The sequence below is a fragment of the Stenotrophomonas sp. 93052_Sma genome (genome assembly GCF_056481145.1).
Genome location: NZ_CM151134.1, coordinates 4,732,908 through 4,789,880, shown reverse-complemented (window position 1 = coordinate 4,789,880; position 56,973 = coordinate 4,732,908). Strand labels below are relative to the sequence as shown.

The 56,973-nt window shown below is 67.4% G+C and carries 43 protein-coding genes, 1 tRNA gene and 11 pseudogenes (2 of these 55 running past the window's edge); 27 read left to right on the top strand and 28 right to left on the bottom strand.

Annotated features, from left to right (window positions below):
- A protein-coding gene (locus tag ACZK2V_RS22350; RefSeq protein ID WP_032129157.1) for an MFS transporter crosses the window boundary here: on the bottom strand, positions 1 to 1,045 show its 5' portion. The gene continues 170 nt to the left of window position 1, outside the view; only the first 1,045 of its 1,215 coding nucleotides appear in the window; the start codon lies at positions 1,043 to 1,045; its stop codon lies beyond the left edge, outside the window.
- A gap of 107 nt (positions 1,046 to 1,152) precedes the next feature.
- Here ACZK2V_RS22350 and ACZK2V_RS22345 point away from each other — a divergent pair, with 107 nt between their 5' ends.
- Positions 1,153 to 2,055 (top strand): LysR family transcriptional regulator, encoded by a 903-nt coding sequence (locus ACZK2V_RS22345; RefSeq protein ID WP_132811009.1) that lies wholly within the window; start codon positions 1,153 to 1,155, stop codon positions 2,053 to 2,055.
- A gap of 73 nt (positions 2,056 to 2,128) precedes the next feature.
- On the opposite strand, the pseudogene ACZK2V_RS22340 reads toward ACZK2V_RS22345, so the two are convergent.
- Positions 2,129 to 4,245: pseudogene (locus ACZK2V_RS22340) on the bottom strand (methyl-accepting chemotaxis protein).
- A 183-nt stretch (positions 4,246 to 4,428) separates the two neighbouring features.
- Between ACZK2V_RS22340 and ACZK2V_RS22335 the strand changes: the two are divergent.
- Both ACZK2V_RS22335 and ACZK2V_RS22330 read left to right on the top strand, forming a co-directional pair.
- Entirely contained in the window at positions 4,429 to 4,884 is a 456-nt protein-coding gene (locus ACZK2V_RS22335) for an Rrf2 family transcriptional regulator (RefSeq protein ID WP_486322828.1), read from the top strand.
- Positions 4,874 to 5,779 (top strand): NAD(P)/FAD-dependent oxidoreductase, encoded by a 906-nt coding sequence (locus tag ACZK2V_RS22330; protein ID WP_049398662.1) that lies wholly within the window; start codon positions 4,874 to 4,876, stop codon positions 5,777 to 5,779. Before ACZK2V_RS22335 ends, ACZK2V_RS22330 begins: the two co-directional genes overlap by 11 nt.
- A gap of 164 nt (positions 5,780 to 5,943) precedes the next feature.
- On the opposite strand, the gene ACZK2V_RS22325 is transcribed toward ACZK2V_RS22330, so the two are convergent.
- From ACZK2V_RS22325 to ACZK2V_RS22305, 5 genes are all read right to left on the bottom strand, one after another.
- A complete protein-coding gene (locus ACZK2V_RS22325; RefSeq protein WP_486322827.1) occupies positions 5,944 to 7,164 on the bottom strand; it encodes an RtcB family protein in 1,221 nt (406 codons plus the stop codon).
- Between the two features lie 56 nt (positions 7,165 to 7,220).
- Positions 7,221 to 8,345 (bottom strand): slipin family protein, encoded by a 1,125-nt coding sequence (locus tag ACZK2V_RS22320; RefSeq protein ID WP_486322826.1) that lies wholly within the window; start codon positions 8,343 to 8,345, stop codon positions 7,221 to 7,223.
- A gap of 357 nt (positions 8,346 to 8,702) precedes the next feature.
- Positions 8,703 to 8,776 (bottom strand) — tRNA-Thr (locus ACZK2V_RS22315).
- 372 nt (positions 8,777 to 9,148) lie between these two features.
- Complete coding sequence (locus ACZK2V_RS22310) at positions 9,149 to 9,292, bottom strand: hypothetical protein (protein WP_486322825.1); 144 nt, start codon at positions 9,290 to 9,292, stop codon at positions 9,149 to 9,151.
- 126 nt (positions 9,293 to 9,418) lie between these two features.
- Positions 9,419 to 10,375: an aldo/keto reductase gene (locus ACZK2V_RS22305; RefSeq protein ID WP_486322824.1), complete on the bottom strand. Its 957-nt coding sequence runs from the start codon at positions 10,373 to 10,375 to the stop codon at positions 9,419 to 9,421.
- 169 nt (positions 10,376 to 10,544) lie between these two features.
- Here ACZK2V_RS22305 and ACZK2V_RS22300 point away from each other — a divergent pair, with 169 nt between their 5' ends.
- The 3 genes from ACZK2V_RS22300 (at position 10,545) to ACZK2V_RS22290 (ending at position 12,477) form a co-directional block, all read left to right on the top strand.
- Entirely contained in the window at positions 10,545 to 11,402 is an 858-nt protein-coding gene (locus ACZK2V_RS22300; RefSeq protein ID WP_486322823.1) for a class I SAM-dependent methyltransferase, read from the top strand.
- Between the two features lie 203 nt (positions 11,403 to 11,605).
- Entirely contained in the window at positions 11,606 to 11,869 is a 264-nt protein-coding gene (locus ACZK2V_RS22295) for a hypothetical protein (RefSeq protein ID WP_414576972.1), read from the top strand.
- A gap of 68 nt (positions 11,870 to 11,937) precedes the next feature.
- Complete coding sequence (locus tag ACZK2V_RS22290) at positions 11,938 to 12,477, top strand: pseudouridine synthase (RefSeq protein WP_049447048.1); 540 nt, start codon at positions 11,938 to 11,940, stop codon at positions 12,475 to 12,477.
- A 94-nt stretch (positions 12,478 to 12,571) separates the two neighbouring features.
- Here the strand turns inward: ACZK2V_RS22290 and ACZK2V_RS22285 are convergent, their stop codons facing one another.
- Positions 12,572 to 12,946 (bottom strand): hypothetical protein, encoded by a 375-nt coding sequence (locus ACZK2V_RS22285; protein ID WP_019336760.1) that lies wholly within the window; start codon positions 12,944 to 12,946, stop codon positions 12,572 to 12,574.
- Between the two features lie 135 nt (positions 12,947 to 13,081).
- Positions 13,082 to 15,584 (bottom strand): annotated as a pseudogene (hrpB, locus tag ACZK2V_RS22280) (ATP-dependent helicase HrpB).
- 67 nt (positions 15,585 to 15,651) lie between these two features.
- Here hrpB and ACZK2V_RS22275 point away from each other — a divergent pair.
- Positions 15,652 to 16,445, top strand: a pseudogene (locus tag ACZK2V_RS22275) (TatD family hydrolase).
- A 76-nt stretch (positions 16,446 to 16,521) separates the two neighbouring features.
- On the opposite strand, the gene ACZK2V_RS22270 reads toward ACZK2V_RS22275, so the two are convergent.
- The 5 genes from ACZK2V_RS22270 to ACZK2V_RS22250 form a co-directional block, all read right to left on the bottom strand.
- On the bottom strand, positions 16,522 to 17,352 hold the full coding sequence (locus ACZK2V_RS22270; RefSeq protein ID WP_486323354.1) for a Rossmann-fold NAD(P)-binding domain-containing protein: 831 nt from the start codon (positions 17,350 to 17,352) through the stop codon (positions 16,522 to 16,524).
- A gap of 50 nt (positions 17,353 to 17,402) precedes the next feature.
- Positions 17,403 to 18,341 (bottom strand): 2-dehydropantoate 2-reductase, encoded by a 939-nt coding sequence (gene panE / locus ACZK2V_RS22265; RefSeq protein ID WP_486322822.1) that lies wholly within the window; start codon positions 18,339 to 18,341, stop codon positions 17,403 to 17,405.
- 300 nt (positions 18,342 to 18,641) lie between these two features.
- A complete protein-coding gene (locus tag ACZK2V_RS22260) occupies positions 18,642 to 19,409 on the bottom strand; it encodes a hypothetical protein (protein WP_486322821.1) in 768 nt (255 codons plus the stop codon).
- Positions 19,410 to 19,817: 408 nt separating this feature from the next.
- A complete protein-coding gene (locus ACZK2V_RS22255) occupies positions 19,818 to 20,609 on the bottom strand; it encodes an ABC transporter permease (protein WP_010482250.1) in 792 nt (263 codons plus the stop codon).
- Positions 20,606 to 21,574 (bottom strand): ABC transporter ATP-binding protein, encoded by a 969-nt coding sequence (locus ACZK2V_RS22250; protein WP_049400895.1) that lies wholly within the window; start codon positions 21,572 to 21,574, stop codon positions 20,606 to 20,608. The genes ACZK2V_RS22255 and ACZK2V_RS22250 overlap by 4 nt, the downstream gene beginning before the upstream one ends.
- An 84-nt stretch (positions 21,575 to 21,658) precedes the next feature.
- Between ACZK2V_RS22250 and ACZK2V_RS22245 the strand changes: the two genes are divergently transcribed.
- Positions 21,659 to 22,222, top strand: coding sequence for an FAD-binding oxidoreductase (locus ACZK2V_RS22245; protein ID WP_486322820.1), 564 nt, complete (start codon positions 21,659 to 21,661; stop codon positions 22,220 to 22,222).
- Positions 22,223 to 22,235: 13 nt separating this feature from the next.
- On the top strand, positions 22,236 to 22,409 hold the full coding sequence (locus ACZK2V_RS22240; protein WP_486322819.1) for a hypothetical protein: 174 nt from the start codon (positions 22,236 to 22,238) through the stop codon (positions 22,407 to 22,409).
- A 113-nt stretch (positions 22,410 to 22,522) separates the two neighbouring features.
- Here ACZK2V_RS22240 and ACZK2V_RS22235 read toward each other — a convergent pair whose 3' ends face one another.
- The 3 genes and pseudogenes from ACZK2V_RS22235 to ACZK2V_RS22225 all read right to left on the bottom strand — a co-directional run bounded on the left by ACZK2V_RS22235 (position 22,523) and on the right by ACZK2V_RS22225 (position 25,763).
- A complete protein-coding gene (locus ACZK2V_RS22235; protein WP_486322818.1) occupies positions 22,523 to 23,698 on the bottom strand; it encodes a lytic polysaccharide monooxygenase in 1,176 nt (391 codons plus the stop codon).
- Positions 23,699 to 23,876: 178 nt separating this feature from the next.
- Positions 23,877 to 25,044, bottom strand: a pseudogene (locus tag ACZK2V_RS22230) (lytic polysaccharide monooxygenase).
- Positions 25,045 to 25,277: 233 nt separating this feature from the next.
- A complete protein-coding gene (locus ACZK2V_RS22225) occupies positions 25,278 to 25,763 on the bottom strand; it encodes a DUF1203 domain-containing protein (RefSeq protein WP_189720217.1) in 486 nt (161 codons plus the stop codon).
- Between the two features lie 152 nt (positions 25,764 to 25,915).
- Here ACZK2V_RS22225 and ACZK2V_RS22220 point away from each other — a divergent pair, with 152 nt between their 5' ends.
- The 4 genes from ACZK2V_RS22220 to ACZK2V_RS22205 all read left to right on the top strand — a co-directional run bounded on the left by ACZK2V_RS22220 (position 25,916) and on the right by ACZK2V_RS22205 (position 30,637).
- Positions 25,916 to 27,118: a GGDEF domain-containing protein gene (locus tag ACZK2V_RS22220; protein ID WP_486323353.1), complete on the top strand. Its 1,203-nt coding sequence runs from the start codon at positions 25,916 to 25,918 to the stop codon at positions 27,116 to 27,118.
- 68 nt (positions 27,119 to 27,186) lie between these two features.
- Positions 27,187 to 28,713: an alpha/beta hydrolase gene (locus tag ACZK2V_RS22215; protein ID WP_197615696.1), complete on the top strand. Its 1,527-nt coding sequence runs from the start codon at positions 27,187 to 27,189 to the stop codon at positions 28,711 to 28,713.
- A complete protein-coding gene (locus ACZK2V_RS22210) occupies positions 28,710 to 29,456 on the top strand; it encodes an ABC transporter ATP-binding protein (protein WP_012512433.1) in 747 nt (248 codons plus the stop codon). Before ACZK2V_RS22215 ends, ACZK2V_RS22210 begins: the two co-directional genes overlap by 4 nt.
- Positions 29,453 to 30,637: an ABC transporter permease gene (locus tag ACZK2V_RS22205; RefSeq protein WP_032129134.1), complete on the top strand. Its 1,185-nt coding sequence runs from the start codon at positions 29,453 to 29,455 to the stop codon at positions 30,635 to 30,637. The genes ACZK2V_RS22210 and ACZK2V_RS22205 overlap by 4 nt, the downstream gene beginning before the upstream one ends.
- Positions 30,638 to 30,671: 34 nt before the next feature.
- On the opposite strand, the pseudogene ACZK2V_RS22200 reads toward ACZK2V_RS22205, so the two are convergent.
- Positions 30,672 to 31,309, bottom strand: a pseudogene (locus ACZK2V_RS22200) (transposase).
- A gap of 161 nt (positions 31,310 to 31,470) precedes the next feature.
- Positions 31,471 to 32,266 (bottom strand): annotated as a pseudogene (locus ACZK2V_RS22195) (AraC family transcriptional regulator).
- A 77-nt stretch (positions 32,267 to 32,343) separates the two neighbouring features.
- Here ACZK2V_RS22195 and ACZK2V_RS22190 point away from each other — a divergent pair.
- Entirely contained in the window at positions 32,344 to 32,598 is a 255-nt protein-coding gene (locus tag ACZK2V_RS22190; protein ID WP_049462828.1) for a hypothetical protein, read from the top strand.
- Between the two features lie 84 nt (positions 32,599 to 32,682).
- On the opposite strand, the gene ACZK2V_RS22185 is transcribed toward ACZK2V_RS22190, so the two are convergent.
- On the bottom strand, positions 32,683 to 33,684 hold the full coding sequence (locus ACZK2V_RS22185) for an energy transducer TonB (protein WP_486322817.1): 1,002 nt from the start codon (positions 33,682 to 33,684) through the stop codon (positions 32,683 to 32,685).
- 201 nt (positions 33,685 to 33,885) lie between these two features.
- The gene (locus ACZK2V_RS22180) at positions 33,886 to 34,515 is read right to left on the bottom strand and encodes a TIGR00645 family protein (protein ID WP_032129129.1); all 630 of its coding nucleotides are present in this window, start codon (positions 34,513 to 34,515) and stop codon (positions 33,886 to 33,888) included.
- Between the two features lie 110 nt (positions 34,516 to 34,625).
- On the opposite strand from ACZK2V_RS22180, the gene ACZK2V_RS22175 reads away from it, so the two are divergent.
- The 4 genes and pseudogenes from ACZK2V_RS22175 to ACZK2V_RS22160 all read left to right on the top strand — a co-directional run bounded on the left by ACZK2V_RS22175 (position 34,626) and on the right by ACZK2V_RS22160 (position 40,229).
- Complete coding sequence (locus tag ACZK2V_RS22175) at positions 34,626 to 35,315, top strand: glutathione binding-like protein (RefSeq protein ID WP_486322816.1); 690 nt, start codon at positions 34,626 to 34,628, stop codon at positions 35,313 to 35,315.
- 144 nt (positions 35,316 to 35,459) lie between these two features.
- Entirely contained in the window at positions 35,460 to 37,685 is a 2,226-nt protein-coding gene (locus ACZK2V_RS22170; protein WP_486322815.1) for a S9 family peptidase, read from the top strand.
- A 25-nt stretch (positions 37,686 to 37,710) separates the two neighbouring features.
- Positions 37,711 to 38,226 (top strand): cytochrome c oxidase assembly factor Coa1 family protein, encoded by a 516-nt coding sequence (locus tag ACZK2V_RS22165; RefSeq protein ID WP_032129126.1) that lies wholly within the window; start codon positions 37,711 to 37,713, stop codon positions 38,224 to 38,226.
- Between the two features lie 205 nt (positions 38,227 to 38,431).
- Positions 38,432 to 40,229: pseudogene (locus tag ACZK2V_RS22160) on the top strand (DUF885 domain-containing protein).
- A gap of 425 nt (positions 40,230 to 40,654) precedes the next feature.
- On the opposite strand, the gene ACZK2V_RS22155 reads toward ACZK2V_RS22160, so the two are convergent.
- Entirely contained in the window at positions 40,655 to 41,119 is a 465-nt protein-coding gene (locus tag ACZK2V_RS22155) for a hypothetical protein (protein ID WP_014038879.1), read from the bottom strand.
- Positions 41,120 to 41,303: 184 nt separating this feature from the next.
- On the opposite strand from ACZK2V_RS22155, the gene ACZK2V_RS22150 reads away from it, so the two are divergent.
- From ACZK2V_RS22150 to ACZK2V_RS22135, 4 genes are all read left to right on the top strand, one after another.
- Complete coding sequence (locus ACZK2V_RS22150) at positions 41,304 to 41,552, top strand: hypothetical protein (RefSeq protein WP_006475755.1); 249 nt, start codon at positions 41,304 to 41,306, stop codon at positions 41,550 to 41,552.
- A gap of 122 nt (positions 41,553 to 41,674) precedes the next feature.
- On the top strand, positions 41,675 to 42,592 hold the full coding sequence (locus tag ACZK2V_RS22145) for a bestrophin family protein (protein WP_087923940.1): 918 nt from the start codon (positions 41,675 to 41,677) through the stop codon (positions 42,590 to 42,592).
- Between the two features lie 19 nt (positions 42,593 to 42,611).
- Complete coding sequence (gene hemB / locus ACZK2V_RS22140) at positions 42,612 to 43,601, top strand: porphobilinogen synthase (protein ID WP_279912897.1); 990 nt, start codon at positions 42,612 to 42,614, stop codon at positions 43,599 to 43,601.
- A gap of 32 nt (positions 43,602 to 43,633) precedes the next feature.
- On the top strand, positions 43,634 to 43,903 hold the full coding sequence (locus ACZK2V_RS22135) for an SHOCT domain-containing protein (protein ID WP_049424121.1): 270 nt from the start codon (positions 43,634 to 43,636) through the stop codon (positions 43,901 to 43,903).
- A gap of 150 nt (positions 43,904 to 44,053) precedes the next feature.
- Here ACZK2V_RS22135 and ACZK2V_RS22130 read toward each other — a convergent pair whose 3' ends face one another.
- A complete protein-coding gene (locus tag ACZK2V_RS22130; RefSeq protein WP_180844670.1) occupies positions 44,054 to 44,926 on the bottom strand; it encodes a TolB family protein in 873 nt (290 codons plus the stop codon).
- Between the two features lie 48 nt (positions 44,927 to 44,974).
- Between ACZK2V_RS22130 and aroE the strand changes: the two genes are divergently transcribed.
- The 3 genes from aroE to dinG all read left to right on the top strand — a co-directional run bounded on the left by aroE (position 44,975) and on the right by dinG (position 48,447).
- On the top strand, positions 44,975 to 45,820 hold the full coding sequence (gene aroE / locus ACZK2V_RS22125; RefSeq protein WP_049400873.1) for a shikimate dehydrogenase: 846 nt from the start codon (positions 44,975 to 44,977) through the stop codon (positions 45,818 to 45,820).
- A gap of 3 nt (positions 45,821 to 45,823) precedes the next feature.
- The gene (locus ACZK2V_RS22120; protein WP_049400872.1) at positions 45,824 to 46,177 is read left to right on the top strand and encodes a hypothetical protein; all 354 of its coding nucleotides are present in this window, start codon (positions 45,824 to 45,826) and stop codon (positions 46,175 to 46,177) included.
- Between the two features lie 167 nt (positions 46,178 to 46,344).
- Positions 46,345 to 48,447 carry an ATP-dependent DNA helicase DinG gene (dinG, locus tag ACZK2V_RS22115; protein ID WP_486322814.1) on the top strand — a complete coding sequence of 701 codons (2,103 nt, stop codon included), beginning with the start codon at positions 46,345 to 46,347 and terminating at the stop codon, positions 48,445 to 48,447.
- 57 nt (positions 48,448 to 48,504) lie between these two features.
- Here the strand turns inward: dinG and ACZK2V_RS22110 are convergent, their stop codons facing one another.
- Both ACZK2V_RS22110 and ilvD read right to left on the bottom strand, forming a co-directional pair.
- On the bottom strand, positions 48,505 to 49,113 hold the full coding sequence (locus ACZK2V_RS22110; RefSeq protein ID WP_486322813.1) for a hypothetical protein: 609 nt from the start codon (positions 49,111 to 49,113) through the stop codon (positions 48,505 to 48,507).
- Between the two features lie 141 nt (positions 49,114 to 49,254).
- Positions 49,255 to 51,091: pseudogene (ilvD, locus tag ACZK2V_RS22105) on the bottom strand (dihydroxy-acid dehydratase).
- 312 nt (positions 51,092 to 51,403) lie between these two features.
- Here ilvD and ACZK2V_RS22100 point away from each other — a divergent pair.
- Complete coding sequence (locus ACZK2V_RS22100; protein WP_032973640.1) at positions 51,404 to 51,976, top strand: DUF1190 domain-containing protein; 573 nt, start codon at positions 51,404 to 51,406, stop codon at positions 51,974 to 51,976.
- Between the two features lie 7 nt (positions 51,977 to 51,983).
- Positions 51,984 to 53,158 (top strand): annotated as a pseudogene (locus ACZK2V_RS22095) (glutathionylspermidine synthase family protein).
- 797 nt (positions 53,159 to 53,955) lie between these two features.
- On the opposite strand, the pseudogene ACZK2V_RS22090 reads toward ACZK2V_RS22095, so the two are convergent.
- The 3 genes and pseudogenes from ACZK2V_RS22090 to ACZK2V_RS22080 form a co-directional block, all read right to left on the bottom strand.
- Positions 53,956 to 55,252 (bottom strand): annotated as a pseudogene (locus tag ACZK2V_RS22090) (DUF58 domain-containing protein).
- The gene (locus ACZK2V_RS22085; protein WP_005411535.1) at positions 55,249 to 56,235 is read right to left on the bottom strand and encodes an AAA family ATPase; all 987 of its coding nucleotides are present in this window, start codon (positions 56,233 to 56,235) and stop codon (positions 55,249 to 55,251) included. Before ACZK2V_RS22085 ends, ACZK2V_RS22090 begins: the two are co-directional and overlap by 4 nt.
- Positions 56,232 to 56,973, bottom strand: a pseudogene (locus ACZK2V_RS22080) (DUF4350 domain-containing protein) (it continues 440 nt past the right edge of the window). Before ACZK2V_RS22080 ends, ACZK2V_RS22085 begins: the two are co-directional and overlap by 4 nt.

The window sequence follows — 56,973 nt, the reverse complement described above, 5'->3', positions numbered from 1 at the left end:
CCAGGGCGATGCCGACGTTGAACGCGGCAATGTTCAGGCCCGATGCCACGTCGGTGGCCTGCGGTGCATAGCGCTGCGCCTGCTTGACCACGTAGACCTGCAGGCCGGGCACGTTGCCGAATGCCACCGCACCCAGCGCCAGCACCGTCAGCAGCATCAACCAGGTGTTGTAGGCAGTGAACGTGAGCACGAACAGCACCAATGCCAGCAGTCCGAAGATGCGCTTCAGCGCGGGCACCGGGCCCATGCGGTCGGCCATGCGCCCGCCCCACAGGTTGCCGATCGCCACCGATACGCCGTACACCAGCAGCACCAGGCTCACGGCGTTGGCCGGAAGGCCGGTGACGTCCTGCAGGATCGGCGCCAGATAGGTGAAGGCCAGGAAGGTGCCACCGTAGCCCAGCGCGGTCATCGCATAGACCAGCAGCAGGCGTGGCTGGCCGAGCACGGCCAGCTGCTGGCGGAGGCTGGCCGGCGCACTCTGCGGCAGGTTGCGCGGTACGAACAGCAGCGCGCCGATCAGGGCGACCACGCCGAGGCCGGCTACCGCCAGGAAGGTCGCGCGCCAGCCCAGATGCTGGCCGATGAAGGTGCCCAGCGGCACGCCGGTCACCAGCGCCACGGTCAGGCCGGTGAACATGATGGCGATCGCGCTGGCCGCCTTCTCCTTCGGCACCACGGCGGTGGCGATGATCGCGCCGATCGAGAAGAACACGCCGTGCGCCAGGCCGGTGAGGATGCGGGCGATGATCAGCGAGGTATACCCGGGTGCCATCCAGGCGACGACATTGCCGAGCGTGAACAACACCATCAGCGCCACCAGCAGTTGCTTGCGCGGTACGCGTCCGGTCAGCGCAGTCAGCACCGGCGCACCGATGGCCACACCCAGCGCGTACAGCGAGACCAGCAGGCCGGCCGAGGGCAGGCTGACCTGCAGGTCGCCGGCGATGGTCGGGATCAGGCCGACGATGACGAATTCGGTGGTGCCGATGGCGAAGGCACCGAGGGTCAACGCCAGCAGGGCGAGGGGAATGCCACGGATCATGACAGGGTCCAGCAGGAGGAAGAGGCTGCGCAGTCTGCGCCGCCGACCTTTGCTGAAAAACCGGTCTTCACGCCAATCACTATTGCCGTGCAGTCAATAATAGGGGCATGAAGACCACTCTCGATGAAATGCAGGCGTTCCTTTCGGTGATCGACAGCGGTTCGATCAGTGCTGCCGCCGAGCAGCTGGGGCAGACGCCCTCGGGTGTGAGCCGCGCGCTGGGGCGGCTGGAGGACAAGCTAGGGATCACCCTGCTGACCCGCACCACCCGCCGCCTGCACCTGACTGCCGAGGGCGAGGCGTTCCTGCGCCATGCGCGCGCGATCATCGATGCGGTGGAATCGGCCGAGGAACAGATGGCGGCGCGCCGCGAACGCCCGGCGGGGCGCCTGCGCGTGGATGCGGCGATGCCGTTCGTGCTGCACGTGATCGCGCCGCTGGTGGCCGGCTATCGCGCGCGTTACCCGGAAGTGCAGCTGGAACTGAACAGCTCCGACCGCTACATCGACCTGCTCGAACGGCGCACCGATCTGGCGATCCGGATCGGCCCGCTGGCCGACTCCACCCTGCATGCGCGGCTGCTGGGCCGCTGCCAGCTGCGGCTGGTGGCCAGCCCGGACTACCTGGCCAGGCACGGCGAACCGGCCAGCGTCGCCGCGCTGGGCCAGCACACGCTGCTCAGCTTCAACGAGCCGGAATCACTCAACCGTTGGCCGCTGCCCGGAGAGTCGGATGGGCTGCTGCTGGTGCGCCCGGATATTGCCGTATCCAGTGGCGAGACGCTGCGCCGGCTGGCGGTGGAGGGCGTGGGCATCACCTGCCTGTCCGACTTCGTCACCGATCGCGACCGCAGCGCCGGCACCCTGGTGCAGGTGCTGGCGGCGCAGACGCTGGATGTGTACCAGCCGATCCATGCGGTGTACTACCGCAACACCGCCGTGTCGTCGCGGATCAGCTCGTTCGTGGATTACCTGGCCGACGCGATGGCGCAGAGCGATTACGTGCGCTGAGGTTGCCGGCCAGCGGCCGGCACTACCGCTCATCGCATGGGTAGTGCCGGCCGCTGGCCGGCAACCGGATCAATCAGGCCGCACGCGCCAACGCGTCCTTCGCTGCCGCCGTGGTCGACAGATCGAACACATCCACCGCGTCGATCAACCGGTTCGCCTGTTGTTCCAGGCTGCGTGCGGCGGCACTGGCTTCCTCCACCAGCGCGGCGTTCTGCTGGGTGGTGCCATCCATCTGGATCACGGTCTGGCTGACCTGCTCGATACCCGCGCTCTGCTCCTGCGAGGCCGCGGAAATCTCGGCCATGATGTCGGTCACGCGTTGCACCGATGCCACGATCTCGGCCATGGTGTCACCGGCCTCGCGCACGCGCTGTGCACCGTGCCCGACCTGCTCAACCGACGCTTCGATCAACGCCTTGATCTCCTTCGCGGCCGCCGCCGAGCGCTGCGCCAGCGTGCGTACTTCACTGGCGACCACCGCGAAGCCGCGGCCCTGCTCGCCGGCACGCGCGGCTTCCACTGCCGCGTTCAGCGCCAGGATGTTGGTCTGGAACGCGATGCCATCGATCACGCTGATGATCTCGGCGATCTGCCGCGACGAGGTTTCGATCGCGCTCATCGTCGTCACCACCTGGCCGACCACGTTGCCGCCCTGCGAGGCGACCGTGTGCGCGCCGATCGCCAGCTGGTTGGCCTGGCGTGCGTGCTCGGCGTTCTGGCGCACGGTGGAGGTCAGTTCTTCCATCGACGCGGCGGTTTCTTCCAGATTGGCCGCCTGCTGCTCGGTACGGCGCGACAGATCATTGTTGCCGGCGGCGATCTCTGCAGCCGCAGTGTGGATGTTGCCGGAGGCGTGCTTGATGTCGGTGACGATGGTCGCCAGCTGCGCGGCGGTGGTGTTGGCATCGCCGGCGATGCGCGCGAACACGCCCTGGAAATCGCCATGCATGCGCGCCGAGGCGGCCATCGGCAATCGCGCGCAGCATGCTGGAGACCTCGCCGAGGTTCAGTTCGGTCGTCTGCATCAATCGGTTCAAGCCATCGACCATCGCGCGGAAGTCATGCTCGAAGCGCGCTGTCGCCACGCTGGCTGAAGTCACCCCTGGCGGCGGCTTCGGCCAGGCGGCGGATCTCGCCATTGATCGTGCCGAGATTGGCCTTGGCGGTATCCAGTGCGTCGGTGATCACGGCCTTCTCGCCCGGCAGCCGCTCCATGTCCTGGCTGAGGTCGCCGATGGCGTAGCGCCCCATGATCGCGATCGCGCGCATCTTTACCTGGATGTGCGCATCGACCAGCGCATTGCTGTCGTCCACCATCGTGCCGAACGCGCCGGGGAAGGCACTGGCATCCATGCGGTGGCTGATGGTGCCGGCTTCATGCGCCTGTGCCATCGTGGCCTGTGCATCGAGCACACCGCGCAGTGTGGACTGCACCGCCTGCATGGCCTGCGCGAGGCGACCGATCTCATCGCGGCTGCGCACCTGCACAACATGCTGCAGATCACCGGCGGCCACTGCACGCGCAGCGGCTTCCACCGCCAGCACCGGCTGCACCACCGCACGCCGCAGCCACCAGCCCAGGCCCATCAGCAGCAGCACGGCGGCCAGCACGGTCAGCGCCGCGCACAGCAGCAGCGTCTGCCGCGCCTGCTGCGAACGGGCCGCTACCGCCGCTTCGGCCACCTGCGTGGCGTGCGTACTCAACGCATCCAGCGCGGTTGCCACCGGGCGGTCCTTGCCGCGCACGAGGTTGTCGCCGGCGGCGGGATCGTAGCTGGCCTCGGCGAACGCCTGCAGCGCAGCGTGATAGTCCTGCTGCAGCTGCGCATGCAGGCCGATGAAGGCCTGCGCCAGTTCGCGCGTGCGTGCATCCGGGCTGCTGACCAGGCCCTTGGCCAGCTGTTCGACCAGACGGCCCTCGCTGTCGAAGGCGTCCAGGTGGCGCTGGCGCAACGCGTCGTCGTGGCCACGCAGCAGCACGTTCTTCCATTCCTGCACCTGACCGCGGAACTCGCGCTGCAGGCGTTCGGCATCGCGGCTGTGCGCGACTTCGGGTGGAACCTCGGTGGACAACTTCAACCAGGCGGAGGCCAGGCCGGCCAGAGCGCACAGCAGGACCACAGCCAGACCAACAGAAACCGCGCCGAGCAGCTTGGACTGCAGGCGCGGAGCACGGACAGACGCATTCATGGGGAAGAACTCTCGGGAAGGGGCACTGCGGTATCGACCCGCTGCGCACGCCCTGTAGTGGGATGTTGATCACATTCGCGTTTCGTTTAGTGATGTGAAGGAGATGTTTCATAGGACAGATGTGTCCATATGGAACGAAAGCAGACCCTCGACAGAGGAATTAAATGTAACTAATGTTGTTACATGAAATCCGCGAACCCCCTCTCCGACGCCCTGCACGTGATGGCGCATCTGGTCGGCCATGCCGCCCCGCGCACGTCCGAACAGCTGGCGTCGTGCCTGCCGACCCATCCGGTGGTGATCCGTCGTCTGCTGGCACAGCTGCACAAGGCCGGCCTGGTGCGCAGCACGCGCGGCCATGGTGGCGGCAGCGTGCTGGCCCGCGACCCCGCGGCGATCACCCTGCATGACATCTACCTGGCGGTGGGAGCACCGCCGCTGGTCCAGGTCGGCGCTCGCGATTCCGGCGGTGGCTGCCCGATCCAGCAGCTGGTCAACAGCGCCCTGCTCGAAGGCGCGCGCGAGGCGCAGCGGCTGCTTGAGCAGCGCCTGCAGGCGACCACGCTGGACCAGCTCGGCGCCGACTTCGCCCGCCATCTTGCCCATCACCGTTCCCTGGAAGGTCACCATGAATCCTGATGTGCTCATCGTCGGCGGCAGCTACGCCGGCATTGCCGCCGGCCTGATCCTGGCCCGTGCCCGTCGCCCGGTCACCGTCATCGACGCCGGTTCACCGCGCAATCGTTTCGCCAGTCATTCGCACGGGGTGCTGGGGCTGGATGGCATCAGCGGCGCCGAGCTGCTGAAAACCGCGCGCCAGCAGCTGCTGGACTACCCCACGGTGCGTTGGGTGCATGCCGAAGTGGAGCACGCCCGCACCACCGCCGAAGGTGTGGAAGTGCGTACCGCCGATGGCCAGGTGCTGGCCGCGCGCAAGCTGCTGCTGGCCAGCGGCATCGCCGACCAGCTGCCGGAACTGCCCGGACTGGCCGAGCGCTGGGGCAGCACCGTGCTGCACTGCCCCTACTGCCACGGCTATGAAGTCGGTGGTGGTGCCATCGGCCTGCTCGGCGGCCATCCGATGTCCGCCAGCAAGGCGCCGCTGTTCGCCGACTGGGGCAATGTCACGTTCTTCAGCATGGGTCTGGAGATCACCGATGAGGAACGCGCCGCCATGCAGCAGCGTGGCGTGCACATCGAGACGTCACCCGTGCTGGGTGTGCAGGGCGACCAGCCGACCTGGCTGGAAGTGGAGCTGGCCGATGGCCGCCGTATCGCACAGCGGGCGTTGTTCGTGCCGGCCACCCAGGCGATGGCCACGCCGCTGGTGCAGCAGCTGGGGTGCACATTGGTCGAGAGCCCGCTGGGGGTGCTGATCGAGGTCGACATGATGAAGCAGACCTCGGTGCCGAACGTGTACGCCGCAGGCGATGCGACCACGGTAGGCAACATCACCCTGGCCACCGCCGAGGGCGTGCGTGCGGGGATCGGCGTGCATCATGCGCTGGTGGCCGAGGACAGCGTGCCGCGCTGACCGCCGACGCGACGTGCTGCTCTGGTAGATGCCGACCTTGGTCGGCGCCGTTTCATCCACGCATGGCGTGGAAGAGCAGTCGAGCAAGCTCGACTCTACGGATCCCGGGCATCCAGTCGCCCGTGCCCGTCGAGCAGGTGCCGGCCGAGGCCGGCACCGTTCCATCATCCCTTCACGCACAGCACCTGCCGCAGCGTGTGCACCACGTCGACCAGGTCGAGCTGCGCCGCCATCACGTCGTCGATCGACTTGTACGCGGCCGGCGACTCATCCAGCACGCCGCTGTCCTTGCGGCATTCCACATGCGCGGTGGCCTCGCGGTGCTGGGCCAGCGTGATCTGCTGCCGCGCAGTGCCACGGCTCATCACCCGGCCGGCACCGTGGCTGCAGCTGTGGAAGCTGTCCGCGTTGCCCTTGCCACGCACGATGTAGCTGCGCGTGCCCATGCTGCCGGGAATGATGCCCAGCTCGCCCTCGCGCGCACTGACCGCACCCTTGCGCGTCACCAGCAGCTCCTGGTCGTGGTGCGTCTCCTTCTGCACGTAGTTGTGATGGCAGTTCACCGCCATCGTTGCCAGCTGGAACTTCGGCAGGCGATGGCGCATCTCGGCCAGCACCCGCGACATCATTGCCTCGCGGTTCTGCCGGGCGTAGTCCTGCGCCCACGACACTGCTTCGACGTAGTCATCGAACAGCGGCTCGCCTTCCATGAAGAACGCCAGGTCCTTGTCCGGCAGGTGGAAGCCGAGCACGCGCCGGGCCAGTTCCTCGCGCGCCTTCTCGATGAAGTACGTGCCGATCAGGTTGCCGGTGCCACGCGATCCGCTGTGCAGCATCACCCACACCGTGTCCGTCTCGTCCAGGCACAGTTCGATGAAGTGGTTGCCGCCGCCCAGCGTACCCAGCTGGCGGTCGAGCTTGTCGGTGCGGATCCTGCGGTGCTTGTCCTTGATGTTCTCCAGACCGGCGGCCAGCCCGGACTGCACCAGCCGCGTATGGATGCTGTCGGGCATGCGGTGGTGCTCGCCGCCGCGTCCGTTGCCGACCGGGATGCTGCGCTCGATGCTGTTGCGCAGCTGCCGCAGGTCATCGGGCAGGTCGTTGGCACGCAGCGTGGTACGCACCGCCGCCATGCCGCAGCCGATGTCGACGCCGACCGCCGCCGGGATGATCGCACCGCGGGTCGGGATCACCGAGCCCACGGTCGCGCCCTTGCCCAGGTGCACGTCCGGCATCACGGCCACCCACGGCCCGACGAACGGGATCGCGGCGATGTTGCGCAGCTGCTCATGCGCCTGCGCTTCCAGCGGCACACCGTTGACCCAGCCCTTGATCGGCGTGGTGCCCTCGGCGTGCAGCCATTGATAGTTGTGTTGAGTGTCCATGTCTTCGTGTTTGTCCTTGATGGGCCGGTGGCGCGTCCCTGCGCCACCGCTACCCCCTACCTGATCGTCACCAGCTGCTTCAGCACGCCATCCAGGCCGCCGAACACGGTGAGCGTGTCGATCTTCTCGGTGACCTTCTCCAGTGCTTCCAGCTCCTTCAAGCGCATCAGCACCGGGTTGTCCTCGATCAGCTTTGCGGTGTTGAGCTGCGAACGCGTGGCGTTGGCCTCCTCGCGACGGCGGATCACGCTGGCCTGGGCCTGCTTCTCGGCCAGCACCACACCGTTGAGGATCTCCTTCATCTCACCCGGCAGGATCACGTCCTTGATGCCCACGCCGAGCAGCCGCACGCCGTGGCCCTCGATCGCTGCCTGCACATGGGCGGCGATCTCGCCGTCCAGTGCCGCCTTGTCACCCAGCAGCTCGTCCAGGCTGCGCGCGGCAATCGCCTGGCGCAGGCCGAACTGCAGCTGCCGGTAGACGAACTCGTCGGCATTGCTGAGCGTGCGGTGTGCACGCACCGGGTCGACCACCTGCACGGTCGCGGCCAGGTTCACCCGCAGGGTCACCTTGTCGCGGCTGAGCAGTTCCTGGCCGGACACGTCCAGCGAACGCGCACGCAGCTCCACACGCTCCACCGACACGTTGCCGTTGAAGTTCCAGAACGCGTGCAGGCCGGCGTCCAGCGTCTGTCGCAGCGTGCCATCGATGAACAGCAGGCCGACCGACTCGCTTGGCACGGTGCTGATCACCGCCACACGCGGCAGCACGCCCAACTGGCCCAGGCGCTGCTGCACGTCCGCCGGAATGCGCGGCTCGTCACCCAGCGCCATCACGCGCACCAGGGTGTCGACCGAACCCCGCCAGTACAGACGGCGGCTGCCCGGCGGCAGGACTTCATCGATGCGGCCATTGCGCAGCAACAGGCCGACCTCGGAGGCACCGACGTTGGCCAGCACGAAGTGCGTGTCCAGCTCGGTGCCCAGCGCTTCGATCAGGCTGTCCTGGTCGCTGCCGGTATAGGCCGCGCCCTTCGATGCAGTGTGGATGTCCACGTGCGGGCGGCCGCCGAACGGCGACAGGCGGTGCACGCCCGGCAGCAGGATCTGCTGGAAACGACGGTTGCGATACACCAGGCCGCGCTCGCCGTCGCCGATCACGACCTTGATGGTCCAGAACATGGGAGTCTCTCCTTGTATGGCTCTGGTGGTTCGACCCGTTGCGGATGAATCGCCATGACCCGGGTCGATCAGGTCGTGGAGAGGCCGCCTGCACACCACGTGCAGGCAGCGGAAGAGGGCGGCCATCGGCGGACGGTCCGCGCGCGGAGCCTTCGGTGCACCGGCACTGCTGCCATCGTCGTTCCCGGCAGGCAGCACCGGTGCGGAACGTGGCTGGCAGTGGCGGCGGGCCGGGGCCCGGCGTGCGGTCCGTTGCCTTCCACGTTCCTGCCCGAAGGCGTTGTCCGTGGACGGCGGCGATGGCCGCTGGGGCTTGCGCCCCGGGTGTTGCTTCAAGTCATGACGTGACAGGTCATGTGGTTTGGAGTGGGAATCGAACCCACGACAGACGGATTACGGATCCGTTGCTCTGACCAAGCTGAGCTATCCAGTTGGGGACCGCGCGGAATCGAACCGCGTACCGGCGAACCGATGCCTGCTTCCAGCAGGCGATCCAGGCGATGGCATGTCCGCGACCTCCGGCATACGCCACGGCAACGCCGCGCGCACCAGCCCGTGGTGGAAACGGGACCGTTGGAGAATCGAGGGTGCAGGCCATCGACATTATCGCGAGCGATAATGTTTTGATGCGATGCAGATAATGTCCAGGCGTCGCCACTCGCGCGAAGTAAATCCTTCGGCGGAGCGGAAAAAACCTGTGTCAGTGAGCGGCGGGTTGCCGCGCGGGGTGCAGTTCTGGCATCGCGGGTCCTTGTGCCGACGCAAACGAAAACGCCCCCGGGACTTGCGTTCCGAGGGCGTCGTCAAGCCTCGGAGATCGGGGTGGCCGATCTCCGCAGGGCGGGTATCAGGCCGTTGTCAGCTGGACTTCCTTGCCGAACGCGCGCCAGCACGTCCATGCGCAGGCATGGCAGCAGTTTGGCGATGGCGACGGAATGCGCGTTCAAGGGAAGTTTCCAGTGGTTGTTGAAACGAGGTGCGCACGATAAACCACGATTTACTCGCGCGCAACCATTTTGTTCAATTATTTTCTTCGGCATTGTGCGATGCCGGCCAGCGGCCGGCACTACCCCTCAGCCTTCTTTGCTGGCGGCATCCAGCTGCGCGACATCCTGCACGCTCAGCGACACGTTGGCTGCGGCCAGCAGATCGTGCAGCTGCTCGACGCTGGTGGCGCTGACGATCGGCGCGGTGATTGACGGCCGTGCGATCTGCCATGCCAGTGCGATCTGCGCGGCACTGGCGTTGTGCTTGCTGGCCACGTCATCCAGTGCCTGCAGGATGCGCAGGCCACGCGGATTCAGATAGCGCTTCACCACGTTCTCGCCACGCGCCGGGCTCTTGGCCGCATCGGCCGGCGTGCGGTACTTGCCGCTGAGGAAGCCACTGGCCAGCGCGTAGTAGCCGATCACGCCGATCTGTTCGCGCTGCACCAGCGGTTCCAGTTCCTTTTCGTAGCCGGCGCGGTCATACAGGTTGTACTCCGGCTGCAGGGTTTCGTAGCGTGGCAGTTTGTAGTCGGTGGATACCTTCAGCGCATCGGCCAGGCGCGTGGCGCTGTAGTTGGAGGCACCGATCGCGCGCACCTTGCCGGCTTCGATCAGCCGGCCGAATGCGGCCAGGGTCGCTTCCAGCGGCGTTGACTCGTCATCCTCGTGGGCCTGGTACAGATCGATCACGTCGGTCTGCAGGCGGCGCAGCGAATCTTCCACCGCGGCGTTGATGTTGTCCGGGGTCAGGCCGGGGCGCTCGGCCCACTTGGCCACCTTGGTCGCCAGCACCACCTTGTCGCGCTTGCCGCTGCGGGAAAACCACTTGCCGATCAGCGTTTCCGATTCGCCGCCGGCATTGCCCGGCACCCACGCCGAATACACATCGGCGGTGTCGACCAGGTTGAAGCCGGCATCGACGAAGGCATCGAGCAGGGCGAAGCTGGCCTTCTCATCGGCGCTCCAGCCGAACACGTTGCCACCGAAGGCGAGCGGACGTACATGCAGGCCGGAACGGCCCAGTTCGCGGGTTGCCGTCATGGGCACGGACTCCTTGGGGGAAGTGCTCCAGAATAAAACGCGTTGTGTGACCGTGCTGCGGCGGTGACCACAAAACAGTGTTCCGCGATGCGCACGCAGCTAACGTTTTGTGAACACCTGGGACGCCGCGGCTGCTAGTCTCGCCGCATCTTCCGCTGGAGTCGCTCCGATGATGCCTGCTTCGTCCCTGCGTGGTTGCCGCCTGCTGCTTGCTTCAGCCCTGCTTGCCGCTGTTCCCGCGTTCGCCGCACCGGCCACGGTGGCACCGGCGAAGATCCAGGTGTCACCGGCCATCGATGCGGCGGTGAAGGCGTCGACCCGTAATGCCAACAACGTCAAGCGCGATGGCTTCCGTCATCCGGCGCAGACGCTGTCGTTCTTCAAGGTGACGCCGGAAAAGACCGTCATCGAGATCACCCCCGGCAACGGCTGGTACTCGGAAATCCTGGCGCCGCTGCTGCAGGACAAGGGCCACTACGTTGCTGCGGTGGTCGATCCGATGGCCGTTGCCGAAGGGCGCGGCCGTGACTACCAGCAGCGCAGCCGCGACAGCCTGGAAAAGAAGTACGCCGGTGCACCGGCACAGTTCGGCAAGACCGCCGTGGTGGCCTACGATCCGGCCAAGCCGGTGTTCGGCCCGGCCGGTTCAGCCGACGTGGTGCTGACCTTCCGCAACGTGCACAACTGGCGCAAGGCCGGCCAGGCACAGGGCATGTTCCAGGGCTTCTTCAACGTGCTCAAGCCGGGCGGCGTACTGGGCGTGGTCGAGCATCGCGCCAAGGCCGACGTGGCCGACGACGATGACACCGGCTACGTCGGCCAGCAGCAGGTGATCGCGATGGCCGAAGCCGCCGGCTTCAAGCTGGACGCGCGCAGCGAGGTCAATGCCAACCCGCGTGACACCAAGGACCACCCGAACGGCGTGTGGACGCTGCCACCGACCAACCAGCACGACAAGGCCGATGATGCGAAGTACCAGGCGATCGGCGAAAGTGACCGCATGACCCTGCGCTTCATCAAGCCGTAAGGGGTGGTGCCGGGCTGGCGCATGTTGACTCTGTAGAGCCGAAGGCAGCGGCAGGAGCCGCTGCCAACGTCGCGTGAGACGGCCCGAAGGGTGCCGGTCAGGACGGCCGGCATCGTCCCTGCTCGGCTCATCGCGCGTAGCGCGGCGCACGGCTGGTCCCAACCGGCCATGCGCCGGAATTCGATCGTATGCAAGGACATGAATTGTTGAAGAAGGTCTTTTACATCGCTGTCGCGGTGCTGGTGCTGGGGCGGTTGATCGATTTTGTGTTCTACGGTGGTCATGCCCACGATCTGATGGCGACGGTAGGGTTTGCCGTGCTGTTCGCGGGTGCCCTTCTGGAGGAACGTTCGCGCAAGGCCGACCCGCCGGCCGCAGGCCTGCGGCGGCGGGCCAATGTCATCGCCGCGTGCGGCATCGCACTGGTGCTGGGCTCGTTCCTGCTGGAATGGAAGGTTTTCGGCTGAGCCGGCCGTGATCGCGGCGGCGACGCGGGAATGGGACAATGCCCCACCCGCCGCCTGCCGTGCCCGCAATGCTGATTGCCTTCAACAAGCCCTTCAACGTGCTCTGCCAGTTCACCGACCGCAGCGTGCCGCCGCGGCCGACCCTGGCTGGGTTCGGCTTGCCGCCGCGCGTGTATGCCGCCGGTCGCCTGGACCATGACAGCGAAGGCCTGCTGCTGCTGACCGACAACGGCACGCTGGCGCACAAGCTGACCGACCCGAAGCACAAGGCTGACAAGACCTATTGGGTGCAGGTGGAAGGCATGCCCAGCGACGAACAGCTGCAACAGCTGCGCGACGGCGTGGTGCTCAATGACGGGCCGACCCTGCCGGCGAAGATCGAGCGCCTCGATCCGGCGCCGTCGCTGTGGACACGCGATCCGCCGGTGCGCTTCCGCAAGACCGTGCCTGACAGCTGGTTGGCGATCACGATCCGGGAAGGCCGCAACCGGCAGGTGCGGCGGATGACCGCGGCGGTGAACCTGCCGACGCTGCGGCTGGTCCGCGTGTCGATGGGGCCTTACAGGCTGGACGACCTGCAGCCGGGGCAGTGGCGGCAGATCGGTTGATGCAGAAAGGGCCGGATACCTTCCGGTGTCCGGCCCTCATGTAGTGCCTTGGGGTCAGCGCCCTTCCTGTGGAAGGGATCCGACCCCGGCAGGCTCAGGCGTCGCTGCCGATATCGCTGTGCTCGTCCACCACGGTGTCGTTGCGGCGGTCACGTGCGTTGATGCGCTGCGCCTGGCCATTCACCACGTGGCCATTGGCGGCCTTCTTCTTCTGCTGCTTGCGGTACAGCGCGTAGCCGAGCAGGCCTACACCGACCGCAGCGGCGGCCACGGCCACTGCCGGATTGCGGCGCACGAACTTGGTTGCGGCCTTGCCGCCGGTCTTCACTGCGCCGATGGCGGCGCCGGTCTTGATCCAGTCCGCATTGCGCAGGCTGCCACCGGCGCTCTTCAGGCCATCGCCGGCGGTGTGGGCCAGCTCCAGGGCGCGCTCCAGAGCGCGGTCGGTGATTACGGTCAGCTTGCTCATGCGGGGGTCCTTTGCCTCAGGTCGAAGTCCAGTGTCGCGTGTTGCCCGTAAACGGTATGTCAGTCGAGGTCACACGTGGTGTGACTTTACCGCAGCCATTCAGGATCAGGCAGGGTCCGCAGCCGGCCCCACCGGTCAGGTCCCGCGCGGCTTGGCCCGATGGGTGGCCGTCGCCGTCCACGGGTCATCCGGCCACGGATGGCGCGGGTAGCGGCCCTTCATTTCCTTTTTCACTTCCGCGTAGGTGTTTTCCCAGAAATTGCGCAGGTCCTGGGTGACCTGCAGCGGGCGGCCACCGGGCGAGAGCAGGTGCAGGGTCAGCGGGACGCGGCCATCGGCGATGCGCGGCGTGTCGGCCAGGCCGAACAGTTCCTGCAGTTTCACCGCCAGCACCGGCGGCAGCGGTTCGCCGTTCTCGCTGTCCAACGCGTAGGTGATCGGCCGCTCCAGCCCGGACGGCACGGTGATGCGGGTGGGTGCATGCCGTTCAACCAGTTGCCGCTGCGACCACTCCAAGGGCGACTTCAGCGCTTCGCCGAAACTGGCCTCGTCCAGCGCATCCAGGCGGCTCTTGCCGGCGAACGCGGGCTGCAGCCAATGCGCGCGCGTGGCCAGCAGGGCGTCGTCGCTGCAGTCGGGCAGGTCCAGCTCCGGCATCCAGCGCCGCAGCGATTCCACCCGTGCCTGCCACTGGCGCAGGCCTTCGGTCCACGGCAGCGCCTGCAGGCCGAGTTCGGCCACGGCGTCGGTCAGCGCCTGTGCGGCGTGCTGCGGATCGACCCGGCCGGCCGAGCGGCTGTCCAGCACGATGCGGTCGAAACGGGTCTCGCGCAGTGCCACCAGGGCGCGACGCTCGCTGTCCCAGCGCACTACGTCCTCGGTCATGAAGCGCTCCGGCCACGCCTTGCGCAGCTGGCCCTCGTCCACCGGTGCGGCACGCAGCAGCAGCGCGTCGCGTGCCTCGAAGCGCAGTTCACTGGCTACCAGCCACGGCTCGCCACGCAGGTCGCTCAGCTCGTGCAGGCGTGCGCTGCGACCGTTGGCCAGCAGGTAGCGCAGCGGATCGCTGGGATGCTGGACACCGATGCGGTCGGGGAAGGCATGTGCGAGCAGGTCACCCAGCTCGTGCGCTTCGATGCTGGCCGGTGGTGCGGCCTCGCAGCGCAGGCGGCGACGCCACTGCTTGGCGGCGGCATCGATCGCGGCCAGGCCGCTGCGGTTGGCGTTGCCCGGTGCGCGGCCATTGCGGAATGCCGCCAGCGCACGCCAACGCGTGGCCAGCGCATCACCGCCCTGGCGCAACGGATCGCGCGCCTCCAGCAGGGCGGCCAGATCGGCGGCCAGCGCCTGTGCGCGCGCATCGGGCGCGGCCAGCAGCATCGCCGCCATCCGCGGATGCGTGCCCAGCGCCAGCACACGGCGGCCAAGTGCGGTGATCGCGCCGCTGCTGGACAGCGCGCCGAGCCGCTGCAGCAGTTCGCGGGCGGCACCCATCGGGCCGGCCGGTGGCGGATCGAGGAAGCGCAGGTCGCTGCTGCCCCAGGCGGCCAGTTCCAGCGCCAGTCCGGCCAGCTCGACCTGATCGATCTCGGCGCGGCGCTGCGGTTCCAGCCGCTGCGACTGCGGCCACAGCCGCCAGGCCACGCCTTCGGCAACGCGGCCGGCACGGCCTGCGCGCTGGTCGGCCGACGCTTGGGCGATGGCCACCACGTCCAGCCGGGTGAAGCCACTGTTGGGGTCGTAGCGCGGCTCGCGCGCCTGGCCGCTGTCGATCACCACGCGCACGCCCGGCAGCGTCACCGAGGACTCGGCCACGTTGGTGGCCAGCACCACACGCCGACGACCATCACTGGCCGCCTGCAGGACCCGCGCCTGCTGCTCCACCGGAAGTTCACCGTGCAGGGCCAGCACTTCGACGCCGGCATCCAGCGATTCCTGCAGCCCGGCCTGCACCCGCGCGATCTCGCGTTGGCCGGGCAGGAACACCAGCAGGTCACCGGGATGTTCAGCCAGGGCCTGCTGCACCGCGCGGCGAACCTGCAGTTCCAGCGCCTCATCGCGGCGCCGGGAAATGGCTGACCGTCACCGGGTAGCTGCGGCCTTCGCTGCTCAGCCGCGGCGCATCGAGGAAGCGTGCCAGCCGTTCGCCATCCAGCGTTGCCGACATCACCACCAGGCGCAGGTCATCGCGCAGCTGTGCCTGCACGTCCAGCGCCAGTGCCAGGCCGAGATCAGCGCTGAGGTGGCGTTCGTGGAATTCGTCGAACAGGATCGCACCGACCTCTTCCAGCATCGGGTCGTCCTGCAGCATGCGGGTGAGGATGCCTTCGGTGACGACTTCAATGCGGGTGCGTGCCGAAACCTTGTTCTCGAAGCGGATGCGGTAGCCGACCGTGCCGCCCACCTCTTCGCCCAGCTGCCGCGCCATGAACAGCGCGGCGCTGCGTGCGGCGACCCGGCGCGGTTCCAGCAGGATGATCTTCCGCCCCTGCAGCCACGGTGCATCGAGCAGCGCCAGTGGCACCTGGGTGGTCTTGCCGGCGCCGGGTGGGGCTTCCAGCACCAGCCTCGGCTGCGTGGCCAGGTGCTGCTGTATCTGCGGCAACAGCGGGGAAATCGGGAAGAGCGGGGCGTTCATGTGCAAAGGATAAAGGGCCATGGCAGCCGCAGGTACAATGCGCGGGCACTTTTCCCCCGCGATGACCATGCACCTGATCGATATCGGCGCCAACCTGACCCACGACTCCTTCGACCGCGACCGCGATGCCGTGCTGGACCGCGCGCCAGGCCGGCGTGGTGCAGATGGTCATCACCGGTGCCAGCCGCGAGCACTCGCCACTGGCCCTGCAGCTGGCGCAGCAGCACCCGGGCTTCCTGTATGCCACCGCCGGCGTGCACCCGCATCATGCGGTGGAGTACACCGAGGAATGCGACGCCGAGATGCGCGCTGCATGCCCACCCGGAAGTGGTGGCGGTTGGCGAGTGCGGGCTGGACTACTTCCGTGACTTCTCGCCGCGCCCGGCCCAGCACCGCGCGTTCGAGCGCCAGCTGCAGCTGGCCGCAGACAACGGCAAGCCGCTGTTCCTGCACCAGCGCGACGCGCATGCCGATTTCATGGCACAGATGAAGAACTTCGAGGGCCGCATCGGCCCGGCGGTGGTGCACTGCTTCACTGGTGAGCGTGACGAGCTGTTCGATTACCTGGACCAGGACTGGCACATCGGCATCACCGGCTGGCTGTGCGACGAACGCCGTGGCGCGCACCTGCGCGAGCTGGTGAAGAACATCCCGGCCAACCGCCTGATGATCGAGACCGACGCACCGTACCTGCTGCCGCGCACGCTGAAGCCGATGCCGAAGGACCGCCGCAACGAACCGATGTTCCTCTCGCACATCGTGGAAGAACTGGCGCGTGACCGTGGCGAAGACGTGGCGGTGACCGCCGCGAATGCAACTGCCGCGACGCGTGCGTTCTTCCGCCTGCCGGACGCGGGTTGATCAGGTAGTGCCGGCCGCTGGCCGGCAGCAGCATGAACGCCGCAAACATCGCGCGGTTGCCGGCCAGCGGCCGGCACTACCGGAGCAGGTCGCGCAGGCCCTCACGGTAGCTGGGGAAGCGCGGCTCCCAGCCCAGCGCCTCACGCGTACCGGTGCTGTCGATGCGCTTGTTGCTCTCGTAGAAGCGCCGCAGTGTCGGGCTCAGCGCCGGATCGTCCCAGGGCATGGCAGGTGGCATCGCAAACCCGCCCAGCTGCGCGGCGAAGGCCAGTACCTGCTGCGGCGGTGCCGGCTCGTCGTCGGCTGGCAGATACAGCCCATCCACGCACGGCCGCTGCATCGATGCGATAACGACCGTTGCCAGGTCATCCACGTGCAGGCGGTTGAACACCAGCCCAGGACGCACTACGTGGCGTGCGCGGCCCTGTGACAACTGCAGCAGCGCATTGCGTCCCGGCCCGTACAGGCCGGGCAGGCGGAACACCGCCGAGGCGATACCGCGCTGCTCCGCCAGCGCACGCCACTGGTCCTCGGCGCGTCTGCGTTGCATGCCGGTCGTTTCAGTAGCATCGGCCACGCTGGTTTCGTTGATCCAGCCGCCGGCCCGATCGGCATAGACCGACGTGGATGACAGATAGCCCACCCAGTGAAGTGCTGGACTTTCCTGCAGTGCCGGCAGCAGCAGACGCAGTGCCGGGTCACCCTCGGCATCGGGCGGCACGCTGCACAGCACGGCCTCGGCCTGCGCGATCTCATCGAGCAGGGCGGGCGACGGTGGTATGTCAGCTCGCAGCTGATGGCGCGGTAGGCCATCGTGCGGTGCCGACGCCGGGTCGCGCACCGTGCCGGCCACGTGTATGCCCAACGCCCGCAGATGCGTAGCCAGCACGCACCCGCTCCAGCCCATGCCGAGGATCAGCACCCGCGCCGGCAGCGCGTTGGTCTGCAACGCGGCGCTCACGCGCTGCGCAGCGCCTGGTAGGCCTGCAGGCTGCTGTAGGCGACCTGCAGCAGCAGGGCTTCCTGGTCGGCCTTGCGCGCGCGCGCCAGCATGTCGCCGACGATCTGTTCTGCCTCCACCTGCTGGCCGGCTTCCAGATCGCGCAGCATCGAAGCCTTCAACGCAGAGCCGGTCTGGGTCAGGGTGCCGCGTGCGGTGTCCTGCGCAGCATCGGGAATCGGCTCACCGGCAGCTTCGGCCACGGCCAGGCATTCGTCGTACAGGCCGCGCACGATCGCCTCGCCATCATCGGTGGCGACGATGGTGCCGATATCCGCGCGAAGCAGGCAGGTAGCAGCGGCCAGCGCGGTCAGGAAGGTGTACTTGATCCACTGTTCCTGGCCGATGTGTTCGCTCGCCAGGTGATCAAGATGGGCCTGCGCGCAGGCAGCGGCGAAGGCACGCACGCGTGCGGACGCCGCGCCGCCATCGCGCTCGCCGAAGGTGAGCTTGGCCGGCTTGCCCAGGTGCAGCACCGCACCGTCGGGGGCCTTGGTGGCGCTGATGAAGCACAGGCCGCCGAGCACGGCGTCGCGGCCGAAGCGCAGGTCCAGCGCGTTGTAGTGGTGCAGGCCGTTGAGGATCGGCAGCACGGTGGTGTTCGCGCCCACGGCCGGAGCAATGGCGTCGATCGAGCTGTCGAGGTCGTAGGCCTTGCAGCTGAGGATGACCAGATCGAACGGCTTCTGCGCGGCCAATGCCGGGAGCGCATCGGCGGTGACGTGCTGCACCGGGAAGCTGGCATCGCCGAGCGGACTGCGGATGACCAGGCCGTCGCGGTCCAGCTGGGCGGCGCGTGCGGGGCGCACGAGGAAGGTCACATCCACGCCGGCCTGGGCCAGGCGACCACCGAAGTAACCGCCGGTACCGCCGGCGCCGAGGATCAGGATGCGCATTGCACGTTCACCGTTTTCTGGGGAATCAGGAGTGCGATTGTGCCGGAGATTTCGGCCAACGGCGGAGCCCCTCGTGGTGGTTCGCGGAATGCACTGTTCACTGGGGTTGGCCGGGCGGGTAGGCCGCGCAGGGGACGCTGCAAGTACATCCATGTAAGCTCGGTCGCCGCATCCATGCGGCTCACGCCCCTGCGCAACCTACCCGCCCGGCCACGGACATGTTCCGGGTGCGGCCACCACGGAAGACAGATCAAGAGCGGAAGCGGGTCGCTCGCTGCGCTCGCTCGTGTAGAGCGGTGCTCAGGGTAGTTGTTCGCTGAAGTCTTCGGTGTAGCCCAATAGCAGTGTGGTGCGGTTGGCCAGCGTTGCAGCCAGTTGTGACCACGTGTCGTGCGTTCCGGCCGCGTAGATGTGCTGCAGGTCCGCGACCAACGCGCTCGCCTCTGCAGGCGACGGTGCGCGGTCGCGCTGGAAACCGAGCCACGATGCGCCGAGTCCGAACAGACGGTAGTCGTAGCGCTCCTGCAGATGCCGGATCAGGGCGTGGTTCTGGAAGATGTCCCAGTCCGCGCTGAAGTAGCCGTTGGGCAGGGCGGCGATCAGCAGGTCATCACGGGTCAAGGGTACCTGCTGCACGCAGACCACGTCATCGATGATGAGATCCGGCTTCGCATTGGCAGCGACCAGCGCCTCGATGTCCTCGTCGCTGCACATCAACGTACCCGCCAGCGCTGTCCACTGCAGCCGATGCGTGGAATGCTCAAGCTGCGCGACGACGTGCGCCAGCAACCGCCCGCGTGCCGCCAACGCATCTTCCGGCGTCGCCGGGTCTTCGTCCTCGTACAGCGCGATGCGCTCGTCGTCGGACGCGTGCATGCTGGTGTAGCGGCACTGGCCGACATCGTCGAGCGTGCACAGATAACGATGAAGGGGATCAGCCACATGCAGCGAGGCCAGGCAATCCAGCACCTCATCCAGCATGGGCGAATCGCTCAGCAGGACATGGCTGAACGCATCGATCGGACCATCCGACACGGCCTTGTCCAACGCAATGGAAGTGATCTTCATCGCTACAGCCTAGCCGTAATCCGAAACGAAAAGAGCCAAGCATCGGCCTTACCGTGAACGCTCCATCCACGCATGGCGTGGATCTACCGTGTCGACCAAGGTCGGCACCCACCAACAGCAGCGGAAACTGTCGAAGGCGGGGTGGGTCCGGTTGCGGGGGCGTGAGCCGCATGGGCCCGAGGCATGCCTCGGGCGGGTTGGGCAGGACGCCCAACCCCGGTCTTGCCGTGTGCGCAGGACTGCGCACACGAGCAAGCGGCGACCGAGCTTACATGGACGTACTTGCAGCGTCCCCCGCAACCGGACCCACCCCGCCATCCCACGGATCGTCAGCTTTTGCCGTTGAAGTTGAAGTTGACGTTGACGTTGATTCGGCGGGTGCAGGGCCGCAGGCCCTGCAGGCAACCCTCAGCTACGCATGCCCACGCCACGGCGCAGCAACCACAGCGCCAGCGCCGTCAGCACCACCACGAATCCGATCATCAGTCCGTAGGCCACCGGCAGCGGCACATCACTGCTGCCCAGCAGGCCATAGCGGAATGCATTGACCATGTAGAAGATCGGATTCGCGTGCGTGGCGGCCTCGGCCCAGCCCGGCAGCAGCTTCACCGAATAGAACACGCCACCCAGGTAGGTCAGCGGGGTCAGGATGAAGGTCGGCACGATCGCCACGTCATCGAACTTCTTCGCATACACCGCGTTGATGAAACCGGCCAGCGAGAAGATCGTCGCACCCAGGATCACCGTGGTCAGCATCACCAGCGGGTGCGGGATGCGCACCGGGGTGAAGAACATCGCGATGATCAGCACGATCACGCCCACCATCAGGCCGCGCAGCACGGCGCCGGCCACGTAGCCCCACAGGATCACCCAGTTCGGCATCGGGCTGACCAGCAGCTCTTCCACGTGGCGGCCGAACTTGGCGCCGAAGAACGAGGAGCTGATGTTGCCGTAACTGTTCTGGATCACGCTCATCATCACCAGTCCCGGCACGATGAACTGCATGTAGGTGTAGCCGCCCATGTCACCCACGCGCGACCCGATCAGGTTGCCGAAGATCAGGAAGTACAGGGTCATGGTGATCGCCGGCGGCACCAGGGTCTGGCCCCAGATGCGCATGATGCGGGCGACTTCGCGGCGCACGATGGTCATCAGTGCGACGCGGTTGCGCTGGCCGTCGGTCAGCTCGGTGGTGCTCATGCAGGCTTCTCCAGGTTGCCGGTGAGGCGCACGAACAGCTCCTCCAGGCGGTTGCTCTTGGTACGCATCGAACGCACACGGATACCGGACTCGTTGAGCGTGGCAAACACGCGGTTGAGGTCCATTGCGCGCGGCATGTCGATGTCCAGCGTGTGCGGGTCCGGTGCGGTCAGCGTCGCGCCCTCGATCACCGGCAGCTGCGCCGGCAGGTCACCGTCGATGTCCAGCAGGAAGCCTTCCACGTCCAGCTTGGCCAGCAGGGTGCGCATCGGCCCCTGCTCGACGATCTGGCCATGATTGATGATCGCCAGGTGGCGGCACAGGTACTCGGCTTCTTCCAGGTAGTGCGTGGTGAGGATGATCGTGGTGCCGGCGGCGTTGATCTCCTTCAGCACGCGCCACATGTCGCGGCGGATCTCGATGTCCACGCCGGCGGTCGGCTCGTCCAGGATCAGCAGGCGCGGGCGGGTCATCATCGCGCGGGCGATCATCAGCCGGCGCTTCATGCCACCGGACAGCGTACGGCTCATCACCTGTGCCTTTTCCCACAGGTGCGCCCGCTTCAGTTCCTCTTCGGCACGCTGCTCGGCTTCCTCGCGCGGCACGCCATAGAAACCGGCGTAGTTCACCAGGATGTCGAAGGGCTTTTCGAACAGGTTGAAGTTGATTTCCTGCGGCACCAGTCCGATCAGGCGCATGGTGGCGCTGCGGTTGCGCACCAGGTCGCTGCCGAACACTTCCACCTGGCCCTCGCTGAGGTTGACCAGGGAGCTGATGATGCCGATCAGGGTGGACTTGCCGGCACCGTTGGGGCCGAGCAGGGCGAAGAAGTCGCCCGGGGCCACTTCCAGGGAAACCCCCTTCAGGGCCTGGGTGCCGTTGTCATAGGTCTTGCGCAGGTCGCGCACGCGCAGGGCGGGCGCCGTATCGTTCTGGGATGCCAAGCTCGAAGCCTTCGCGCCCATGGGCTGGCGCTGGAGAGGGGCGGGGAGGGGCTATTATAGAAGACCCCGAGGGCTTGCCCCGGCTACACACTGTCCCGAAAAGTCGTGCCTGTTCAATTCCCCCTCAAGCTGGTCGGCTGCCGCATGCTGGCCCCGACCGTCGGCCACTACCAGTTCGTGCGTGACGATGGACAGCCGCTGGATTTCCAGCCCGGCCAGTTCATCCAGGTCCATTTCAGCTACGCCGACGGCACCGAAACCAAGCGCAGCTACTCGCTGGCGACCATCCACGACCACGCGCTGGGCCCGGGCGAGGCGGTGGATATCGCGGTCAGTTTCGTACCCGGCGGCGCCGCCACGGCCCTGTTCGAGGTGCTGGAGCAGGGCGGCCAGATCAGTGCGTCCGGCCCCTATGGCCGGTTCTGCCTGAATCCCGGTGATCACAACGCCCGCTACCTGCTGATCGCCACCGGTACTGGCGTTACCCCGTATCGCTCGATGCTGCCGCTGCTGGAAATGGCCATGGCCGAGCGCGGCGTGCAGATCGTGCTGCTGCAGGGGCGCGCGCAGCCCGGGCGAGCTGCTGTACAGCGAAGATTTCTACAGCTTCGCCGAAAAACACCCGAACTTCCGCTATGTTCCATGCCTGTCGCGCGAACTGCCGGCTGATCCGCACCCGGACGTGCAGCACGGCTACGTCCAGCAGGCGCTGGCCGGCTTCACCCCGGACCCGGCCACCGACATCGCCTACCTGTGCGGCAACCCGGACATGGTCGATGCCTGTGCCGAACTGCTGAAGGCCGCTGGCCTGGGCAACCCGCAGATCCGCCGCGAGAAGTACGTCAGCAGCAAGTAAGCCAGGGTAGTGCCGGCCGTTGGCCGGCAATCGCATGGACCCTGGTAGTGCCGGCCGCTGGCCGGCAACCCCATGAACCGGAGGCGGCATCACGCCGCCCCCGGTGTCCTGTCTCAGTACGCGATCCAGGCGTCGCGCCAGGCGAAACCGGTGCCCGGACGATAGGCATCGGCATTGATGTTGCACCAGGCGCCTTCCGGGAACGGGCGGCAGGCATACAGCTTGCCGTCAGTGCCCTTCACCACGGTCTCGCCCGGCTTGTAGTTGCCGAGGCCGGCCGGGTACACGAAGTCGAAGTCGCCGCCCGGCGGATCGACCGGATCGATCGGGCCCGGCCCCGGCACCTGGGTTTCCAGCTGGAAGCGGTTGCCCGGCTTCAGGTACACGCGGTTGTCGGTGGCCGAGGCAACCGGCGTGATCACGCCGTTCTTCATCACACCCACGCGCGCGTGCTGTGCGCTGGCGTTGACCTTGCGGGCCAGGGCCAGCGGCCACTGCGTCGGGCTGGTCTGGCCAGCGCCCAGTTTGGTTTCCACGCGCTCCAGGTCGTTGCCGTTGGCATTGAACACACGCAGGGTCACGGTGCTGTCCACGTCCAGTGCGCCATTGGCGGTCACCGCGCCGGCATCCTGCCACTGCGGCGGCGGAACCACGCCACCGCCACCTTCGAAGCGCACGTCCATGCAGGTGTAGAAGGCTTCCTGCGAATCCGAGCGCTGCCAGGTGTTGTAGATGATGTGCTGGCCAGTGCGCTTGGGCAGCGGGCAGTCCAGCTTGTAGACACCGCCTTCGGACAGCGGCACGTTGCCCAGGGTGCAGAATTCCTGCAGGTCGGCCCAGCGCAGCGGGCTGCCCGGCTGCCAACCGTCACGGGTGACGTAGAACTTCCACTCGCGGGTGGCGTGCGGCGCCGGCGCCAGGAATTCGAAGGTGTAGCGGCCACGCGAATCGGCGCGCATCGGCGTGGTCGGCCAGTCGCTGCGATTCAGATCGAGGCCGCGGTACTTCGGGATGCTGGCGCTGCACAGCTCGCCATCGCGCACCAGGTCGCGGTGGTTGCCATTGGCGTTGCCGTGGGCGATCGCGCTCCAGTCATAGAACGGCTGCGCGCCGCCGATGGCCTTGGCCGCGGCACAGGCCGGGTTGGTCGGGTTTTCCGGATTGCCTTCGTGGCACTGCTTCACGCGGCTGAGCGGCTTGGACATGGTGCCGTGGGCGAGGGCGCTGCCGGACAGAGCCAGGCCGGCAACGACGGACAGAGCGAGGACTGCCCGGTGGGACAGATGCATGCAGGAACTCCTTTGCGAAGTGTGGGAAACCTCGCGCAGTCTTCACATGCAGGGCCGTCGGCAACATCGGACAAGTTTGAAATCGATGGCGGCTGTGTTCGATCTGCAACACGGTGCTCTCTGTGCCGCCATCCGGGCGAAAGGCGGTGCACTGTGCACCGCCTCCCGCATCACTGCCTCAGTACGCGATCCACGCATCGCGCCATGCTGCACCCACGCCCGGCCGGTAGGCTTCGGCGTTGACGTTGCACCATGCACCTTCCGGGAACGGGCGGCAGGCATACAGCTTGCCGTCGCCGCCCTTCACCACGGTCTGGCCCGGCACGTAGCTGCCGATACCGGCGGGATACACGTGGTCAAAATCACCGCCCGGTGATGGCGTGCCGGGGTCGGGCACCTGGGTATCGAGCTGGAAGCGGTTGCCATCCTTCAGGTACACGCGGTTGGCGGTGGCCGAGGCCGTCGGTGTGATCACGCCATTGCTGAGCACGCCCACGCGTGCGTGCTGGGCGCTGGTATTGACCTTGCGGGCCAGCGCCAACGGCCACTGCGCGGCCGCAGTCTGGCCACTGGCCAGGGTCGCTTCCACGCGTTCGACATCATTGCCGTTGGCGTTGAACACGCGCAACGCCAGGGTGGTGCCGACCGGCAGCTCGCCGCGCGGTGACCGGGCCGGCATCCTGCCATTGCGGTGCCGGTGTGGTACCTCCGCCGCCCTGGAAGCGCACGTCCATGCAGGTGTAGAACGCCTCGGTCGAATCCGAGCGCTGCCAGGTGTTGTAGATCACATGCTGGCCGGTGCGCTGCGGCAACGTGCACTGCAGCTTGTAGGTGCCATCGGCCGACAGCGGCGTATTGCCCAGCGTGCAGAACTCCTGCAGGTCGGCCCAGCGCAGTGGGCTACCCGGCTGCCAGCCTTCGCGGGTGACGAAGAAGCGCCAGTCACGGGTGGCATGTGGTGCGGTCGCTTTGAACACGAAGGTGAACTTGCCATTGGCATCGGCCTGGATCGGCGTGGTCTGCCAGTCACTGCGGTTCACATCCAGCCCGCGGAAGGTCGGGTTGTTGCCGCTGCACAGCTTGCCATCAGGCACCACGGCCTGATGGTTGCCGTTGGCGTTGGCCTGGTTGATGCCGTTCCAGTCGTAGAACGCCTGCGAGCCGCCAGTCGCTTTTGCAGCGGCACAGGCCGGGTTGGTCGGGTTCTCGGGATTGCCCTGGAAGCAGGCATAGACACGGCTGACCGGCGTGGTCATCGTGCCGTGGGCGAACGCGCTGCCGGCCAGGCACAGGCCCGCAGCGGCGAACGAGGTAGCCAGCAACAGCGGTGTCGATCGGAATGACATGGCGCATCCTTGTGGTCGTCGAAAGGGAGCGGTGACCGCAGGAGCTGCGCTGCGCGGCGGACTTCCGGCGGCACCACGGCGAGTATCGAGTCGCGATGCAGGCTGAGGAACCACGGAAGCGCCGATCCGTGACTGTGGGTGTGAAGCCCTTCCCGCAGGCTTCACGCGGGACTGAACGGATGCGCTGGTGATCACGTGTTCGGCGTGGCATCGATCACGTCGTGGAGATCCTGCTACGTCGACGCCATACCCACTCGATCCGCCTGGCATGAGAAGCAACCGTGGGCCGCGTTGTGCAGCTGCACGAAGGCCACGGCAGGGTCGGCAAACAGCGCGTCCAGCCGGGCGGCAACATCAGTGCCCGCGCTGATCTCTGCGGCCAGCATCAATGCAGCCTGGTCATAGGCGCGCAACGAGATCGTACGGCGCTGTACATAGGCGGGTACCTCGCCCGGCGGCAGCACGCAGCGCGTTACGCCACGCCGCACGAAGATCGGGCCCGAGGCGTGATAGGGCGAGTGCAGCGGCAGGTGCACATGGGACAACAGCAGCAGCTCGCTGCCGCTGGGCGGATCGCTCAGGCCGATCCGGCAGGGGTGTCCTCCTGTTTCGCCGGCCCAGCGACGCTGGATGCCCAGCGCAGCCAGCGCGGTGTCACTCTTCTCGAACAGGTGCTGGAAGGGGCGGTGGTCGAGGCCACCGAGGTACCACGCATGCATGGGCGTCTCCTTGGTTTTCCCCGGATTCTGCGCACGCACCGGCCGTCATGCTCGCCGTTTTCAGACCCGGCATCGCCATCGGGCCAGGCCGTGCCACGGGGATCGCACCGCAAGGCGCTAAGATGCGCGCCGCCCCGGCCGATGAGCGCCGCATGTCCCTGGATTTCCCCACCATCACCGTGCTTGGCTTCCTGCTCTGCATCGGCATCGCCGTGGGGTTCTCATTGCTGCTTGTGGTGCTGCGCGGGCAACCGGTGCTGCGCCTGTGGACCGCCAGCCTGTGGCTGCTGACCCTGGGCGTGACCCTGCTTGCGCTGCGCCCCTACCTGCCGTTGGTGCCGGTCATACTGGCCGGGAATGCGGCGATGGCCGGCTGCGCGGTGCTGATGCTGCGCGGCGTGGCGCTGCATCTGGAACAGCCGCTGCCGCTGTGGCGGCCGTTGTTGATGGCAGCCGCGTTCATGGCCTGCATCTTCGCCTTCCTGGTGCTCTGGCCGGACCTGGGCGTGCGCCTGCAGGTGTTCAGTGTGTTCACGCTGCTGGTCGATGGCTGGATCGCATGGCTGCTGCTGCGGCATGCCCCCGTGCAGCAGCGCACCAGCTGCCGTCTGGCGGCGGCGGTGTTCCTGGCCGAGGCGGCACTGTACGCGGTGCGCCTGTTCCTGCCGGTGGCGCCCGATGCCGGTGAGGACATCATGCGCACCGGCACGCCGATGTTCGTCACCTACATTGCCGGGGTGATGCTGGAGCTGGCGCGATGTTTCGCGATGGTGCTGCTGCTGGTCGAGCGCATGCTGGTCGATCTGTGGCGTGCGGCACGCACCGATGGCCTGACCGGGCTGCTCAACCGCAGCGCGGTGCTGGCCGATGGCCAGGCGCAGTTGCAGCGGCTGCGTCGGCAGGGCCGGCCGCTGGCCCTGTTGCTGGTCGACGTCGATCACTTCAAGCAGATCAACGACCGCTGGGGCCACTTGGCCGGTGACCAGGTACTGCGTCACTTCGCTGCGCTGCTGCAGCATGGTTTGCAGGGCCACGACACGCTGCTGGGCCGCTACGGTGGCGAGGAGTTCGTGCTGGTGCTGGCCGGCAGCACGCAGGGTGAAGCGATGGCGTGGGCCGCCGCGATCCGTACCGCTCTGCAGCAGAAGCCGGCGCGGCTGGGTACCGGGCCGGTGACGGTCACCGCCAGCATCGGCCTGGCCATGGACGACGGCCATGGCGACCTGTCCACGCTGCTGGCAGCGGCGGATGCGGCGCTGTACCGGGCCAAGGCCGCAGGCCGCGACCGCCTGGCCTGCGCCACGCCCGCGGAGATTTCGCGTCTGCCCATCGCCGACGACGCCGTGCCCGTGTAAGTTGAGTCACATCTTCCGCGGCAGCCCGTCGTGGTTGCCAGGAACGTCCTCCAGGGGAAACGAGCACGATGCAAAGACACCACCTCGCGTTGGCCGCAGCGTTGGCCAGCCTGATGCTTGCCGGTTGCAGCCAGTCACCGTCACCCGGCGCCGAAAGCGCCAGCGATGCACCCAGCCGCCGTTTCGGCACGATCGACTTCCAGCCCTGCACGTTGTCCACCGAAGGCGCCAGCGCCAACGTGGAAGCGCAGTGCGCCACCCTGCAGGTGCCGGAAGACCGGGCCCAGCCCGATGGCCGACGCATTGGCCTGCGCATCGCCTGGCTGGAATCGGGCAGCAGCGGCTCCAGCCAGCCCGATCCGGTGTTCTTCCTGGCCGGTGGCCCCGGCCAGGCGGCCAGCGAAGTGGCGGTCATCGTCGATACCGCGCTGCGCCAGGTGCGCAAGCAGCGCGACATCTTCCTTGTCGACCAGCGGGGTACCGGCGGCTCCAACCCGCTCAGCTGCCTCGGCGCGGACGGCAAGGACCTGCAGATGGACGAGGACGCCGCTCCCACCGAGGCGTCGCTGCGCGACTACGCGCAGCGCTGCGCGGCCTCGCTGCAGGGGCGTGCCGATGCCCGCTTCTACACGACCACCGAAGCCATCGCCGACCTGGATGCGGTACGCCAGGCCTTGGGCGTGGACCGGATCAACCTGGTCGGCGGCTCCTACGGTACCCGCGTGGCCCAGCGCTATGCCGGTGCCTATCCGCAGCACACCCGCAGCATCGTCATCGATGGCGTAGTGCCCAATGAACTGGTGGTGGGCGGTGACTTCGCCACGACGTTCGAGGATGCGATCGCCCTGCAGTCGGCGCAGTGCCGCAAGGATGCCGCCTGCAGCAAACGCTTCCCGACCGACACCCGCGCGCAGCTGCGCAGCGTGGTCGAGACCCTGCGCCGTGCGCCGGTCTCGGTGGAGTATCGCGACCCCGGCACCAACCAGACCCGGCAGGATGTGCTGAGTCCGGACAGCGTGATCGGCCTGGCGTTCGCCTTCTCCTATGTGCCGCAGTATTCCTCGCTGCTGCCGCTGGTGCTCGATGAAGCCGCGCACGGCCGCTATGCACCGCTGGCGTCGCTGGCACGCGGTGCGAACCGCAGCATGGATTTCCAGATCAACCGAGGCATGCAGTGGTCGGTGATCTGCAGCGAGGATGCGCCGCGCTACAAGGCGCCGGCCGAGGACCCGGAGCGACTGTTCGGCAACGACGTGGCCAGCGCCTTCTTCGCGGCCTGCCCGGTATGGCCGCACCAGCCGGCGCCAGCGGCCAATGCCGTGCCGCTGCGCAGTGACGTACCGGCGCTGCTGCTGTCCGGTGAACTCGACCCGGTGACACCCCCGCGCTATGCCGAGCAGGTCCTCAAGGGCCTGCCGAATGGCCGTGCGCTGGTCGCCCGCGGCCAGGGCCACGGCACGCTGAGTGCCGGCTGCATGCCGCGCCTGCTCGGCCAGTTCATCGACAAGACCGATGCCAAGGCGCTGGATGCCGGTTGCCTGGACACGCTGAGCTACGTGCCGGCGTTCACCTCGTTCAACGGATGGGAACCATGATCGTCGCCGACAACCTGCACAAGGCTTTCGACACCCGCACCGGCCGCATCCAGGCGGTCTCCAACGTCGGCTTCCGCGCCGAGGACGGCCGCATCACTGGCCTGCTGGGCCCCAATGGTGCCGGCAAGACCACCACCATGCGCATGCTGTACACGCTGATGACCCCGGACCAGGGCAGCATCAGCGTCGATGGTGTCGATGCCGCACGCAATCCGGTGGAAGTACGCCGCCACCTTGGCGTGCTGCCCGATGCGCGTGGCGTCTACAAGCGCCTGACCGCGCGCGAGAACATCGCCTACTTCGGCGAGCTGCATGGCCTGTCGGCCGAGCGCATCCGCGAACGCATCGAAGTGCTGTCGCATGCCCTGGACATGGGTGACATCCTCGACCGCCAGACCGATGGCTTCTCGCAGGGCCAGCGCACCAAGACCGCGATCGCCCGCGCGCTGGTGCACGACCCGCGCAACGTGATTCTCGACGAACCGACCAACGGCCTGGACGTGATGACCACGCGCGCGCTGCGGCGATTCCTGCTGGGCCTGCGCGAAGAGGGCCGCTGCGTGATCCTGTCCAGCCACATCATGCAGGAGGTGGCCGCGCTGTGCGATCACATCGTGATCATCGCCAAGGGCACGGTGATGGCGGCCGGCAGCGCCGATGAACTGCGTGCGCAGGCCGGCGAATCCAACCTGGAAGACGCGTTCGTGAAACTGATCGGCAGCGAAGAGGGCCTGCACGCATGAGCATGATGTCGACCCTGATGACGGTGATGCGCAAGGAACTGCGCGACCTTTCCCGTGATCGCCGCACGCTGCTGCTGACCCTGCTGTTCGGGCCGCTGCTGTACCCGGTGCTGCTGCTGGGCATGGGCAAGCTGGCCGAGAGCCGGGTACGTACCCAGATCGAACAACCGCTGCAGATTCCGACCATCGGTGCGGACAACGCCCCCAATCTGGTGCGTTTCCTCGCCGCGCAGGGGCTGAACACCGCACCTGCACCGAAGGACCTGGCCGAGGCCATCCGCAGCCAGGACATCGACGTGGCGCTGCGCATCAGCGATGACTTCGGCAAGGACTGGGCCGATGGCAAGCCGGCGCTGGTGGAGGTGATCAAGGACAGTACGCGCCGTGCCGCTGAAGTGCCCAGCGCACGTCTGGAGGCGGCACTGGCCACCTACAACGGCCAGGTCGGCGCGCTGCGGCTGATGGCACGTGGCATCGATGCGCAGGTAGCGCGGCCGCTGGACGTGGCACGCCAGGACCTGGCCAGTGCCGAAGCCAAGCGCGGCATGATCCTGTCGATGCTGCTGCCGGTGCTGCTCACGCTGACCTCATTCATCGGCGGCGCCTATCTGGTGATGGATGCCACCGCCGGCGAGCGCGAGCGGCAGTCACTGGAACCGCTGCTGGCCACGCCCGGCTCGCGCAGCGCGATCGTCAGCGGCAAGATCGCGGCTGCCTGCGTGGTCGGGTTCGTATCGCTGCTGTTGACCCTGGTGGCGTTCAAGGTGAGCGCACAGATCGCGCCCGGCAACATCGGCCGCCAGTTCAACATGAACGTCGGTTCGATGCTGCAGATGCTGCTGGTGATGTTGCCGATGCTGATGATCGGCACCTCGCTGCTGACCTTCCTGTCGGCCGCGGCCAAGAGCATGAAGGAAGCGCAGAGCCACATGACCTGGCTGATGCTGCTGCCGATGATGCCCGGCTACGCGCTGGTGGCCTATCCGCTGAAGAGCGAGCTGTGGCAGTACGCCGTGCCGTTCCTGTCGCAGAACCAGATGCTGTTGAAGGTGATCCGCCACGAGACCATCACGCCGTCGGTCTGGGCCATCTATCTCGGTGCCAGCCTCGGCCTGGCCGCACTGCTGTGGTTCGCCGCCGTGCGCCGTTACCACAACGAGCGCCTGGCGATCTCGGGCTGACTGCAAAAAGGGGACGGAGGGGATTAAGTCGTTTTTAACCCTCCGCCCCCTTCTTCTGAGGGCGCCCCCGCTTGCGCAGCACCACGGGGCGGCCCAGTGTCTGTTCCACCATCCGCAGGTAAGCTGCATTTCCCAACGGATGCTGCCCGGCACTGTGGCGCGTATTGCCGGCAGGTCGGCGGACGCGTTCACGTCCCGCAGGAACTGCGCATAGAGCGTCGTCCGCTGTCGCTTGGTCGAGGCCAGTGCCTGAAAGGCGGGGTGTTCTGTCAGCATCGGATCATCGCGGCGTTGCAGGTTTCCATGCACGCTCGACCATGGGTGATCTTCCGGGGCGCCTGTCATGCCTGCACGAACCGGATTGAGTTCGATGTAGCGATAAACGTTGAGCAGATAGGCGTCGCTGTCCACCATCGAAGAATGGAAGCGGCCCTGCCAGAGTGGTCCGCTGCGCTCATGCCGCTGATTGAACGCCTGGACATAGTTGTTACCCTGCATCCGCATCGCGTTGGCCAAGCCGGCCTGAGTGGAGGGTGTGGCCAATAGATGGACGTGATTGCCCATCAATACGTAGGCATGCAGCGCGACCTGATGTTTCAGGAAGGCACTGTGCAAAAGGTGCAGAAACAGCTGGCGGTCGATATCGTCAACGAAGATCGCCCCCTTGTTCACACCGCGCTGGGTTACGTGATACGGCTGTTCGGCCAACATCAGGCGTGCTTGTCGAGGCATGGCAGTTCAGGGGTTTCAAGGAATCATCAGCCTGCCGCCTCCGTGACCGCGAAGGGCATCAGGCGATGCCGCGAGTTGATGTGGGGGAGGGCAGAAGCGACTTAATCCCCTCCGTCCCCTTTTCCATACCGCGCAGGCGTCACCCCCATCTCGCGCTTGAACACGGCGATGAAGGCACTGGGTGTGTCGTAGCCCATCGACAGCGCGACGCTGATCACCGGCTCGCCGGACAGCAGGCGTGGCAGTGCCAGCAGCACCCGCAGGCGTTGCCGCCACTGGCTTGGCGACAGGCCGGTCTCGGCCAACCAATGGCGGGCGAGGCTGCGGCTGGACAGACCACTGCTGGCGGCCCAGTCCTCGATGCTGCGGTTGTCGTGCGGTGCGCGCCAGTGCGGCGGCAAGCTTCTGCAGTCGCCGGTCACGCGGTTGTGGCAGGGCAAGCGGCAGAGGCTTGCTGGCGGCAATCTCATCGGCGATCACACCGGCCAGTCGTGCCTGTGTGGCATCCAGTGGAACATGCGGCCACTGCAGCGCCCGAATCACCGCGGCCTGCAGCAGCGGCCCCGGCTGGAAGATGCGAGGGGCTGCAGGCAGGTCGGTGCAGGCCTGCGCGCTGAAGTACAGGCTCCAGCCGTCGAACGCACTGGTACTGGCCAGTGCGTGGGGCAGCGAAGGCGGTATCCAGGCGACATGACCCGCCGGCAGCAGCCAGTGCAGGTCGCCCACCTCGATCCGCAGCAGGCCCTGATGTGCACCCAGCAGCTGCCCGCGGGCGTGCTGGTGGCGTGCCGTGCGGCGCGGACCCGGCAGGCGCAGCTGCGCCCCCAGCAACGCAGGCCCGTCGGCGGCATTGGCCAGTGCCGGGTCAATCAATGCGGTGGTTGTCTGATCTGCCATATCGATTGGCAGTTATACGGCAGAAACGTCGCGTCCGGGCCCCGACACTGGAGTCCACTTCAACGGAGCGCTTCCCCATGCAGCCACAGGACATTCTTCCGGACCATCAGAACGAGGTGCAGGTAAATGGCCTCACCGTGCGCAAGGGCAGCGTCGGTGCCTTCCTGGCCAGCGTCCGTGCCTGGCAGGATCCCACCAGCGATGATGCCACCCGCGCCACTGCCGAAGCCGACCTGCGTGCGTTGCTGCCCGGCCTGCATGCGCTAGGCCTGTTCCAGGTGCTGGCTGCGCGCGATCCGGCGTTGCAGCGCCTGATTGATGGCGCGGCCTGAAACGGACAAGGCCCGGACGGACCGGGCCTTGGCGTCATGGAGGTGGCAGAAACGACTTAATCCCCTCCGTCCCCTTTTTTGCGGTCAGCCGCCCGGTGCGAATACCAGGGTGCGGCGGGTGGTGACCGGCGCGTTGACCGGCTCGAAGCGCCAGCGCTTGACCGCGTTCAGGGCTTCGCGGTCGAAGGTCCGTCCCGACGTCGCGCGCAGCACGCGGGCGCTGACCACTGAGCCGTCGGTACCGACGGTGATCTCCACCAGCACTTCGCCCGACGTTCCCGAACGCAGTGCCTCGGCCGGATAGCGCGGCGCCGGCGTGCTGACCGGGCGGAGGGTGGGAGCTGCCGCGGCGGCTGCCTGGCGTGCGGCGCTGGCCTGTTGGGCGGCGGCCTGCTGCTGTTTCTGTTCGGCATCGCGACGGGCCGCGGCCTGGCGCTCGGCCTCCTGGCGCTCGTTGTCGCGGCGTGCGGCATCCTGCTGCGCGGCAATCTGCTTGGCCGCATCGGCTTCCTTGGCGCGCTGCTCGGTCAGGCGCTGCTGTTCGGCCTGCTGCTTGGTCCGGTCTTCGGCGTCCTTCCTGGCCTTCTCGGCTTCGGTCTCGCTGCGCTTGGCCGCATTTTCCACGCCCTTGGCCAGGCCTTCCTTCAGGCGCGGCAGGGCGGGAGCGGAGGCGTCCACCTTCTCGATCAGTGCCACCAGGCGCTGCGCCTCGGTGTAGTCCTCGCGGCCCAGGTGCTGCTCGGCGGCGATCAGGGTGTAGGGCAGCAGGTCGGTCAGCGCGCTCTTCACCGACGCGTCGTCCGGTGTCTTGTCGCGCAGGGCGAGGTAGTACTCGATGGCGTTGTCGCCGGCCGGCGCGTACATGCGGTTCTCGCGCAGTGCCTGGCTGGCCGATTCACGCAGCTGTTCGGTGCCCATGGACTGCACCTTGGCGGCGACCACCGGTGCGGCCGGTGCAGCGGCGGCGGGTGCGGCGGCCGGGGCCGGTGCTGCAGATTCTTCCTTTCCCGAGCAGGCGGCCAGCGCCAGTGCCAAAGCAACCGGCAGCCACCGGCGCGCGGCGGTGATCGTTGAGACGTGCGACATCCTGCTCCCCTCTAGAAGACGACGTGACGTAAATCATTGATACGCATGGCCGGGACCTGTGGTCCGGGCGCGGAACGATGACGTTTCCCGACGCCACCGCCGGCAACGGCGAGGGTGCAATCTAGCATCCCGGCCACCGCCGCGTACAAGGGGCAGGGGCCGGGATGGGGCAGCGGCGAAGGACCGCTGCCGGTTGCCGCATCAGTGGTCGTGCGACTTGCTGTGGCTGTTGGACATCAGCTTGTCGGTCCAGGCAATACCGATCGCCGACAGGATGAACACGCAGTGGATGATGGTCTGCCACAGCACGCCTTCCTGGGTCATGGTCGTGCAGGTATCGACACCGGCGTTGTAGAAGCTGGTCGAAGCCGACGACACTGCTGCTGCCCATTGTTCCGGCTTGCACAGCGGCAGTCCCTTCAGCGCGCTGGTGGCGATGAAGGTCTTCAGCAGGTGGATCGAGGAGATGCCGATGATCGCCATTGCCAGCTTCACCTTCAGCACGCTGGCGTTGACGTGGCTCAGCCATTCCGGCTGGTCCGGGTGGCCTTCCAGGCGCAGGCGCGAGACGAAGGTCTCGTAGCCACCGACGATCACCATCACCAGCAGGTTGGAGATCATCACCACGTCGATCAGGCCCAGCACGATCAGCATGATCTGCTGTTCGCCCATCGAGACCGAGTGGGACAGCAGGTGCCACAGTTCCTTGCCGAACAGGAACACGTAGACGCACTGGGCAAGGATCAGGCCCAGGTACAGCGGCAGCTGCAGCCAGCGCGAGGCGAAGATCAGCGAGGACAACGGGGACAGGGGGCGAGGACTGTGGCTCATGCAGGACAGTGCGTTTCGGGGGAGCCGCGAGGTTACCGGCCCCTCGTGACGGTGCCAACCCAACTCTCGCACTAGACTTCAGGTTCCTTTCCGCACCCCGAGCCGCCGCCATGATCGACCTGTATTACTGGCCCACCCCGAACGGCCACAAAGTGACCCTGCTACTGGAAGAAGCCGGCCTGGAGTACCGCATCCATCCGGTCAACATCGGCTCGGGCGACCAGTTCAAGCCGGAATTCCTTGCGATCTCGCCCAACAACAAGATGCCTGCGATTGTCGACCACGCCCCGGCCGATGGCGGCGCCCCGCAGAGCGTGTTCGAGTCCGGCGCCATCCTGCTGTACCTGGCCGAGAAGACCGGCCAGTTCCTGCCCAGCGACCCGCGCGGCCGCGTCACCACTCTGGAGTGGCTGTTCTGGCAGATGGCCGGCCTGGGCCCGATGAGCGGCCAGATGGGCCACTTCAATGTGTATGCGCCGGAGAAGATCCCGTATGCGATCGAGCGCTACGACAACGAAGTGCGCCGCCTGCACAGGGTGATGGACAAGCGACTGGCCCAGCACGCCTTCCTGGCTGGCGACGCGTACACCATCGCCGACATGGCCAGCTACCCGTGGATCGGCGCCTACGACAAGCTGCCGGTGGATTTCGCCGCGTTCCCGAACCTCAAGCGCTGGCACGAAGCGATTGCTGCACGCCCGGCCACCCAGCGCGCCTATGCCTTGCGCCAGCAGGTGAACCCCAACGCCGGCAAGCCGCTCAGCGACGAAGAGCGCAAGCACCTGTTCGGCCAGCGTTGACCCGGAACGGTGGGTGCCGACCGTTGGTCGGCACGCCTCATGGGCAGAAGGTCATGCTGCCTTCCCGCACCGGCTTGGTTAGGATGGAGGCTGACCGCCCCGCGTCCATCGCGGTGGCGGACCTGCCGTTTGCCGGGATCCTCCATGCGCCACCTGTTCGCTTCGCTCGCCCTCATGCTCGCCACCAGTACCGCCGCCCACGCTGAAAAGCTGACCCTGGAAGCCATCACCGGCCCGCTGCCGCTTTCCGGCCCGACCCTGATGAAGCCGAAGGTCGCCCCCGATGGTTCGCAGGTCAGCTTCCTGCGCGGCAAGGACAGCGACCGCAACCAGCTGGACCTGTGGACCTATGACATCGGCAGCGGCCAGACCCGCCTGCTGGTGGATTCCAAGGTGGTGCTGCCCGGCACCGAGACCCTCAGCGATGAGGAAAAGGCCCGCCGCGAGCGCCAGCGCATCGCCGCGATGACCGGTATCGTCGATTACCAGTGGTCGCCGGACGCGCAGCGCCTGCTGTTCCCGTTGGGCGGTAAGCTGTACCTGTACGACCTCAAGCAGCAGGGCCAGGCCGCAGTGCGCCAGCTGACCCACGGTGAAGGATTCGCCACCGACGCCAAGCTGTCGCCCAAGGGCGGTTTCGTCAGCTTCATCCGCGGCCGCAACCTGTGGGTGATCGACCTGGCCAGCGGCAAGCAGCTGCAGCTCACCCGCGACGGCAGCACCACCATCGGCAACGGCGTGGCCGAGTTCGTCGCCGACGAGGAAATGGACCGCCACACCGGCTACTGGTGGGCGCCGGATGATTCGGCCATCGCCTTCGCGCGCATCGATGAAGCACCGGTGCCGGTGCAGAAGCGCTACGAGGTCTACGCCGACCGCACCGACGTGATCGAGCAGCGTTACCCGGCCGCGGGCGACGCCAACGTGCGCGTGCAGCTGGGCGTGATCGCACCGGCCGCCGATGCGCAGCCGCGCTGGGTCGACCTCGGCAAGGAACAGGACATCTATCTGGCCCGCGTCGATTGGCGCGATGCGCAGCACCTGAGCTTCCAGCGCCAGTCGCGCGACCAGAAGCAGCTGGACCTGGTGGAAGTGGCGCTCGATTCCAATCGCCAGCGCGTGCTCGCCCACGAGACCAGCCCGACCTGGGTGCCGTTGCACAACAGCCTGCGTTTCCTCGATGACGGCAGCGTGCTGTGGTCGTCCGAGCGCACCGGTTTCCAGCATCTGTACCGTATCGACAGCAAGGGCAAGGCCACCGCGTTGACCCACGGTAACTGGCCGGTGGACGAACTGCTGGCGGTCGATGAGAAGGCTGGCAAGGCCTACTTCCGCGCCGGCATCGAGACCTCGCGCGAAAGCCAGATCTACGCGGTGTCGCTGCAGGGCGGTGAGCCGCAGCGCCTGTCGAAGGCACCGGGCATGCACAGCGCCAGCTTCGCCCGCAATGCCAGCGTCTATGTCGACAGCTGGTCCAACAGCACCACGCCGCCGCAGATCGAACTGTTCCGCGCCAATGGCGAGAAGATCGCCACCCTGCTCGAGAACGATCTGGCGGACCCGAAGCATCCGTATGCGCGTTACCGCGATGCACAGCGCCCGATCGAGTTCGGCACGCTGACCGCGGCCGACGGCAAGACCCCGCTCAACTACAGCCTGATCAAGCCGGCCGGCTTCGATCCGTCCAAGCGTTACCCGGTGGCGGTGTACGTCTACGGTGGCCCGGCCAGCCAGACCGTCACCGACAGCTGGCCCGGTCGTGGCGACCACCTGTTCAACCAGTACCTGGCCCAGCAGGGCTACGTGGTGTTCTCGCTGGACAACCGCGGCACCCCGCGACGTGGCCGTGACTTCGGTGGCGCGTTGTACGGCAAGCAGGGCACGGTGGAAGTGACCGACCAGCTGCGCGGCGTGACCTGGCTGAAGCAGCAATCGTGGGTGGACCCGGCGCGCATCGGCGTGCAGGGCTGGTCCAACGGTGGCTACATGACCCTGATGTTGCTGGCCAAGGCCTCGAACCAGTACGCCTGTGGCGTGGCCGGTGCGCCGGTGACCGATTGGGGCCTGTACGACAGCCACTACACCGAACGCTACATGGACCTGCCGGCGCGCAACGAAGCGGGTTACCGCGAAGCGCGCGTGCTGACCCATATCGACGGCCTGCGTTCGCCGCTGCTGCTGATCCACGGCATGGCCGACGACAACGTCTTGTTCACCAATTCGACCAGCCTGATGAGCGCGTTGCAGAAGCGTGCACAGCCGTTCGAGCTGATGACCTACCCGGGTGCCAAGCATGGCCTGTCCGGCGCCGATGCCCTGCATCGCTACCGCGTGGCCGAAGCCTTCCTGGGACGCTGCCTGAAACCCTGATCCACAGCCGGGAAGGAGCCCGCCGATGACCCTGCCACCACCGATTCCCGCCCATCGACAGACGTCCGCCGGTTGGTGGTGCCGTCATTGGCGCTGGGCGATGCCGTTGACGGTGGTGCTGGTGCTGGGCGGCGCCGGTGGCGTGGTGACCTGGAGCGTGCTGCGCTGGAGCGAGGCGGCACGCGAGAGCCCGCCGATGCGCGAAGCGTTGCGCCGCGCGGGCTGCAGCATCGAACTGGTGGAAGCCTTTGGCGAGCCGCTGCATATCGAATCGATGCCGCTGGGCAGCATGCAGACCGCGATGAACGGCCAGCGCGACGTCGGCCTGACCGTGGCCCTGGAAGGACCGCATGCGCACGGCCGGCTGTTCGTGCAGGGCAGCCGTCGCGATGAAGTCTGGGATTACCCGGTGATGTATGTACTGGCCGAAGACAAGCAGACCTTCGACCTGACTGCACTGGATGACGACGAGGCTGCGGGGGAGTGCGAGCTGCAGGCCTGCCGTGAGCGTGGCGAATGCCCGCTGACCGCCGCGCTGTGACCGCAGGTCGCGCGGCCGGGTAAGGGCGGCCATGTAGAGTCGACTGTTAGTCGACTGCTTTCCACAAGACGCCTGAAAACCCCGCGCTGCGCGCGATAGTCGACTGACAGTCGACTCTACCCATCAGCCGCGCCGTGACCTCCAACCGATTGTCGCCATCGCCGTGAGCGCGTAAGTTGCGGGCAACCCTTTGCTGGAGTGTCCCATGAAGCCGATTGCGCTCGCTGTTGCCCTGGCCCTGACTGCTGCCCCGTTGCTGTCCGCACCGCCGGCCCTGGCCGCGCCGGCCGCCAAGGCCGCGACTCCCGCCAGCCCGGCTTGGGTGGCACGCAGCAACGCCCTGGCACAGATCCTGCTGGATGCGCAGGGGCCGTTCCAGCCGGAAGAAACCGGCTTCTTCGGCGTTCCCGGCTACGACGACAAGGTGGCCGACCTCGGCCCGGACAACGGCAAGCGCTACCGCGCCGCGATGGCCAAGGCCCGCGACGAACTGAAGGCAAAGCTGGCCGCCGAAAAGGATCCCAACGTCCGCCAGGACCTGGAGATCATGATCCACGCCGCCAGCCAGAACATCGAAGGCAGCGAGCTCAACGAGAAGTACCTGCTGCCGTGGAGCGATGCGCCGCAGACGGTGTTCAGCGGCCTCAACCTGCTGCTGTCCGACCAGGTGCCGGCCGAGCGCCGGGCCAAGGCGCTCGACCGCCTCAAGGCCTATGCCGGCCTGCAGCCCGGCGGCACCGCGTTCACCACGCTGGCGCGCCAGCGCTATGAAGAGCGCTTGAAGGACAGCAGCCTGCTGCAGCCGACGAAGATCGAAGTGCAGCAGTCGCTGGACAACGTTGAGACCTACATCACCGGCATCGAGTCGCTGCTGAAGAAGTACCAGATCGCCGGTGCCGATGAAGCAATGAAGGCGCTGGCCGAGCAGATGAAGGACTACGCCGCCTGGACGCGCACGACCGTGCTGCCGAAGGCACGTGCCGACGCACGCCTGCCGGCGCCGCTGTACGCCTACCAGCTCAAGCAGGTCGGCATCGACATCGACCCGAAGCTGTTGATGCAGCGCGCAGCTGGAGTTCATGGAAACCCGATCGGCGATGCAGCAGCTGGCGCCGCTGGTGGCGAAGGACAAGGGCCTGAAGGTGGCCGACCCGAGCGACCCGGTGGCGGTGATCCGCGCGCTGAAGGCCGACAAGATCGCCGACGATCATCTGGAAGGCCACTACCGCAAGGTGATCGACGCGATCGATCCGCTGATCCGCGAGCACGCCATCGTCGACGTGCCCAAGCGTGCCATGCAGATGCGACTGGGTTCGGCCGCCGAGAGCGCCGCCAGCCCGGCGCCGCACTTCCTGCCGGCGCCGCTGGTCAACAACACCGGGCAGCAGGGCACCTTCGTGCTGCCGCTGGGCAATCCGGCCGCCGGTCCGGGTGCGCAGTACGACGACTTCAACTTCGGTGCGGCGGCGTGGACGCTGAGCGCGCATGAAGGCCGCCCCGGCCACGAGCTGCAGTTCACCGCGATGGTCGAGCGTGGTGTCTCGCTGGCACGCACGATGTTCGCGTTCAATTCGGTGAACGTGGAGGGCTGGGCGTTGTATGCCGAGGCCGAGATGGTGCCGTACGAGCCGCTGGACGGGCAGATGATCGCCCTGCAGTTCCGCCTGCTGCGCGCCGCGCGCGCGATGCTGGACCCGATGCTCAACCTTGGCCTGACCGATCGTGCCAACGGCGAGCGCGTGCTGATCGAGCAGGTCGGCCTGTCCAAGGCGATGGCCACCCAGGAACTGGATCGCTACATGGTGCGCATGCCGGGTCAGGCCGGAAGCTACTTCTACGGCTACACCCGCATCCTGGAACTGCGCATGCAGACCGAGCTGGCACTGGGCGCGAAGTTCGACCGCCTGGCGTTCAACAACTTCCTGCTCGACCAGGGCCTGTTGCCGCCGGACCAGCTGGCCGACGCGGTGAACAAGGTGTTCGTGCCGAAGTACAAGCGCTGAGCATCACCGGTAGTGCCGGCCACTGGCCGGCGCCGCGGGTTTCGTGCCAACCAAGGTTGGCACCTACCAGAGCGATGCGTCGGTTGTTGCAGGGGTAGTGCCGGCCGCTGGCCGGAAACCGGTGTTGGTAGATGCCGACCTTGGTCGGCGCTGTGGGTTTCGTGCCAACCAAGGTTGGCACCTACCAGAGCGATACGTCGGTTGTTGCAGGGGTAGTGCCGGCCACTGGCCGGCAACCGGTGTTGGTAGATGCCGACCTTGGTCGGCGCTGTGGGTTTCGTGCCAACCAAGGTTGGCACCTACCAGAGCGATGCGTCGGTTATTGCAGGGGTAGTGCCGGCCGCTGGCCGGCATTTCCCTTGGGCAGAGAGGATTCCTGAGGTTGCCGGCCAGCGGCCGGCACTACCGGCGGTGACCCTCTCGGGTCACCGCTGCGGTTGCGGCGTAATCACCTGTGTCGGCAACCGCGCGGGCGGTGCCGGATTCGGCACCCAGATCGCGACGCCGGCGGCGCGCTTCTGCGTGGTCGGAATACCGATGCCGACGCCGCCACCGACGTGCGAGCCGAACGTGCCGGCGCCGACCGACATGCCCACCGGCGAGCCACTGCTGCCCACGCCCATCAACACCACGCCATTGGCGCCGAGCGCGGCGGCCTCACGCTTCAGGCGTGCCACGGCGGCATCGGTCTGGCCCTGGGTGCCGAAGCCGACGGCGGACGCCGATTCCAGTTGGGCGATTTCCTGGGAACCGGCCGGTGGCGTCGAATAGATCTGCACCAGCGCCGGATCGATCGGTGCGCGGGCGCGGCCCAGCATCACCTTGGAGGTACTGGCACAGCCAGCGGCGACCAGCAGGATGGCCGCCAACGCGGCCCAACGGATGTTCATGGCACGACCCCTGTAGGACTGGTTGCGATCATCGGCGGGCCACTCTGAATCGGCGCCAACACCCGGGCCAGGGCACGCACGGCAGCACGCTAGCACGGCGGGGGTGACAGCCCCGCCAATGGCAGTAGGCGGCGGCAGCGGGAACGTCTATGGTTGGGGCAGGAACCAACTGCGGGAGAGCGGCATGGGTGTGATCAGTCTGTTGTGGGGCGTACTGGCGCTGTTGTGGATGATCCTGGCGCTGATTCCACTGCTGGGCTGGGGCAACTGGTTCCTGATCCCGTTCGCTGCGGTGGGCGCGGTCATCGCCGCGCTCGGCATCCTGTTCACCCACCCGAGCAAGCGCGGCCGGGCCTGGGCCGGGCTGGTGCTGAACGGCATCGTGGTGGTGGTCGGCATCCTGCGCCTTGGCCTGGGTGGCGGCGTGATCTGAGCCCGCACCCGGGTGCGACAGGGCGTCGCAGGCGCACGGTCCATGGCCGGGCAGGGGCGTACAATGAATGGCTGCGCGAGCCCCCCGCGTGCCTGTGAATCCGCGCCCGGCGCGGCTGCCCCATGATCATCCGACCCCGTCCCCACGGCTGGCAACTGCTTTACATCCTGCGCGGTTCGATCGTCAAAGCGATCGCGCCCAAGGTGCTGGCCATCCTGATCCTGTCCATTGCGGTGGCCGCAGTGGTGGAACTGGCGCCACCGACCGGCATCGAGCGTGTCTCGGTCACGCCGTTCACCCTGCTTGGCCTGGTGCTGTCGATCTTCCTCAGCTTCCGCAACAGCGCCTGCTATGACCGGTGGTGGGAAGGCCGCAAGCTGTGGGGTCAGCTGGTCTACGAATCGCGCTCGCTGGCCCGCCAGGTCAACCTGCTGCTGGCCGATGACGCGGGCCGCCGTCGCCGCATCGCCTACCTCACCACCGCCTTCGCCCATGCCCTGGCCGGTCGCCTGCGCGGGCGTATCGTGGCGCTGATGGCGCTGCCATGGCTGGACAAGCGCCAGCGCGAACAGCTCGGCCAGCGCGAAAACGTGCCCGACGCGCTGTTGTCGATGATCGCCGCCGAGCTGGCCCAGGCCCTGCGTGCCGGTGACCTCGACCCGATCCTCTACACCCAGCTGGAAGAGCGCCTGCACGCAATGTCGTCGATCCAGGCCGGCTGCGAGCGCATCCTCACCACGCCGCTGCCGTTCGCCTACACCCTGCTGCTGCACCGCTGCGCGTGGATGTTCTGCGTGCTGCTGCCGTTCGGCCTGGCCAGTTCGCTGGGCTGGGGCACGCCGGTGCTGTCGGCGGTGCTGGCCTATGCCTTCTTCGGCCTGGACCAGCTGGGCGAAGAAATGGAAGACCCGTTCGGCCTGGAGCCGAACGACCTGCCGCTGGACGCGCTGGTGCGCACGATCGAGATCGACCAGCTCGACGCGCTCGGCGAACGCCCATTGCCCGAACCCCTGCTGCCGCAGGGCTACCTGTTGCAATAGCCACTCCTCGGAGCCTGCCATGTCCCACCCGCTTTACCGCCCGCGCCGCATGCGCCATGACGAGTTCTCGCGCCGCCTGATGCGCGAGAACACGCTGACCACCGATGACCTGATCTACCCGGTGTTCGTGCACGAACTGGCCGGCCGCACCGCAGTACCGTCGATGCCGGGCGTGGAGCGGCTGTCGATCGAAGAGCTGCTGAAGGTGGCCGAAGAGGCGCTGGAGCTGGGCATTCCGGTGATCGACCTGTTCCCGGTGATCGACCCGTCGCTGAAGTCGCTGGACGCGTCGGCGGCGTGGGCCGAGGACGGCCTGGCGCAGCGTGCGATCCGTGCGCTGAAGTCGCGCTTCCCGGAACTGGGGGTGATGACCGACGTGGCGCTGGACCCGTACACCACCCACGGCCAGGACGGCATCATCGACGACAAGGGCTATGTGCTGAACGACATCACCGTCGAGGCGCTGGTCAAGCAGTCGGTATCGCACGCCGAAGCCGGTGTCGACATCGTTTCGCCCTCGGACATGATGGACGGCCGCATCGGCGCGATCCGCCGTGCGCTGGATGCCGACAACCACATCAACGTGCGCATCATGGCCTACTCGGCCAAGTACGCCTCGGCGTTCTACGGTCCGTTCCGTGATGCGGTGGGCAGCGCCACCAGCCTCGGCAAGGCCGACAAGAAGACCTACCAGATGGACCCTGCCAACGGCGACGAGGCCCTGCGCGAGATCGCGCTGGACCTGGAAGAGGGTGCTGACATGGTGATGGTCAAGCCGGGCATGCCGTACCTGGACCTGGTGCGCCGGGTGAAGGAAAAATTCGGCGTGCCGACCTTCGCCTACCAGGTGAGCGGCGAGTACGCGATGATGAAAGCCGCCTTCGCCAATGGCTGGCTGGACGAGCGCGCCTGCGTGCTGGAGTCGCTGCTGGGCTTCAAGCGGGCCGGCGCCGATGGCGTGCTGACCTATTTCGCGCCGCAGGTGGCGCGATGGCTGCGCGAGCGCTGACAATAGCGCCACGATAGACGGAGGATTACGCGATGGGACCCGAACTGGGATGGATGCAATGGCTGATCTGGGGCATCGGTACGCTGGTGTTCGGCGCCATCATCGTCGGTGTCTTCATCGCTGCCTGGCGGGCCGGCAAGCGCCCGCCGGAGCAGCTCTCCGCCGCCCGCCATGTCGCCCGTGAGCAGGCCCTGCCGGACAGCGTGCAGGCCGAACTGGCCGCGTTGAACCAGCGCAAGGACAACGGCCAGCTGAGCGAAGTGGAGTACGAGCAGTTGCGCGCCAAGGTGTTGTCGCGCTGACGGGTGGGTGCCAACCTTGGTTGGCACTTTCCCGCATGCCAACTAAGGTTGGCATCTACCAAGCGGCCATCCACGCACGGCGTGGATCTACCGCACGCAGCTGGCGCCTCCATCGCTCGGGTAGCCGCCAACCTTGGTTGGCGTTTGCCGTCACCGTGCGCCCGGCACGCACCCCGCAACCGCCGCCACCTTCGGCACGGCCAACCGGTACACATCCACGCCACCGGCACGCGGTGCCTTCGCCGCACTGCTGGCGACCATCATCTCGCCGGGCTTGGCGTTGTCGATCACCGGCGCGCCGGTCCAGCCGCTGGCCTGGTTGAACGACAGCCCCAATGGCTGCAGCGCCGCACCGGTCCACGCACAGCCGCTGCTCCACACCTGCGTGGACGTGCTGTTGCCGCGGCTGAACACCACGGCGCCGTCATGCCCCAGCCAGTCGCCGTCGGTCTCGTCGTCGGCGCTGTTCAACGCGCTCAGTGCGCTGGCCGGGCCACGCAGGCCCTGCGCATCCAGCGTCGCCACGAACAGGTCCCAGCCGGCGCCACGGCCCTGCTGGCGGGCAAACAACAGCTGCCTGCCATCCGCGCTCAGGGCTGGCCCGCGCTCTTCCCGGCGGCCCGCGTCGCCCGCCAGCAGCTGCGCGGTACCCAGCTGGCCATCGGTGGCCAGCGCGGCCCGATACAGCGCCAACGCGCCCTCGCGGCCGGCCGCGAACAGTAGCCAGCGGCCGTCACGGCTGAAGTAGGGATCACGGACCTCACCGGCCACGCCTACCGGCAAGGCCTGCGCCTGCTGCCAGCGGCCGGCCACCACGCGCGCCTCCCACAGGCCCCAACCGGCCTCGCCACGGCGGGCGAAAACGATGCGCTGGCCATCGGCGCTGATCGTGGCGCGGCCCTCGTCGGCACGGGTCGAGACCACGCCCATGCCTTCGATGCCGTACTCGTTCAACGCCATCGCCACGGGGGCAGAGAGTAGACTGGCGGCAAGCACCAGCAGGGGCGGGGTGATGCGCATCATCCGGGTCCGTGCACGAAAGAGCATCAGTCTAGCCAGCTTGAGGATTCCATGACCGACCGTTACGCCGTCTTCGGACACCCCGTTGCCCACTCGAAGTCGCCGCAGATCCATGCGACGTTCGGTCGCCAGGAAGGCATCGCGGTGGATTACCGCGCGATCGACCTGGCCCCGGATGCGTTCCTGGCCGGCCTGGAAGCCTTCGCCGCCGACGGCGGTGTCGGTGCCAACGTCACCTCGCCGCACAAGGAAGCCGCGTTCTCGGTGTGCACCACGCTGACCGCACGTGCGCGCCGCGCCGGCTCGGTCAACACGCTGCTGCGCAAGGGCGACCGCTGGCATGGCGACACCACCGACGGCATCGGCCTGGTGCGTGACCTGACCGACCGCCATGGCCTGGACCTGCGTGGCCGCCGCATGCTGCTGATCGGTGCCGGCGGCTCCGCGCGCAGCGTCGCTCCGGCCTTCCTTGATGCCGGCATCACCGAGCTGGTGGTGGTCAACCGCACGCCGGAACGCGCCGATGAACTGATCGACGCGATGGGCGAACCGGGCCGCGCGATCAGCCGCTACTGGGAAGACCTGCGCGAGCTGGGCGACTTCGAACTGATCGTCAATGCCACCTCGGCCGGCCGCGACCGCGACGTCGAGTTCAAGCTGCCGTTGTCGCTGGTCAACTCGATGACCACCGCCGTCGACCTGAACTACGGCGAGGCCGCCATCGCCTTCCTGGCCTGGGCGCGTTCGGCGAACTGCCGCAATACTGTGGATGGCCTGGGCATGCTGGTCGAGCAGGCCGCCGAGAGCTTCCTGCAGTGGCACGGTGTGCGTCCGCAGACCGACGAGGTCTACCAGACGCTGCGGCAGGGCTCGGCCGTGCTGGCCGGCGAGGACTGATCGATGGACAACACGACCCTGATGGTGACGGTGCTGAGCATCGTGGGCGTGCGCCTGCCGGTGCTGATCGCACTGTGCGTGGGCCTGGTCTGGGTGGTCGGCGCACCGCGCGATGCCACCCGCACCGGCGCCCTGGTCGGCCTGGTGCTGTTGCTGCTGTCCAGCCTCGGCAGCATGGCCGCCGGCATCCTGCCGATGTGGTTGATCAACAGCGGCAACTTCGACGCCATCTCGGGCATGAGTGCCATCCTTGGCGTGCTGCACTTCGCGCTGGCGATGGTCGAGGCCATCGGCGTGGTGCTGCTGGTGTGGGCGCTGGTGCGCCTGCTGCGTACCCGCACGATCCCGGCATCCTGACCGGTAGCGCCGGGCCATGCCCGGCGTATCTGGCCCTTGGGCGGTCCGGCCATCGGACCGTGACCGCCGCCTGGCGTCGTCGCTGGCCCGTTCAGGGTGCCAGCGACGGTGAACGCGGCCGGCCATGCGACAATGACCGGCCTGATCCAGCCACGGTACTTCCCGGCGTGACCGAAACCGTCGCCGCTCCGCGCACGCTCGATGACACCTTGAAGGACGCGATCCGCAAGGCGTACACGACGCTGCAGGCCAATACCCCCGGCTTCTCCACCCGTCGCTCGCAGAGCCAGATGATCGGCGTGGTGTCGCGTGCGCTGTCGAAAAGCGGTGGCGTCGGCGTGGTCGAAGCGCCCACCGGCGTCGGCAAGAGCCTGGGCTACCTCACCGCCGGCGTGCCGATCGCGCTGGCCAGCAAGAAGAAGCTGGTGATCAGCACCGGCACCGTGGCGCTGCAGTCGCAGCTGGTCGAGCGCGATATCCCGAATTTCCTCAAGGCCACCGGCCTGGAAGCGACCGTGGCGCTGGCCAAGGGCCGTACCCGCTACCTGTGCACGCGCAACGCCGCCGAGGCGCAGGGCGAGGGCTCGCAGGGCGGCATGTTCGAGGATGACGCGCCGCTGTTTGACCGGCCGCTGGCGCCGATCGAGATGGACATCGCCAAGCGCCTGACCGATGCCTTCACCGGCGGCAGCTGGGATGGCGACATCGACAACGCGCCGGAGACCATCAGCCCCGGCCTGCGCAGCCACATCACCACGCCGGCTTCGGGCTGTGCCGGGCGCCGCTGCGCCTATTCGGCGCAGTGCGCGGTGCTGCGTTCGCGCAACACCGTGCGTGATGCGCAGATCGTGGTCACCAATCACGCGCTGCTGCTGTCGGCGCTGTCGATCGGCGACAGCGACAACGGCCAGCCGTTGATCGCACCGCCGTCGGACATGCTGCTGGTGTTGGACGAAGGCCATCACATCGGCAACGTGGCGATCGACCAGGGCGCGGCCAGCCTGGCGCTGGACGAGATGGCCAAGCGCACCGGTCGCCTGCAGATCCTGATCGCCGGCGCCTACCGCGCGGTCGACAAGGATCGGTTGGGCAACCTGCTGCCGAACGAAGCGATCGAAGTCGCCAGCAACGTGGCCAAGCAGCTGCGCGCGTTCCGTGACCACATCGAGCGGGTGTGGATGCCGGCACCGGCCGACGAAGAGCCGATGTGGCGCGCGGCCAATGGCCGCCTGCCCGAGGCCTGGCGCGAGCCGATCGAAGCGCTGGCCGACGACACCCGCAGCCTCTACAACTGGGCGCATGCCGCCACCGCGCAGGTCGCCAAGGGCAAGCCGGACGATGCCGCGCGCGAGCGCCTGCAGCGCAACCTGGGCATGGCGCTGGAGATGATCGAGCAGCAGTACAACCTGTGGCAGGCCTGGCGCCGCGAGGACAAGGACGGCGCGCCGCCGATGGCGCGCTGGGTCACCGCCACCCGCGACGGCGACCTGGTGCTGCATGGCTCACCGGTGTCGGCCGCGCACGTGCTGCGCAAGCTGCTGTGGGATGAAGTGGATTCGGTGGTGATGACCTCGGCGACGCTGACCGGCGGTGGCGACTTCCAGTCGCTGGCAATCGACAACGGCATTCCCGAAGAGGCCGAGATGGTCTCGCTGTCGTCGCCGTTCGACCTGCCCAACCAGGCCGAGCTGATCGTGCCGAAGTTCCCGGTCACCCCGGACGACCGCGAAGGCCACCCGCGCGAAGTGGCGCGCTACCTCGACACCGAACTGGACTGGGCCAAGGGCTCGATGGTGTTGTTCACCTCGCGCTGGAAGATGGAGAAGGTGGCCGGGCTGATGTCGGCCGCGCGCCGAAAGCAGGTGCTGGTGCAGGGCGAGATGTCCAAGACCCGGCTGATCGACGAGCACCTGCGCCGCGTGGCGGCAGGCGAAGGCTCGGTGCTGTTCGGGCTGAACTCGTTCGGCGAAGGCCTCGACCTGCCCGGTGAGGCCTGCACCACGGTGGTCATCACCCAGGTGCCGTTCGCGGTGCCGACCGATCCGCAGACCGCTACGCTCAGTGAGTGGTTCGAGGGGCGTGGCCTCAATGCCTTCAACCTGATCGCCATTCCGCACGCGCTGCGCACGCTGACGCAGTTCGCCGGCCGCCTGATCCGCACCTCCACCGACACCGGCCGCGTGGTGATCCTCGATTCGCGGCTGCTGACCCGCCGCTACGGCAAGCGCATCATCGACGCGCTGCCACCGTTCAAGCGCGTGATCGGCTGAGACGGGGTCGGATCCCTTCCGCAGGAAGGGCTCTGACCCGACCACGCACTCTGTCGCTCAATCGCCCTCCGGATTCCGGCAGGCCTGGTTGCCCATCGCATTGTGGTAATCGCGATCAAAGCAGCGCAGGAAGCCATCGAGCACGTCCAGGTTGGGCGGCCACGGCACATCCACCTTCTGCCCGCCGGCGGTCGTGAAATGATAACGCCCATTCTTCAGCGCCTTGGCAATCTGCTCCGGCGCAGGAATCCCGATCAACCTTGCTCGCGCTTTCTCCAGCGCCCCACGATCACGCTGCAGGAAGGCGATCGTGCCGTCCACGTAGGCGTTCCAGTAACCGGGGTCGGTGGCGGTGGGCTTGTAGGTGCGCTGCATCAGCGCTACCGCCTGCGGGTACTGGCCTGCCTCCGCACGCATCTGGCCTTCATGCCAGAGAATCATGGTGTTGCCCGCAGCCTTGGGCAGCGCAGCATAGGCGGCGAGCAGATCAGCAGCTTCACGGTGGCAGCCACGGTCGGCCAGCGTGCGCCAGCCACCTTCCAGGTCCTGATCGAACGCATCCGGTTCCATCGCCAGCATCGCTGCACGGTCGTAGCGGCACTCGGGCGCTTCTGGCGGTTCTGCTGACGTGGCGATGGCAGCGGCCAGCGCAAAGGAAAGCAACATCCTCTCAACCTCCGTGTTGGTGACTTCCTGGACCACCATAACGGATCAGGAGGGGTAGCGCCGGCCGCTGGCCGGCAACCTCATTGATGTGGGGCGTCGCAGTGCAGATGCCGGCCAGCGGCCGGCACTACCGCACGGGGGTCAATCGCCCAGCAGGGCGGTGTTGCGTACGGCGCCCTTGTCGGCGCTGGTGGCGAGCAGCGCGTAAGCCTTCAGCGCGCTGGTGACCTTGCGCGGGCGCGGTGCGCGCGGCTTCCAGCCGCGGGCATCGGCGTCGGCGCGGCGCTGGGCCAGCGTGGCCTCATCCAGCAGCAGATCGATGCGGCGGGCCGGGATGTCGATGCGGATGCGGTCGCCGTTTTCCACCAGGCCGATGACACCGCCGCTGGCGGCTTCCGGCGAGACGTGGCCAATCGACAGGCCCGAGGTTCCGCCGGAAAAGCGGCCATCGGTGAGCAGCGCACATTGCTTGCCCAGCCCCTTCGATTTCAGATAGCTGGTCGGGTACAGCATCTCCTGCATGCCGGGGCCGCCCTTTGGGCCTTCGTAGCGGATCACCACCACCTCGCCCGGCTGCACTTCGTCGGCGAGGATGCCGGCGACGGCGGCGTCCTGGCTTTCGTAGACGCGCGCGGGGCCTTCGAACACATGGATCGACTCGTCCACGCCGGCGGTCTTCACCACGCAGCCATCGATGGCCAGATTGCCGCGCAGCACGGCCAGCCCGCCTTCCAGCGAATACGCGTGCTGCAGCGAACGGATGCAGCCCTCGGCGCGGTCCACGTCCAGCGTCGGCCAGCGCGTGGCCTGGCTGAAGGCTTCCTGGGTGGGGATGCCGGCCGGGCCAGCCTTGAAGAAGGTATGCAGGGTGTCGTTGTCACTGCGCACCACGTCCCAGCGTTCCAGTGCTTCGGCCAGGCTGGCGCTGTGCACGGTCGGCACCGTGGTTTCGAGCAGGCCGGCGCGGTCCAGTTCACCGAGGATGCCGTACACGCCGCCGGCGCGATGCACGTCCTCGATGTGGTACTTCGGCGTGTTCGGCGCCACCTTGCACAGCTGCGGTACGCGCCGCGACAGCGCGTCGATGTGGGTCAGGTCGAAGTCGACCTCCGCTTCCTGCGCGGCAGCCAGCAGATGCAGGATGGTGTTGGTGGAACCGCCCATGGCGATGTCCAGGGTCATCGCATTGGCGAACGCGGCCTGGGTGGCGATGCCACGCGGCAGCGCTCGGGTCTTCGCCGCCATACCAGCGGTGGCAGAGTTCGACGATCAGGCGGCCGGCGCGGCGGAACAGCGCCTCGCGGTCGGCGTGGGTGGCCAGCGTGGTGCCGTTGCCCGGCAGCGACAGGCCCAGTGCTTCGGTCAGGCAGTTCATCGAGTTGGCGGTGAACATGCCCGAGCAGGAGCCGCAGGTGGGGCAGGCGCTGCGCTCGAACGCGGCGACCTTCTCGTCGGAGGCGCTGTCATCGGCGGCCACCACCATCGCATCGACCAGGTCCAGCTTGTGCTCGGACAGCTTGGTCTTGCCCGCTTCCATCGGCCCGCCGGAGACGAACACCACCGGGATGTTGAGGCGCAGCGCGGCCATCAGCATGCCGGGGGTGATCTTGTCGCAGTTGCTGATGCACACCAGCGCGTCGGCGCAGTGCGCGTTGACCATGTACTCCACGGCATCGGCGATGATCTCGCGGCTGGGCAGCGAATACAGCATGCCGTCGTGGCCCATCGCGATGCCGTCGTCCACGGCGATGGTGTTGAATTCCTTGGCGACGCCGCCGACCTGTTCGATCTCGCGCGCGACCAGCTGGCCGAGGTCCTTCAGGTGCACGTGGCCAGGCACGAACTGGGTGAAGGAGTTGGCGATGGCGATGATCGGCTTGTGGAAGTCGCCGTCCTTCATGCCGGTGGCACGCCACAGGGCGCGGGCGCCGGCCATGTTGCGGCCGGCAGTGGAGGTGCGGGAGCGGTATTCAGGCATGGCTGGCGGAACGGGCGGGCCGTACAACGTGGGGGTCGCCCGATCATGGCCAATTTTTTCGGTTGCTGCTGCAACCACCCGTTTTCGGTAGATGCCGACCTTGGTCGGCGCCGTGCCGTGTGTGCCAACCAAGGTTGGCACCTGCCAGAGCGGTGCGCCGCCCGGGGTCGGATCCCATCGCGGCGCGATGGGCTCTGACCCCAATGCCCGACGAAAATGAAAGTCCGTTCATCTTTCGGACTTTGCCGATTCCGGTTGCTGGTCCGGATTTGGCATCATTGGGGCATTGATCCGTCGACAGGGCATGAGGCCATGAAACGTTCCCGCACCACCGCGCTGCTGCTGATGAGCGCCGCACCGCTGCTGTTCACCGCCTGCCAGAAGGAGCCGGAGGTGAAGGTGCAGGAAGGCCTGTACACCTCGGTGGAGGCCTGCACCGAGGCCACCGGCGATCCCTCGTCGTGCCGCAATGCCTTCGCCGAAGCGCAGAAGCAGGCCGCCGATGCGGCGCCGAAGTACGCCAGCAAGGAAGCCTGCGAGAAGGACTACAAGCCGGAACAGTGCGTGCAGCAGCACACCTCGGCCGGTACCTCGTTCATCGGCCCGATGATGATGGGCTTCTTCATGTCGCAGATGCTGAGCAACCGCGGCGGCTTGGCTCCGCAGGCGCCGGCGTCGGCGCCGGCCTACCAGGACAAGAGCGCCGGTTGGGCGCGTCCGGCCCCGGGCGGCAGCGGCGGCCTGAACACTGCCAGCGGCATCGGCGCGGGCAAGGCGGGCCTGGCCCCGGTCACCAGCGAGCCGAACCGTGCGGTCACCGCCAGCCGTGGTGGCTTCGGCAACACCAGCGCACGCCGCAGCACCAGCGGCAGCTACGGCGGCTGATCGACCCATGCAGCGTATCCGGATTGCCGAGCGTGCCCAGTGGCGGGCACGCGCGGAAGAGGCGGGTTTCCGCTTCCACACCATCGACGGCCAGCCGTACTGGGATGAAAGCGCGTATTACGCTTTCACCCTGCGCCAGATCGAGCAGGACATCGAAGACCCCAGCGCCGAGCTGCACCAGATGGCGCTGGACCTGGTCGGCGATGTCATCGGCAGCGAACGCCTGATGGACCAGCTGGCGATTCCGTCGCATTACCGCGACTGGATCGCCGACAGCTGGCGCCAGCGCCAGCCGCATCTGTACGGTCGCCTGGACCTGGCCTACGACGGCACTGGCCCGGCCAAGCTGTACGAACTGAACTACGACACGCCGACCTCGCTGTTCGAGGCCAGCTTCTTCCAGTGGCAATGGCTGGAAGACCAGCGCAATGCCGGTCGCCTGCCGCAGCATGCCGACCAGTTCAACGCGATCCACGAAGCGCTGGTCGAACGCTTCGGCGAACTGGCCACGCAGCTGCCGCCGCCGCTGTATTTCAGCGCCGTGGGCAGTTCGGAAGAAGACCGCGGCACCGTGGAGTACCTGCGCGACTGTGCGTCGCAGGCCGGCCTGCATGGCCAGGCCATCGCCATCGAGGATATCGGTCTGTCCGAGGATGGACGCTTCACCGCGCTGGACGATTCGGTGATCGGCACGCTGTTCAAGCTGTACCCACTGGAAGACCTGATGGTCGAGGAGTTCGGCCGCGCGCTGCCCGGCTCGGGCGTGCAGCTGCTGGAGCCGGCGTGGAAGGCGGTGCTGAGCAACAAGGGCATCCTGCCGCTGCTGTGGCAGCGCAACGTGGGCCATCCGAACCTGCTGGAAGCGCACTTCGATGACGGCAGCACGCTGGCTTCGGGCTGGGTGCGCAAGCCACTGTTCTCGCGCGAAGGCGCCAACATCGAGATGCACCTGGCCGACGGCAGCACCCAGCGCAGCGACGGTCCCTACGGCGGCCCGGCGATAATCCAGCGCGCATCCGCTGACCCGCTTCGAAGGCGGCTATCCGCTGATCGGTAGCTGGGTGGTGGGTGACCACGCCTGCGGCATCGGCATCCGCGAGGACGACAGTGCGATCACCCGCGACAGCGCGCTTCGTGCCGCACGCGATCGTTGATGAGGCGCCGACGCGGATCTACGTCTGATGACGGTACGGCGCCCCCGGGCCGGCGTGGGCAACCGACGCCGGTCGTAGAACAACCGCTGTAGGTAGATGCCGACCTTGGTCGGCGCTGTTGATTCCGTGCCAACCAAGGTTGGCACCCACCAGAGCGGTGCGGCGGTTGTTGCAGGGGTAGTGCCGGCCACTGGCCAGCAACCGCCGTTGGTAGATGCCGACCTTGGTCGGCGCCGTTGATTCCGTGCCAACCAAGGTTGGCACCTACCAGAGCGATGCGTCGGTTGTTGCAGGGGTAGTGCCGGCCGCTGGCCGGCAATCGCCGTGGGTAGATGCCGACCTTGGTCGGCGCCGTTGATTCCGTGCCAACCAAGGTTGGCACCTACCAGAGCGATGCGTCGGTTGTTGCAGGGGTAGTGCCGGCCGCTGGCCGGCAACCGCCGTGGGTAGATGCCGACCTTGGTCGGCGCTGTGGGTTCGTGCCAACGAAGGTTGGCACCTACCAGAGCGGTGCGTTGGTTGTTGCAGCAGGGGAGTGCCGGCCGCTGGCCGGCAATCGCCGTTGGTAGATGCCGACCTTGGTCGGCGCTGTGGGTTCGTGCCAACCAAGGTTGGCACCTACCAGAGCGGTGCGTCGGTTGTTGCAGGGGTAATGCCGGCCGCTGGCCGGCAATCGCCGTTGGTAGATGCCGACCTTGGTCGGCGCCGTGGGTTTCGTGCCAACCAAGGTTGGCACCTACCAGAGCGGTGCGTCGGTTGTTGCAGGGGTAGTGCCGGCCGCTGGCCGGCAACCGTTGTTGGCTCCCACCAGATCGATCGCTGGTATCAGAGCAGCCCTTCGCGCTTCACCGCCAGGTAGCGTTCCACCAGCGCACCGGGCAGGGCATCGGCGGTCACGTCCAGCACCATCACCTTCTCGCTGCGCAGTGCCTCATGCGCCTTCGCGCTGCTGCAGGTACAGCGCAGCGGCACCGGCTTGGGTCGCGTCTTCCAGGGTTTGCACGTCACCTTCCAGCGCAGCGTCCAGTTCGCGTTCGCGCAGGCTGGCCACGCATACCAGATGGCGCTGCTGCAGCAGGCGCACCGCCGCCAGCAGGTCCTCGATATCCTCGTCGCGCACATTGCTGACCAGCATCACCAGCGCACGCCGGCGCTGGCGCAGCGACACTTCGGTGGCGGCGGCCAGATAATCGGTGGCCACCGCGCGTGGCTGCAGGTCGTAGCTGGCGCGCAGCAGGTGCTCGACGGTGCCCATGCCGCGCTGCGGCGCCACCCAACGGCGCTCGCCACCGGTGGCGAACAGGCCGGCGGCGTCGCCCTGGCGCAACGCCAGGTAAGCCACCACCAGCGAGGCGTTCAAGGCATGGTCGAAGTGCGAGAGCCCGCCTTCGCTGGCCAGCATGCGCCGACCGCTGTCGAGCATCAGCAGCAGCTGCTGGTTCTTCTCGTCCTGGTATTCGCGCGAGATCAGCTTGCGCGCACGCGCGGTGGCCTTCCAGTCGAGCTGGCGCAGGCTGTCGCCGATGCGGTACTCGCGCATCTGGTGGAAGTCGGTGCCTTCGCCGCGGCGGCGCTTCACGTGTGCACCGACCAGCCGCGAGGCCTGGTCGGCACTGAACAGGGCAAAGCGGGTGAGCGGCACGAAGTTCGGATAGACCCGCACGTCCAGTGCGGGCGGCAGCGTGCGTTGCTGCCACCACAGCCGCCACGGCGAACGCATGCGCAGATGCACGCCTTCGAAGCGGAAATGCCCACGCTGCAGCGGCTGCAGGTGATAGTGGAGGGTGGAAGCACTGCCCGCCTGCAGGCGCACGCGCTGCGGCAGCGATTCCAGTGGCCAGCCGCCGGGCACCAGGTCGAACACCTGCACCGTCATCGGTGCGTCCGCTTGCAGCCGCAGTGCAGCCTCGCGGCGCACGCCCAGTGCCAGTGCTTCGGGCAGTTCGCGCTGCACCTGCGGCGACGGACGCCGCCACTGGCGCCACAGATCCATCAGCGCCGGCACGGCAATCGCCAGCGCCGCCAGCGCCCAGCTCCAGCGCGGCAGCAGACCGCCCAGCACCAGACCGCCCAGGGCAGTCCAGGCCAGCAGTAGTGCCAGCAGCAGCGGGGCCGGCCTCATCGGCGCGGCGCTTCCACCTTGGCCAGCAGCGCGCCCAGCACGTCGTCGGCGTCCTGGCCTTCGATCTGCAGTTCCGGGGCCAGCGCGATGCGGTGGCGCAGCGCCGGGCGTGCGATGTCGCGCACATCATCCGGAGTGACGAAATCACGACCGGCCAGCACCGCCTGCGCGCGCGAGGCACGCACCAGCGCGATGCTGCCACGCGGGCCAGCGCCGACCGCGATACCCGGCCACTGCCTTGTGGCCGCCACAATCCGCACCGCGTAGTCGATCACTTCGTCGTCGACGGTGATCGCCGCAGTGGCGCGCTGCAGTTCCAGCAGCTCACCAGCACCGAGCACGCGTGGCACCTGGCTCAGGTCGAAATCGCTGGCGGCGCGGCCGCTGGTGATCGCGGTCACCATGCGCTTCTCGTCCTCCAGCTGCGGGTAGTCGATCAGCACCTTCAGCAGGAAGCGGTCCAGCTGTGCTTCCGGCAGCGGGTAGGTGCCTTCCTGCTCCAGCGGGTTCTGCGTGGCCAGCGCCATGAACGGCGGCGCCAGGGTGAAGGCCTTGCCTTCGATGGTCACCTGGCCTTCCTGCATCACTTCCAGCAGCGCCGACTGGGTCTTGGCGGGTGCACGGTTGATCTCGTCGGCCAGCAGCAGGTTGGTGAACACCGGGCCGCGGCGGATCTTGAAGCTCTCGCTCTTCGGGTCGTACACCGCGTGGCCACTGACGTCGCTGGGCATCAGGTCGGGGGTGAACTGTACACGCCCGTAATCCAGCTCCAGGGCCTGTGCCAGTGCGCGCACCAGCAGGGTCTTGCCCAGCCCGGGCACGCCCTCGATCAGCACGTGACCACCGGCAAGCAGCGCCACCAGGATCTGGTCCAGCACATCGGCCTGGCCGATGAAGGCGTGGCCGACGGCATCGCGGATGGCATCGACGCGTTCGATCAGGCGGGCGTTGGCGGCCGCCGGCAGCTCGGGGACTTCGGTCATAGCAGGGATCTCATCTGGAGCAGCAAGCGGATGCGCTCGCGCAGGGCGGAGGAATCGTGCGGCGGAGGGGGCGTGAGGCGCTGGCAACGCGGCCTTGCGGCCACTTCAGCAGCTCGGCGATGGCCTGATCGCGCGGCGCGCCATCGAGTGCGGCGGCAACCGGTGCGCGCAGGCGCAGGCGGTGCAGGAACAGGGCGAGTACGGCCTCGTACAGGCGCGCCGTGGCCGAAACGCAGCAGCAGTTCGCCACTGGCGCGCACGTGCTCCAGCAGCGAACGGCGTTCCAGAACCGGCGACGGCAGCAGGCTGCCGAAGCGCTGCGAGCGGCCCCACAGCCAACCCAGCAGGGCCAGCAGCAACGGTGCCCACAGCGGCCAACCCTGATAGAACATGCGCGACCACAGCGACGGCGGGCGGCTGGCATAGACCAGCCAGACCGCACCCTTGCCGTAGTTCGGATCAAGCAGATAGCGGGTCAGGTCGCGATGCGACGCGTCGTGCAGGCCGTCGCTGGCCTTGCCCCCTGCGGAGGCCAGGCGCGCCGCCGGTGAGTCCACCTCGCTGCGCATGAACTCCATGTCGGCCAGCACGCTCACCTTGCCCTGGCCATGGCGCAGGCGCGCGAACACCAGGTCGCGATCCGTGCCCCAGCGACGTTCGGCCTGCGCACTGGCGGCAAAACCCAGGGTGAAGCGGCGGCCACCACAGAATTCAACGTGGCCAGGATCGTCGTCGACA

Bases quoted from the DNA above. Each gene is read 5' to 3' on its own strand.
- ACZK2V_RS22345 (WP_132811009.1), top strand. From the start codon at position 1,153: ATGAAGACCACTCTCGATGAAATGCAGGCGTTCCTTTCGGTGATCGAC.
- ACZK2V_RS22335 (WP_486322828.1), top strand. From the start codon at position 4,429: ATGAAATCCGCGAACCCCCTCTCCGACGCCCTGCACGTGATGGCGCAT.
- ACZK2V_RS22330 (WP_049398662.1), top strand. From the start codon at position 4,874: ATGAATCCTGATGTGCTCATCGTCGGCGGCAGCTACGCCGGCATTGCC.
- ACZK2V_RS22325 (WP_486322827.1), bottom strand. From the start codon at position 7,164: ATGGACACTCAACACAACTATCAATGGCTGCACGCCGAGGGCACCACG.
- ACZK2V_RS22320 (WP_486322826.1), bottom strand. From the start codon at position 8,345: ATGTTCTGGACCATCAAGGTCGTGATCGGCGACGGCGAGCGCGGCCTG.
- ACZK2V_RS22305 (WP_486322824.1), bottom strand. From the start codon at position 10,375: ATGACGGCAACCCGCGAACTGGGCCGTTCCGGCCTGCATGTACGTCCG.
- ACZK2V_RS22300 (WP_486322823.1), top strand. From the start codon at position 10,545: ATGATGCCTGCTTCGTCCCTGCGTGGTTGCCGCCTGCTGCTTGCTTCA.
- ACZK2V_RS22290 (WP_049447048.1), top strand. From the start codon at position 11,938: ATGCTGATTGCCTTCAACAAGCCCTTCAACGTGCTCTGCCAGTTCACC.
- ACZK2V_RS22285 (WP_019336760.1), bottom strand. From the start codon at position 12,946: ATGAGCAAGCTGACCGTAATCACCGACCGCGCTCTGGAGCGCGCCCTG.
- ACZK2V_RS22270 (WP_486323354.1), bottom strand. From the start codon at position 17,352: ATGGGCTGGAGCGGGTGCGTGCTGGCTACGCATCTGCGGGCGTTGGGC.
- panE (WP_486322822.1), bottom strand. From the start codon at position 18,341: ATGCGCATCCTGATCCTCGGCGCCGGCGGTACCGGCGGTTACTTCGGT.
- ACZK2V_RS22260 (WP_486322821.1), bottom strand. From the start codon at position 19,409: ATGAAGATCACTTCCATTGCGTTGGACAAGGCCGTGTCGGATGGTCCG.
- ACZK2V_RS22255 (WP_010482250.1), bottom strand. From the start codon at position 20,609: ATGAGCACCACCGAGCTGACCGACGGCCAGCGCAACCGCGTCGCACTG.
- ACZK2V_RS22250 (WP_049400895.1), bottom strand. From the start codon at position 21,574: ATGGGCGCGAAGGCTTCGAGCTTGGCATCCCAGAACGATACGGCGCCC.
- ACZK2V_RS22235 (WP_486322818.1), bottom strand. From the start codon at position 23,698: ATGCATCTGTCCCACCGGGCAGTCCTCGCTCTGTCCGTCGTTGCCGGC.
- ACZK2V_RS22225 (WP_189720217.1), bottom strand. From the start codon at position 25,763: ATGCATGCGTGGTACCTCGGTGGCCTCGACCACCGCCCCTTCCAGCAC.
- ACZK2V_RS22220 (WP_486323353.1), top strand. From the start codon at position 25,916: ATGTCCCTGGATTTCCCCACCATCACCGTGCTTGGCTTCCTGCTCTGC.
- ACZK2V_RS22215 (WP_197615696.1), top strand. From the start codon at position 27,187: ATGCAAAGACACCACCTCGCGTTGGCCGCAGCGTTGGCCAGCCTGATG.
- ACZK2V_RS22210 (WP_012512433.1), top strand. From the start codon at position 28,710: ATGATCGTCGCCGACAACCTGCACAAGGCTTTCGACACCCGCACCGGC.
- ACZK2V_RS22205 (WP_032129134.1), top strand. From the start codon at position 29,453: ATGAGCATGATGTCGACCCTGATGACGGTGATGCGCAAGGAACTGCGC.
- ACZK2V_RS22190 (WP_049462828.1), top strand. From the start codon at position 32,344: ATGCAGCCACAGGACATTCTTCCGGACCATCAGAACGAGGTGCAGGTA.
- ACZK2V_RS22185 (WP_486322817.1), bottom strand. From the start codon at position 33,684: ATGTCGCACGTCTCAACGATCACCGCCGCGCGCCGGTGGCTGCCGGTT.
- ACZK2V_RS22180 (WP_032129129.1), bottom strand. From the start codon at position 34,515: ATGAGCCACAGTCCTCGCCCCCTGTCCCCGTTGTCCTCGCTGATCTTC.
- ACZK2V_RS22175 (WP_486322816.1), top strand. From the start codon at position 34,626: ATGATCGACCTGTATTACTGGCCCACCCCGAACGGCCACAAAGTGACC.
- ACZK2V_RS22170 (WP_486322815.1), top strand. From the start codon at position 35,460: ATGCGCCACCTGTTCGCTTCGCTCGCCCTCATGCTCGCCACCAGTACC.
- ACZK2V_RS22165 (WP_032129126.1), top strand. From the start codon at position 37,711: ATGACCCTGCCACCACCGATTCCCGCCCATCGACAGACGTCCGCCGGT.
- ACZK2V_RS22155 (WP_014038879.1), bottom strand. From the start codon at position 41,119: ATGAACATCCGTTGGGCCGCGTTGGCGGCCATCCTGCTGGTCGCCGCT.
- ACZK2V_RS22150 (WP_006475755.1), top strand. From the start codon at position 41,304: ATGGGTGTGATCAGTCTGTTGTGGGGCGTACTGGCGCTGTTGTGGATG.
- ACZK2V_RS22145 (WP_087923940.1), top strand. From the start codon at position 41,675: ATGATCATCCGACCCCGTCCCCACGGCTGGCAACTGCTTTACATCCTG.
- hemB (WP_279912897.1), top strand. From the start codon at position 42,612: ATGTCCCACCCGCTTTACCGCCCGCGCCGCATGCGCCATGACGAGTTC.
- ACZK2V_RS22135 (WP_049424121.1), top strand. From the start codon at position 43,634: ATGGGACCCGAACTGGGATGGATGCAATGGCTGATCTGGGGCATCGGT.
- ACZK2V_RS22130 (WP_180844670.1), bottom strand. From the start codon at position 44,926: ATGATGCGCATCACCCCGCCCCTGCTGGTGCTTGCCGCCAGTCTACTC.
- aroE (WP_049400873.1), top strand. From the start codon at position 44,975: ATGACCGACCGTTACGCCGTCTTCGGACACCCCGTTGCCCACTCGAAG.
- ACZK2V_RS22120 (WP_049400872.1), top strand. From the start codon at position 45,824: ATGGACAACACGACCCTGATGGTGACGGTGCTGAGCATCGTGGGCGTG.
- ACZK2V_RS22110 (WP_486322813.1), bottom strand. From the start codon at position 49,113: ATGTTGCTTTCCTTTGCGCTGGCCGCTGCCATCGCCACGTCAGCAGAA.
- ACZK2V_RS22100 (WP_032973640.1), top strand. From the start codon at position 51,404: ATGAAACGTTCCCGCACCACCGCGCTGCTGCTGATGAGCGCCGCACCG.
- ACZK2V_RS22085 (WP_005411535.1), bottom strand. From the start codon at position 56,235: ATGACCGAAGTCCCCGAGCTGCCGGCGGCCGCCAACGCCCGCCTGATC.